The organism is Streptomyces justiciae (assembly GCF_015163075.1).
Taxonomy (GTDB): domain Bacteria; phylum Actinomycetota; class Actinomycetes; order Streptomycetales; family Streptomycetaceae; genus Streptomyces; species Streptomyces justiciae.
In genome coordinates this window covers 223,858-279,412 of the sequence record NZ_JADDXU010000014.1, presented here as the reverse complement: position 1 = coordinate 279,412, position 55,555 = coordinate 223,858, and the positions used below count along the sequence as shown (strand labels likewise).

Genomic DNA, 55,555 nt, shown 5'->3' with positions numbered 1-55,555 from the left:
TCAGGGACAGGTCGCGCGTCCACAGGACGATCAGCGCCAGCACCACCGACAGCGGGATGGAGACCGCCGTGACGAGGGTGGAGCGGACGGACGCCAGGAAGACCAGGATGACGAGGACCGCGAAGAGCAGGCCGAGCGCGCCCTCGGTGGTCAGGCCGTCGATGGCCTTGGCGACCGCGGGGCCCTGGTCGGAGACGACGGTGATCTCGGAGCCGCTGCCGAGGTCCTTGCGCAGAGCGGGCAGCTTGTCCTCGACGGCGTCGGAGATGGAGACCGCGCTGCCGTCCTTGTCCATGGTGACCATGACGGCGAGGCTGGGCTTGCCGTCGGTGCGGGTGAGGGAGTCGGCGGCGGCCTCCTCCTGCTTCACCGTGGCCACGTCACCGAGGCGTACGGGCTTGCTTCCGGGCGTACCGGTGACCATCAGGTCCTGGATCTGCTGGACCGAGGTGAAGCCGCCGCCGACCTGGACGGTGCGGTTGGCGCCGTCCTCGTCGAAGGAGCCGGCCGGGACGGTCGCGCCGCCCGCCTGGAGGGCCTGGGCGAGGGCGGCCGAGGTGAGACCGGCCTTGGCGAGCTTGGCGTCGTCCGGGGTGACGGTGACCTGGAGGTCGCGGACGCCGTCCACGGTGACCTGGCCGACGCCGTCCACGGACTTCAGCTCCGGCACGACCGTCTTGTCGAGCTGGTCGGCGAGGGCCTGCTGGTCCTTGTCGGAGGTGACGGCGAGGACGACGGTCGGCATGTCGTCCGTGGAACCGGCGATGACCTGCGGGTCCACCGAGTCCGGGAGCTGGACGCGGGCCCGGTTGACGGCCTGCTGAACATCGGCGACGAGCTGCTTGGTGTCGGGGCCGTAGTCGAAGGACGCCATGATCACGGCGTTGCCCTCACTGGCCGTCGAGGTGACGCCCTCGATGCCGTCGACGGCTTCGAGGCTGTCCTCGATGGGCTCGACGACCTGCTTCTCGACGACGTCCGGGGAGGCGCCCTGGTAAGGGGCCAGCACGGACACCATGGGCAGCTCGATGGAGGGCAGCAGCTGCTGCTTGAGCTGGGGGATCGCGATCGCACCGAAGGCGAGCGCGATGATCGACATCAGGCCTATCAGGGCACGTTGCGCGAGGCTGAATCTCGACAGCCAGGACATGGGTCAGGGATCTCAATTCTGTGAGCGGCAGAAGTGGCCCCTACACCCTGTGTCCTGTGAGGCCGCTGTTTCGTAGCCCCCAGGTCCATTTCCTTATCCGGCGCATACTCCGGTCGCAGTACGCCGGGGTAGAGCTCACTCCACCCTTGGACGTACCAGCCCCGACTCGTACGCGATCACCACCAGCTGCGCCCGGTCCCGCGCGCCCAGTTTCGCCATGGCCCGGTTGACGTGCGTCTTCACGGTCAGCGGGCTGACTTCGAGGCGCTCGGCGATCTCGTCGTTGGAGTGTCCGCCGGCGACCTGGACGAGCACCTCGCGCTCCCGGACGGTGAGCGCCTCCAGGCGGGCGGTGCGGGCGGGGTCGGCGGTCTCGTCGGCGCCGTCGCCCTGGGCGAGGAAGCGGGCGATAAGGCCCTTGGTGGCGGCCGGGGACAGCAGCGCCTCGCCGCCGGCGGCGATCCGGATCGCGCTGAGCAGTTCCTCGGGCTCGCTGCCCTTGCCGAGGAAGCCGGAGGCGCCGGCGCGCAGCGACTGCACCACGTAGTCGTCGACCTCGAACGTCGTCAGGATCACCACACGGACATGGGCGAGGGACGGGTCCTCGCTGATCATGCGGGTGGCGGCGAGACCGTCGGTGCCGGGCATCCGGATGTCCATCAGCACGACGTCGGCCCGCTCCTCCTTGGCCAGCCGCACCACCTCCGCCCCGTCGGAGGCCTCCCCCACGACCTCCATGTCGGGCTCCGAGTCGACGAGCACCCGGAAGGCACTGCGCAGCAGGGCCTGGTCGTCGGCGAGCAGGACGCGGATGGTCATACGGGGGTCCTCTGCGGCAGGGGGTTCGGCTACGGCGAGCCGCCGGGTCACGGCGGGGGTCTCGGGTGCGGCGGAAGGCTCGGTGCTACGACAACTTCCGCGGGGTGCGCCTGAGTTCCGCGGGTCGGTCATACGGTGTCGGCGGCGCCTCGGCCGCGCGTCTTGACCGGCAGGATCGCATGGACGCGGAAGCCGCCGCCGTAACGGGGACCGGTGGTGAGGGTGCCGCGCAGGGCGGTGACGCGCTCGCGCATGCCGAGCAGCCCGTGCCCGCCGCCGTCCGCCGGGCCGTCGTCCTCCCCGGCGCCGTTGTCGAGGACGGTGATCTCGATGTTCGGTCCCACGCGTACGACGCTGACCTCGGCCTTCGCCTCGCCGCCCGCGTGCTTCTGGACGTTCGTGAGGGCTTCCTGGATGACCCGGTAGGCGGCCAGGTCCACGGCGGCGGGCAGGGTGGTGCCGGCGTCGGCGCGGGCGACCTCGACATGCAGCCCCGCGCTGCGGAAGGTGCCGACCAGTTCGTCGAGGCGGTCCAGGCCGGGGGCGGGCTCGGTCGGCGCCTCGGGGTCGCCGGACTGTCTGAGCAGGCCGACGGTGGCGCGGAGTTCGTTGAGCGCGGAGCGGCTGGCCTCGCGCACATGGGACAGGGCCTCCTTGGCCTGGTCGGGCCGCTTGTCCATGACGTGCGCGGCGACGCCCGCCTGAACGTTGACCAGGGCGATGTGGTGGGCGACGACGTCGTGCAGATCGCGGGCGATCCGGAGCCGCTCCTCGGCGACCCGGCGGCGGGCCTCCTCCTCGCGGGTGCGTTCCGCCTTCTCGGCGCGGTCCTGGATGGCCTGCACGAAGGCGCGGCGGCTGCGGACCGCGTCGCCCGCGGTGGCGCCGATGCCGGTCCAGGCGAAGATGCCGAGGTTCTCCTGGGCGTACCAGGGCAGGGGGCCGCCGAGCATGGCGGCGGCGGTGAGGACGGTCATCGTGAGCAGGCCGACCCGCCAGGTCGTGGGGCGGTCGGTGGTGGAGGCGACGGTGTAGAGGGCGATCACCGCGGACATGGCGACGGGGGCGCGGGGGTCGCCGGTGACGCACTCGATGATCGAGAAGGTGCCGGTGAGGGCGAGGACCGTGATGGGGGCGCGGCGGCGGAGGACGAGGGCGGCGGCGCTGAGGCCGATGAGGACGAGGCTGAGCGGGTCCGGGGTGCGGATGCCCCAGGTGACGCCGTCGGGGCCGTGCGGGTCCACGAAGGAGCCGGCGACCATGCACAGCAGTACGCCGACCGCGAGGATGGCGTCCAGCGCCAAGGGGTGCGCCTTCAGTTGGTGCCGGATGCGGTCGACGGTGCTCACGTCTGACAAGGTACGGGGCGCCGCTGTGGCCGTCACCGGGGGCTCCGCCCCCGGCCCCCCGGCCTTTGCCCGCCCACCACCCGACTCGGTCGGCCGGAAGGTGACCCACTTACCCCGGAATCAGTCCGTCGTCGCTGAGCATCTCCCTGACCTCCTCCAGCGTCGCGTCCGGCGACGGGAGGATCAGGTCCGAGGGTTCCAGGGAGTCGTCCGGCACGGGGTCGCCGAGTTCCCTGACCTTGGCCAGGAGGGCGTCGAAGGTGCGGCGGAAGCCGGGGCCGTCGCCGTTCTCCATCTCGGCCAACAGCTCGTCGTCCAGCTTGTTCAGCTCGGTGAGGTGGCTGTCGGCCAGCCTCACCTGCCCCTCCCCCATGATCCGTACGATCATGTCGCCCTCCTAGGCGTGGGCCCCGCCGTCCGTCACTGCTTGTCGAAGCGCGGGGTGTCCTGCGGCTGCTGCTGGGACTGCGACTGGCTCGTGCCACCCTCGATGGCCTGCTGGGAGGAGGAGCCTCCGGCCAGCTCGGCCTTCATGCGCTGCAGTTCCAGCTCTACATCCGTACCACCGGAGAGCCGGTCCAGCTCGGCCTGGATGTCGTCCTTGTGCATGCCGGACTGGTCGTCGAGAGCTCCGGAGGCGAGGAGTTCGTCGATCGCGCCCGCGCGGGCCTGGAGCTGGGCGGTCTTGTCCTCGGCGCGCTGGATGGCCATGCCGACGTCGCCCATCTCCTCGGAGATGCCGGAGAAGGCCTCGCCGATGCGGGTCTGGGCCTGGGCCGCGGTGTACGTGGCCTTGATGGTCTCCTTCTTCGTACGGAAGGCGTCGACCTTGGCCTGGAGTCGCTGGGCCGCCAGGGTGAGCTTCTCCTCCTCGCCCTGGAGCGTCGCGTGCTGTGTCTCCAGGTCCGTGACCTGCTGCTGGAGGGCGGCCCTGCGGGACAGCGCCTCACGGGCGAGGTCCTCACGGCCGAGCGCGAGCGCCTTGCGGCCCTGGTCCTCCAGCTTGGAGGACTGCGACTGCAGCTGGTTGAGCTGGAGTTCCAGGCGCTTGCGGGACGTGGCGACATCGGCCACCCCGCGGCGGACCTTCTGGAGCAGCTCCAGCTGCTTCTGGTACGAGTAATCGAGGGTTTCGCGAGGGTCCTCGGCCCGGTCAAGGGCCTTGTTCGCCTTCGCGCGGAAGATCATCCCCATACGCTTCATGACACCGCTCATGGGCTTCGCGCGCCCCCTTCTGACGGACTCCAGCTCCAGCTCTGCGACAGAACCCACAGTACGGGCCCTGCATCCATTGACGCACTGTTCGGGGACGGATGCGCTCATCCCCAAGGACGACTGCCTCAGGCCTTGCTCCGGCGTGAGGAGTAGGTGACCTTCAGGGTGAGCAGTCGGTCACCGGACGTCCCCTCTGTCCCCCTACATGACGACTGGTGTTGCCGGATCGTTCCCCACCGGGCTGGGGTCCAACCCCGGGCACCCCGTACCCTTGGGTTTTGTGTTCCGTAGCCGTGCCACCAAGGAAGAGAAGGCCACCGCCGCCCAGGCCCCGGTGACCGACTCCAAGCAGCCCCGCGACCCGCAGGCCCCCAAGGGTCGCCCCACTCCCAAGCGGAGTGAGGCGCAGTCCCAGCGCCGCAGCGTCGCCAACACGTCGATGACGCGCAAGGACGCCGCCAGGCGGCAGCGCGACGAGCGCCGTGCCGCCATGGAGAAGCAGCGCCAGGCGCTGGCCGGCGGCGACGAGCGGTACCTGCCCGCGCGTGACAAGGGCCCGGTCCGCAAGTTCGCGCGCGACACCATCGACTCGCGGTTCAACGTGGCGGAGTTCTTCCTGCCCATGGCCGTGATCATCCTGGTGCTGAGCATGGTGCAGGTGGGCGCGCTGCAGAGCATCGCGCTGCTGCTGTGGCTCGTCGTGATCGTGCTGATCGTGCTCGACTCGATCCTCACCGGCTTCCGCCTGAAGAAGCGGCTCGCCGAGCGCTTCCCGGACCAGAACCGGAAGGGCGCGGTGGCCTACGCCCTCATGCGCTCCCTCCAGATGCGCCGGCTCCGGCTGCCCAAGCCGCAGGTCAAGCGCGGAGAGCGGCCCTGAGCACAACGCCGTTCACCGGGGGCGCGGAGGCCTGGCTGAACAAGCTGGGCGGACTGCGGGACGTCGTACGACAGGAGCTGGTGGCCCGGCAGCTCGACGAGCAGATAGCGGGACGTTTCCCGGTCGGGCAGCGGCTGCGCGTGCTCGACGTGGGCATGGGTCAGGGCACGCAGGCGCTGCGTCTGGCCCGGGCCGGGCATCAGGTGACCGGCGTCGAGAAGGACCCGACGATGCTCGCCGCCGCCCGGGAGTGCCTGGCGGGTGAGCCGGAGGGCATCCGGGAGCGGGTGCGGCTGGTCCAGAGCGACGGCCGGGACACCGGGGTGCACTTCCTGCCCGGCAGCTTCGACGTGGTGCTCTGCCACGGCGTGCTGATGTACGTCGAGGAGCCGGACGCCCTGCTGGCGGGCCTCGCGCGGATGCTCGCGCCGGGCGGACTGGTGTCCCTGCTCGTCCGCAACGCCGACGCGCTGGCCATGCGGCCCGGGCTGTCCGGTGACTGGGCGGGCGCCCTCGCCTCCTTCGACACCGTCGCGTACACCAACCGTCTCGGCCTCGACGTCCGCGCCGACCGGCTCGCCGCGCTGACCGCGACGCTCGCCGGGATCGGGGCGCCGCTCCAGGCCTGGTACGGCGTACGGGTCTTCACGGACACCGCGGTGGACGGGGCGGAGATCCCGGCCGACCTGGAGTCGCTGCTGGCGGCCGAGGAGCGGGCCGGGCGGACCGATCCGTACCGGGCGGTCGCGGCCCTGCTGCACCTGTGCGGGGTACGGGGCTGAGCGCTCCGCTGCAAGTGCGGTGCCGGGTCGTCGGTCCGGACAGGTCCTGAAGCGCCCGTTCGGGGGTACAGCGCAAGCCGGACATTCACCCTGAAGTGAGACTCGGGGCATGGACGCTTACCGCCGCCGTGCCCTACGCCTCGTCACACCCTTCGCCGCGCTCGCCTGTTCCGTCGCGCTGCTCGCCGGATGTTCCGACTCCGGTTCCTCCGGTGAGCGGCAGGACCCGACCACCCAGGCCGCCGCTCCCGCCGTGAACAGCGATCTCCAGGACGACTACCAGAAGGTCATCAAGGAGGTCCTGCCGTCGGTCGTGCAGATCCAGGCCTCCAACGACCTGGGCTCCGGGGTGGTCTACGACGACAAGGGGCACATCGTCACCAACGCGCATGTCGTCGGCGACGAGAAGACGTTCCAGGTGACGACCGCCAACAGCGAGAACACCCTGTCCGCGAAGCTCGTCTACGCCTACCCGGAGCAGGATCTCGCCGTCATCAAGCTGGACAAGGTGCCGGACGGGCTGCGGGCGGCGACGTTCGGGGACTCCTCGAAGGTCCAGGTCGGCCAGATCGTGCTGGCCATGGGCTCGCCGCTCGGACTGTCGTCCAGCGTGACGCAGGGCATCGTCTCGGCGACCGGACGGACCGTCACGGAGGGCCGCTCGGACGGCGGTACGGGGGCCACCATCGGCAACATGGTGCAGACGTCCGCGGCCATCAACCCCGGCAACAGCGGCGGCGCCCTCGTCGACCTCGACGGGCAGGTCATCGGCATCCCGACCCTCGCGGCCACCGACCCCAACTTCGGGGACAGCGCGGCGCCCGGGATCGGGTTCGCGATCCCCTCCTCGATGGTCAAGACGGTCGCCGACCAGATCATCGAGAACGGCAAGGTCACCGACTCCGGCCGGGCCGCGCTCGGCATCACCGGCCGCACGGTCGTCGACGACACCTTCCGGGCCTCGGGCGTGGCCGTCGTCGAGGTGAAGGACGGCGGGGCCGCCGACAAGGCTGGCATCGAGGCCGGCGACATCATCACCAAGCTGGGCGACACCCGCATCACCACGATCACGTCCCTCTCCGAGGCGCTGGCGGCGGAGTCGCCGGGCGACAAGACGTCGGTGACGTACACGCGGGGCGGGGACGAGAAGACGGCGGATGTGACGCTGGGCGAGCAGTGAGCGGGGCGCGGGCATGAGAAGGGGGCGGCCGTTTTTCGTGGCCGCCCCCTTCTTCGTGGCTTACGCCTCTTCGGCGTGCAGGCTCATCGGGCCGTAGATCTTCGTGCCGTCCTCGTAGAGGTGCACCTGGTCCGCGCCGCCCTCGGCGAGGTCCTTCCAGAACTCACCGACCCAGGACTCGGCATCCCCCTGCGTGGTGAACTCCTCGGGCTGCACCGCGGGCTGGACCTCCGTCCCGTCGGCCTTCTCGAATCGCCACGTCCATGCCGCCATGTACGCCTCCCAGGTGTGACTAGGGTTCAGAGCCTATTCGGTTGTCTGCGGCTGCGTGGGGGCTGATCGCGCCCCTTTACGGCATGCAGCGCGCGCATGATCAGAAGTTACCGGCGAAAATCAGTCCTGTGGACGTGACTTTGCTCGGTACCGGCGGGCCTTCGGGGCTCCCCCGGCCCTCCTGCCCCTGTTCCTCGTGTGCTGTCGCGCTCGGGGTTGATGCCCGTGCCGCCACCGCGCTGCTCGTCGACGGGGCGCTCATGCTCGATCTGACGCCCGGCGTCGCCTTCGCCGCCGCTCGGGCCGGGCATTCGCTCGGGGGTGTACGGCAGGTGCTGTTGTCGCATCCGCATGACGGGCCCGCGGTGGAGGTGCCGGCCGGGCTGCCGCAGCCGGGGCGGGTGCCGGACGGGCGGGAGTTGGCGTTGCTGACGGGGCATCGGGTGCGGGCGGTGGCGATGGACGCGCCCGGCACCGGGTACGCGGTGACCGGGCCGGACGGGCAGCGGTTGCTGTATCTGCCGCCCGGGGGCGCTCCGGCGGGGCTGGAGGAGAACGGCAAGGACGTCTACGACATGGTCCTCGCCGATGTCGTGGGGCGGCCGGACGCGCTGGCCCGGCTGCGGGCGGTGGGGGCCGTGGGGCCGACCACCGATGTCGTCGCCGTGCATCTGGACCACGACGTGCCGCCGGGCGGCGAGTTGCGGCGCCGGCTCGCGGCGGCGGGCGCGCGGGCCGTGCCCGACGGAACGACGCTGGCCGTCGGCGCCTACGAGGACGTACCGGATGTGCCCCGGCGGACGCTGGTGCTGGGCGGGGCGCGGTCCGGGAAGTCGGTGGAGGCCGAGCGGCGCCTTGAGGCCTTCCCCGATGTGCTGTACGTGGCCACGGGGGGCACCCGGAACGGGGACGGCGAGTGGGCGGCGCGGGTCTCCGCGCACCGGGAGCGGCGGCCCGGCTCCTGGCGTACGGCGGAGACCTGCGACCTGGTGCCGCTGCTCGCCGACGAGGGGCCGCCGCTGCTGATCGACTGTCTGTCGCTGTGGCTGACGGACGCGATGGACGCCGTCGGGGCGTGGGACGACGCGGAGTGGGCCGGGGGCGGGGAGCGGGCGCTGCGGAAGCGGGTGCGGGAGTTGACGGACGCGGTGCGGGCGACCCGGCGGACCGTCGTCGCCGTGTCGAACGAGGTGGGGTCGGGGATCGTGCCCGCCACGGCGTCCGGGAGGCGTTACCGGGACGAACTCGGGCGGCTGAACGCGGCGTTCGCCGCGGAGTGCGAGCAGGTGCTGCTGGTGGTGGCGGGGCAGGCGCTGGTGCTACGAGGGTGAGGACTGTCTGCGGGCGATCACTCGGGTCGTCCTCGACAGGCGGTCGAGGGCGGGGTGACGGGTGGGCGGGAGGATCGTGCAGTCGCTCGCTTCGAGTTCGGTGCGCAGGGCGTCGGCGGCCTCCGTGGTCTCCAGCAGTACGTGGCCTCCCGGGCGGAGGAACGTCAGGAGCGCGCCGAGCTCCGCGACCGGCTTCAGGACGCTGATCACGTCGTAACGGGCGGTCAGGGCCTTGGTGAGGTGCGGGGCCGCCGGGGTGCCGATGTACGCCTCCTCCAGCCGCTCCGCCTCGCGGGCCACGAGCACGGCCGTGGTCGTGTCGAGGCCGTCGAAGGAGGTGTACGGGAACAACGCCTTGGCCTCGGCCGGGAAGTGGGCCTCGCCCGTGCCGACGTCCAGCCAGCTCTCCGGTTCGGGGTTCAGGCGCAGCATCGCGCGGGCCGTCGAGCGGTGGCGGCGTCTGCGGTCGAGGTCGGTGAGTCGGGCGCGCAGGCGTTTCATGGGGGCTCCCTGAGACGTACGACAATCCGCTGCAAAACGGAACGTATGGGATCTCGATCTTGGGAGCAACGACGTCAGGTGCGCGTGGTGCCCCTGTGCCGCCGTCCTGTTCGACCGGTGCCGGTACTGTTCGGCGAATGAGCTCGCTTAATCTCGACGACTTCTCCGATCTGATCGAGCGCCCCGACGGCGGGGTGCGCCGCGACGCCGAGGCGCGTCGCGAGCGCCAGATCGTGCCGCCCGGATCGCTGGGCCGCCTCGACGACCTGGGTGAGTGGCTGGCCGCCGCGCAGTCCGCCGTACCGGTACGGCCGGTCGAACGGCCGCGGGTGGTGCTCTTCGCCGGTGACCACGGCATCGCCGAGCTCGACGTCTCGGCCCGACCTGCGGGCAGCGCCGGGGAGTTGGTGCGCGAGGTGCTGGAGGGCGGGCGGCCGGTGTCGGTGCTCGCACGGCGGCTCGGGGTGCCGGTACGGGTCGTCGACATGGCGCTGGACACCGACCCGGAGACGCTGCCCGAGGATGTCGTACGGCATCGGGTGCGGCGCGGCAGCGGTCGTATCGACGTCGAGGACGCGTTGACCCTGGAGGAGGCCGAGGCCGCGTTCCGGGCCGGGATGGCGGTCGCCGACGAGGAGGCCGACTCCGGTACGGATCTGGTGGTGCTCGGCGATGTGAGCGTCGGCGGGACCACGGCGGCGGGCGTGCTCATCGCCGCGCTGTGCGGGACCGACGCGTCGGTGGTGACCGGGCGGGGCGGGCTCGCGATCGACGACCTGACGTGGATGCGCAAGTGCGCGGCGATCCGGGACGCGTTGCGGCGGGCGCGGCCGGTGCTCGGCGATCAGTTGCAGCTGCTGGCGACCGTGGGCGGGGCCGACCTCGCCGCGATCACCGGGTTCCTGCTCCAGGCCGCGGTGCGGAAGCTGCCGGTGGTGCTGGACGGTGTGACCGTCGCCGCCTGTGCGCTGGTCGGGCAGCGGATCGCCTTCCGGGCGCCGGACTGGTGGCTGGCCGCGCACAACTCCGGGGAGCCGGGGCAGGCGAAGGCGTTGGACCGGATGGCCCTCGAGCCGCTGCTCGACCACGGGGTCCGGGTCGGGGAGGGCGCCGGGGGGTTGCTTGCGCTGCCGTTGGTGCAGGCCGCGGCGGCGTTGGCGGCCGAGCTGCCCGAGAAGCCGGAGCCGTCTGTTGAAGAGGAACCGGAGAAGGAGGAGTAGGCACCGGTCGGTTCGGCACCGCCGGAAACCGCCGTCGTGGCTGAGCGCCGTTGCGGCGGGGGCAACTTTTATGATCCCAATTCATGGGATACGCCCGATTTGCCGTCTGTTACCTCCGGCTCGTCGCGTTCGTCAACTTCCTCAGTGCGGTGTGGGTGTCCCTGGGGCAGGACGTGCGGCGGCACAACCACGAGGATCTGTTCACGCCGTATCTGCTGACCGCCGGCTTCGCCTCCGGGGTCTTCACGGCGTTCCTGGCGGTCACCATGCGGCGCCGCAAGCGGGCCGCATGGCTGCTCAACCTCGGGCTGAGCGGGGCGTTCCTCACGCTGTTCGCGTTCGCCATGGTGTTCCCGGAGATCCGGCGGCATCCGCAGAACTGGGTGTCGCTGGCTCTGACCGCCGCCTTCGTGAGCGCGCTGCTGCTCGGGCGGCGGGAGTTCTACGCCAAGGGTGACCGGGCCAACCCGAAGCTGGCCGCGGCCGTCGGCGCGGGCGGGCTGCTCGCCTCCTCGCTGCTCGCGGCGCTGCTGGTGACGGTGACCAACCAGCGGCACTCCACCTTCACCGCCTGCTGGCGCTACGGCACCCTGCGCCTGGTCTCCATCACCGACTTCCGCTCCCCCGGCATCGCCACCCCCAACTGGGTCGACGTCACCGTCAACGGGCTCAGTACGGTCCTCCTCCTCGCCGTCCTCTACGCCGCCTTCCGCTCCCGCCGTGCCGTCGACCCGCTGACCGACGACGACGAGAAGCGGCTGCGGGAGCTGCTCGACCGGCACGGCGAGCGGGACTCGCTGGGCTACTTCGCGCTGCGCCGGGAGAAGAGTGTCGTCTGGTCGCCGAGCGGCAAGGCCGCCATCGCCTATCGCGTCGTAGGAGGTGTGGCCCTGGCCTCCGGTGATCCGCTCGGCGACCCGGAGGCCTGGCCCGGCGCCATCGAGCCGTGGCTCGACCAGGCGCGGGCGCACGGGTGGATCCCGGCGGTGATGGGGGCGAGCGAGGAGGCGGGGACCGTGTACGCACGGCACGGGCTCGACGCGCTGGAGCTCGGGGACGAGGCGCTCGTGGAGGTCGCCGAGTTCACCCTCGAGGGGCGGGCCATGCGGACCGTACGGCAGGCCCACAACCGGGTGCGGCGGGCCGGGTACACCGTGCGCATCCGGCGGCACGAGGAGATTCCGGCCGCGGAGATGGCCGCGCTGGTCAAGCGCGCCGACGACTGGCGGGACGGGGCCACCGAGCGCGGGTTCAGCATGGCGCTGGGGCGGCTCGGGGACGCGCGGGACGGGCGCTGCGTGATGCTCGAATGCACGGACGCCCAGGGCGAGTTGCGGGCGCTGCTGTCGTTCGTGCCGTGGGGGCCGCACGGGCTGTCGCTCGACCTCATGCGGCGGGACCGGGACTCCGACAACGGACTGGTCGAGTTCATGGTGATCGATCTGCTGCGGCGGGCCCGCGAGATCGGGATCACGCAGGTCTCGCTCAACTTCGCGATGTTCAGGTCGGTCTTCGAACGTGGTGGACGGCTCGGTGCGGGACCGGTGCTGCGGCTGTGGAGGTCGCTGCTCAGCTTCTTCTCGCGCTGGTGGCAGATCGAGTCCCTGTACCGCGCCAACGCCAAGTACCGGCCCATCTGGGAGCCGCGGTTCCTGCTCTTCGAGAAGAGCGCGGACCTGCCGCGCATCGGGCTCGCCTCGGCGCGCGCGGAGGGGTTCCTGGAGCTGCCGGGGCTGCACCGGACAGACCTGGAGAAGCAGAGATGACGACACTCGCCCGCTGGGCCCGTACCGAATGGGGGCCGCTGTACATCGCCGTGCGCGGGCCGCTGGTGCGGCGGCGGTGGCGGGCGGTGCCGATGACGCTCGGCGTGGTGTGCCTGACGGCGCTGCTGCACATCGTGCACAACCAGTCGTGGGGCTTCCGGTTCGTCGAGGACGTGGGGGCGGTACGGGCCGAGGACCCGTTGTGGCTGGCCCTGCTGCGCACTCCCCTGTCGCTGTTCGTCCCGGCCCTCGACCTGCCCGTCTGGGGCGCGCTCGCCCAGATCCTGCTGGTCTTCGGCATCGCGGAGATGTGCCTGGGCTGGTGGCGCACGCTCGTCATCGCGTACGTCGCCACGCTCGCCGGCACGCTGTACGCGCGCGTGGGCATCTGGCTGGGCCCCGACAGCCCGCTCGGCCTGCCCGCCTCGGACGCCCTGGTCGTCGACACCGGACCGTCGGCGGCCGTGGTGGGGCTGGCCGTGTTCCTGGGGTGGCGGTACCGGGCGTACGTCACCGCGGGGGTGGTGATCGCCGCGATGGTGGTCGAGGTGCTGCTCAAGGACAACCTCGCGGGCAAGGAGCATCTGGCGGCGATCGTGGCGGTGCTGGCGCTGTGCGGGCTGTCGGCCGTACGTCACCGGCGGGCTGTGTCCAGTGCCGGGTCGGGCTTGCCGCCGATCAGGTCCTGAAGGCGGCGGCGGGGGCCCGCCCAGCGGCGGTCGTGGCGGTAGGCGCGCAGGGTGGCCTTGGCGCGGGCGCGGGGGCGGCGGCGGTAGAGGCGGCGGGCCCAGGGTGAGCCGGGGCGGGCCAGCCGGACCAGGCCGATGATGCCGACGAACGGGACGACGACGCTGAAGATCGCCATCCGGGTCTTGCCCTTGAGCAGTACGGCCAGGGCGAAGAGGAAGTTGACGAGGACCGTCGTGATGACGCTGCCGCGGTCCTTGAGCTCCTCCTGGGTCATGTCGTTGACCCCGAACGGCGAGAACCCGGACAGCATCAGCCCGACCAGCGCCGCGGTGAGCACGACGACCTCGACGCTCTTCCTCCCCTCCTCCGTCCAGTAGACGTCGTCCAGGTGCAGGATCAGCGCGAACTCGTCCAGCACCAGCCCGGCGCCCACCCCGAACACCACCGCGAACGCCGCCGACCCGAACCCGTGCCGCCCGCTGGCGACGGCCCCGAAGCCGCCGAGGACGGTCAGGATGACGCCGGGCACCACGTGGTGGATGTGCACCCCGCCGGAGCTGATGTTGCCGAACGGCCCCTTGCCCGCGCGGATGAGGCGGGTGATGACCCGGGTGACGAGGAAGGTGACGACGAACGCGGTCAGGGCCAGGAGCAGGGGCAGCTTGCCGGGTTCGACGATGTTGCGGTGCAGCCAGTGGCCCATGGGGCCAGTTTCGGGCCAGGAAGGGTGGGCTGCCCGGCGGGTGCGGCGACCGGGGTACCGGGGGCGGGGGTGGGCTGTCGGGCGGGTCCGGTGGCCGGGCTACTCTTCCGGGCGTGTCCACGTCCCCGCAGCTCCACGGCCGTCTTCATGGCCTCCGTTTCGCTTTCGGCACCCTGAGTGTGCTTCCCGTGCGGGTGAGCCGCTGGGACCGGGAGGCGGCGCGTGGTGGCATGCTGTGCGCCCCGCTGGTGGGTGTGGTGATCGGCGGGCTCGCGGCGGGCGTCGGGCTCGCGCTGCTGTGGCTGGGCTCGGGGGCGCTGCTCGCCGCGGTCGGCTCGGCCGCGGTACCGGCCGTACTGACCCGGGGCCTGCACCTCGACGGCATCGCCGACACCGCCGACGGCCTCGGCAGCGGGAAGCCCGCGGAGGACGCGCTGCGGATCATGAAGCAGTCGGACATCGGGCCGTTCGGGGTCATCACCCTCGTCTTCGTGCTGCTCGGCCAGGTGGCCGCACTGGCACGGGCCTACGACGACTCCTGGGCCCGGGGTGCGGTGGCCACCGTCGTCGCGGCGGTCGTCGCCCGGCTCGCACTGACCCTGGCGGCCCGTGCCGGGGTGCCGGCCGCCCGCCCGGAGGGGCTGGGGGCGGCGGTGGCGGGGGTGGTGCCGGTAGGGGGTGCGATCGGGGTCGCGGCCGCGGTGCTGGTGGCGGCGGGCGGGGGCGGGCTGCTGGCGGGGAGCTACGGTCCTGTCGTCGCCGTCGTGGTCGCTCTCGCCGCCTCCGAGCTGCTGCTACGGCACTGCACGCGCCGCTTCGGCGGGATCACCGGCGATGTGTTCGGCGGGCTCGCGGAAACCGCGGCGACGACGGCACTGGTCGTCCTGAGCTTCGGTGCCTAGCAGGCCCGGCGCCACACCCCCAGCTCGTACTTCTTCGCCATCGAGCTCAGCTTCAGCCGGCGCGACTCCGCGCAGAACGCGCTCGTCGGCAGCTCGTACTCCACGTGGAACACGGCCTTGCCCGCCTTGATGAACGGCGTGTTGGCCGCGCACTCGTCGTACTGGGCGCACTGTTCGTTGACCGCGAAGTCGAAGTCGTCCACCAGCTGCGGGATCTGGTCCAGGTCGTTCTTCAGACCGACCGCCATGCCCCGGTCGTGGGCGAGTTTCGCGATCAGGCGGTTGTAGCGGAGCTGGTCGGAGGCGTCGAGGTCGAAGCCCGTGCGGTTCTTGTAGCCGTCCATGTTGTCCGGCTCGACCGCTTCGAAGCCCTTGTCCTTGCACATGTCCATACGGGCGGCAATGAGCGGCTCAAGGACATCGACCTGACGGATGTCCAGCCAGCGTTCGCCCTCCCAGCCGTTGCCGCGGCCGATCACCGACTTGGGGAACTTCTTCGCGTCGGGCCGCCAGTCCTCCCAGGCGCCGGTGGAGAGGTAGCAGATCACCTTTCGGTCCTCGCGGTGCAGGGCGGTCACGGTCGCCTTCGGCTGGTCGAAGCCGTCGATGTCGTAGACCGGGACGTCGACGGAGGTGTCGATCGTCCGGCCGCTCAGCTGCCACTGCCAGGCCAGACCGGGGGTCGGCTGCCAGCGGGGGCTCGGCTTTCCGTCCTGGGCCGTGGTGCAGGCGGCGAGGAGGAGGACGGGGAACAGCCAGAGAAGGCGTCTCACTGAGCGGGCTCCAGAGTGTGGGGCAACGTACCCCAAGGATGATCACCCATGCCCGGCACCCCGCAGTACAGATCCGCCCCGTGCACCGCGAGATCCGCGCCACGTGGGACGCCGTACACGAGATGACAGAGCCGTACGTCCGTGCCGCCGCGCCACTTCGGTGGGCCGAGGTGGAGGTACGACTTCCAGGGGCCCTCGAAGGTCACGAGGACGTCGGCGATGCGGGCGTAGGAGGGGTGCGGGGCGGTGCCGTGGTTGAGGACGAGGGTGCCGCTTACTGCTGTCGCGAGGCGGCGGTAGTACGTGAACTCGGCTTCTCCTGACGCCACTTGGTCCAGGAAGGCGCCGTCCGTGGCGTACCAGTCGTGGTGGTGGGTGAGGTCGCGGACGACCTCGGGGTGGGGGCGGCGGGCGTAGGCGGTGTCGACGTAGCCGAGGGTCCGTATGCCTGCGGCTTTGAGGCGGGCGGCCACCTCTACGAAGGCCTCGTCGGGGTGGTCGCCGGGGCCGCTCGCCGGGTTGAGGACCACGGCGTAGAGGTGGGGGGCCGCTGCGATGATCGCGTCCCATTCCGTGGGGCGGGCGGACGGGTGCTCGTAGTACGGGAGCAGGAGGTTGTTCGTCATCGGTGGGCGGTCGCCTTCCCCAGCAGGGCGCAGGCCAGGACCGCCTGGGTCGTGGCGGTGGTCGCGTACACGGTCAGGGCGGTCAGCGGGGCGAATGTCTGGGCCAGGGCCGCCACGGAGCAGATCGCTGTCGTGCTGAGGATCGCGCCGAAGGACTGGAGCAGCAGGGCTGTCCACAGGACGGTGCCGAGGAGGAGCAGGGGGGTTGGGCTGATGCCGGTGGTCAGGGCCAGGGTGAGGAGGGTGAGGAGGTAGGTGGTGAGGGAGTGCAGGAGGGTGCGGGTCGCTGCGCGGCGGAAGGCGGTTGGGGTGGTGCTGGAACGCAGGGCGGTTGTGCTGGTGCTGCGGAGGTGGTGGAGGAGGTATTCGGCGGGGCCCATGCTCAGGGTGAGGATGAGGGCGGTGAGGGGGTCGGCTAGGGCTGCGTGGAGGACGAGGGTGCCGGTGGCCAAGCCGAAGAGGGCGTAGGGGAAAGACGAAGAGAGTGGGGGGCCCATTGTCGTTTTTCGACTGCGGGTGCGTTGTGGCTGGTCGCGCAGTTCCCCGCGCCCCTTATCGGCGTTGCCCCGAGGCATGACTTCAAGTAGAGCCAGGATTGCCACTGCCGTCAGGGGAGCCAGCAGCAGAACAAGTCTCGCGACCTCCGGCACACCACAGAACAAAGCCACAACCGCGCCCGTCGCCATGGGCAACAGGGCCAGTAGCAACGCTCGTTCGCGGGCCCGTACCAGCAGGATCGTCGATGCTCCCAGGTACAGGGACTGGCCTGCCGCGAAGGCCACGGACCGGTCTGGTGTGCCTGATGCCAGCAATGCAACCAAGGTGCCCAGCACCACCCCCGTCGGTGCTCCTCGCAGCAGGGTTCGCTTTGCCGCTCTCTCGTCTCCCAAGCCCAGCCAGGTGTACGCGCGATGGGCCAGGGCCTGGTTCCAGGTCCAGCCGGTCAGGGCGCCGGCCAGGAGGGGGAGCGGGGCTGCGGCGGCGAGTACGTAGGCGAAGCCTGGGAGGGCGAAGACCACTCCTCTAAGGAGGCAGGTCAACAGGCTTGCCCGCCAGGGGTCGTGGGGCGCGGTCTCCGGTTCGGGGTGGCGGCGGGGGACTCGTTCGTAGAGTTCCTCGGCCAGTGCGAAGGAGTTCTTCACGCCGTACCGCTCGCGTATCTGGTCGTCCGACAGTCCGTCACTCTCCAGGAGCGCGGCGATCTCGTCGGGGTGGACCGCGGCCGCGACGAAGTCGTCGAGGCGGGCGGCGAGTTCGTCGACGGGGTCAGGGCCGGCCCAGCTGGGGGTGGTGCGCTGTTTGGGGATCGTGGGGAAGGTGTCCGGGCGGGCGCCTGGTGACAGCCAGAGGGAGCCGCTCACCAGTCGGTTCCGTCCGTCGCGACCGCCGCGTACCAGGGGTCGCGCAGTTCGCGGGTCCAGTCGGTGACGGTCTCGATGGTGGGCTCGTACACCTCGGGCAGGCCCGCGAGTTCCTGGTAGATGGTGCGGAAGGCGTCCACCGAGCGGCGGAGCGTGAAGCGGTCGATCACTCGTTGGCGGGACAACTCGCCCAGTTTCAGGCGGCGTTCGTCGTCCTTGAGCAGGGTCAGGGCCGCTGCCGCCATCTTCTCCGGTTCTCTCGGGGGGACCACCAGGCCCGTGTCGCCGACGGCCTCGCGCACGCCGCCGACGTCCGTCGACACCGTCGTACGGCCGCAGGACATGGCCTCGATGATGGAGAACGGGAAGCCTTCCGAGATGGAGGAGAGCATCACCACGTGGCCGGCGGCGTAGGCGCGCCAGACCTCGCTGATGCGGCCCTCGAAGGTGAGGCCGTCGGTGACGCCGAGTTCGGCGGCGAGCTTCTCCAGGCGGGTCTTGTACTCCTCGCCGCCCGGTGGGACCGGGCCGAACAGGCGCAGGCGGGTTTCCGGGAGTTCGGCGCGGACCATCGCGTAGGAGCGGATCAGGGTCTCCAGGTCCTTGATGGGGTCCACGCGGCCGCACCAGGTGAGGGTGGGGATCTCGGGTTCGGGGCCCGCGTGCGGGAAGGCGGCCGGGTCGACGCCGTTGTAGACCGTGCGGATCTTGTCGGCGTCGGCGCCGCCGCGCTCCTCCCAGCGGCGGTTGTACTGGTTGCACGGTGTGACCAGGTCGGCGGCCCGATATCCGTGTGAATTGAGTTCACGGTAGAAGCCGAGCATGAAGGCCTTCACCGGCCAGCGTTGGGCGTCGGAGCGGTAGCCGAGGTAGCGCTCGCGGAGGTAGATGCCGTGCTCGGTGAGGAGGAACGGTACGCCGTCGAGGGCGTGGGCGGCGAGGGCCGGCAGGGTGGCCAGGCCACTGCTCACGGCGTGCGCGACCGAGTCCTCGGGGACACGGACGCCCAGCGGGCGCAGGGCGTGTTCGAGGAGGTCGGTGGCGGTCAGGGCGTCGTGGACCGTGGGGTGGGCGGCGGCCGTGGGCAGGTGCGGCATCGTCCAGATCCACATCAGGGAACGCAGGGCCGACTCCGTGCGCAGGGCCGCCGACAGCCGTCCGTCGCGGGCCAGTCGGGCCAGTTCGCAGAGGGCCTCGCCGAAGTCGTGGTGGTCGTGGCTCCCCGGGTCCAGGAAGGAGAGCAGGAAACGCTCGTAGGAGTCGAGGAAGCGGCGCCTCGCCCTGCCGTACGGGGCGGTTCTGCGGCCGGGGCGCGGGCCCCAGGTGGGGACCGAGGTGTGGGCGTAGACGTTCGGCGGCAGCTCCCAGGTCACGGGTTCGCGGCCGCTGCCGGTGAGCGACAGGATGTGGAAGTAGACCTCCGGCATGCCCTTGACCAGCTGGTCGCACCAGGTGCTGACGCCGCCGTGGACGTGTGGGTAGGTGCCTTCGGTGAGCATGGTGACGTGACGGCCCGTTCGCATAGCCGCGCGTGATCCCCCCTGTTGTGCGGATGTTGTGCGGAGGGCTGCGTCCGGCTCCTGGCTACCGCCGCGTCGTGGCTGGTCGCGCCCACGCGGCGGTAGCCGCAGATCGATACAGCCCCGCGCCCCTTGGGGCGTTGCCGCTTACGGCAGCTTCAGAGTGACCGCCGACTGCAGCGCCTCCGGCGTGGTCCATGCCGAGCGCCTGCCTGCGTACTGCGTTCCGAATGTGCCGGTACCCAGCAGCAGTTGCTTCTTCGTGCCCTCCGGTGCCGTCACCGGGATCTGCGTTCCGCTCGGGGCCGTGATCGTCACCGTGTTGCCGACCCGGTACGCCGTGACCTTGCCGGAGGCCAGCGCGGCCTGCCAGGCGGCGCGGCGTTGGAGTTCGGTGCCGATGGCGGCCTGGGCGAGGTTCTCCAGCGGGGTGTTGTCGGCGAACAGGGCCTGGTAGTCGGCCAGCACCTTGTTCAGGACCGGGTAGAGCGTGCGGTCCTCGGCCAGGTTGGACTGGTGGGCGTAGTGCGGGCGCGGGTCGCCCGAGATCGCGTGTCCGAGGGCGGTGCGGGCCTCCTGCGGGACGATGTACGACCGGTAGCCGGTGGCGGTGTCGAGGGGTGCGGGCAGGCAGGTGGACGACGGGTTGTTCTCGCAGAGGCCGCTGCCGCCGTCGGCCGCCGAGGTGTAGATCCAGTTGTACTCGTCGGCCATCTCGGCGTCGGTGCCCGTGTTGTAGTACACGTTCATCGGGTAGCGGGGCACGGTGAGGGTGCTGCTGCCGACCGAACGCTGCTCGGGTTCCCGGGAGTTGTCGGAGGCGGTCCATTTCACGCCGTTGGCGGCCAGGGCACCGGCGAGGTTGGGGTTGTCGTCGGGCTGCTGGGGCAGGGTGCGCAGGCCCGAGTGTTCGCCGGTGACGAGTTCGGCGCGGTTGAGCGGAAGTCCCTTGCTGACGCCCCAGTTGTAGTTGTTGCTGATCTCCGCGGAGATGTCGGCGCGGCTCAGGTACTGGGTGCTGCCGTCGGCGTTCTTGGCGCAGCTCCACGGCACGCTGGTGGTGTCCTGGACGCAGCCGAGGAACTTGTGCGTGTAGGTGTGGTTGATCCAGCGGTACTTGGCCTTGTCGGCGAGCAACTGCGTGGTGAGCGCGTCGGTGCCGCCGTTCTCGGTCTTCCACTCCTCGCCGGAACCGGCGTTGTAGACCATGTCGAGCTTGAAGCCGTGCTCCTGCTGCCACTGCGCCGCGTACTGGGCGTCGGCGGCGGTCATCCGGATCGGGACGGTCCCCTCGCCGTCGCCGCCGGGGCAGGTGAAGTCGCCCGGAGTGCAGTTGTGCGTGGTGTCCCAGCGGCTGTCGGGGGCGAAGACGTCGTCGACGTGGACCTCGAAGTAGTTGCGGGCCTGCCCCAGGTGCACGCCCTGGGTCAGCCACTCGACGATGCCGCGGGCCAGCACCCGGAACTGCTGCTGGTACTGGTTGTAGGCGAAGGTCACGACGAGTTCGCGGCGGCCGTCGTGCGCGTACTCGCCGATCAGGCTGCCGCGGCCGGTTCCTCCCGGCACGGGGACGTCGACGTAACTGGTGAAGCCGGTGCGAGGAGTGGCGACGAAGCCGTAACTCTCCTGCGTCGAGGCCGAGTTGTCCTCGAAGGTGACGGCCCCGTCGAGATAGCCGAACCAGCCCGCCCTGCCCGCCGTGGTGACGTCCGCCGTCCGGCCGTCCAGCGTCCCGGAGTACGCGCTGTAGTCCAGGCCCACCTCCGGGTGCGCCCAGGTGTAGGCGTCGACCTGCGGGATGCCGTACGTCTTCTCGTACGTCTCCAGCGCGGTCTGCTCCGCCGAACCGGCCCCGAACGGGGCCTCGTTGGGCAGCACGACGCCCTGGTAGCGGGCCCGGGGTGTGCCGTTGACCGTGTCGGCGAGGAACGCGGCCGTGATGGCCGGGCGGTTGGCGTCGTTCAGGTCGACGGTGGTGTACGGGATGCCGGTGTTCCTGAGCTGGGCGGTGATGGCCTGGACGGGGCTGTCGCCGTTGTCCACGACCAGCACCTTCAGGTCGATGCGCGGTGTCGTCGCCGCGGTGGCGCCGGGCGCCCCCAGGCCCAGCGCGATCAGCCCCGCCGCCGTGGAGACGGCGGCGACGGCCTTCCATCTGTGCGCACTTTGCGCCATTGGGTGTCCTTCCCCCCAGAAGATCCTCGCGCGTCCCCTTTGCGGGAAATCCGGGGAGGATCCGTGGAAATCATGCGAAGCGGCGAACAGGGCGCCCACCGGAACACAGTGAGTGTGGCCGAGGTGACGGGGAGTGAGAGCTGAGAAGTGGCCACGACGCCACCCACAGGTGAACGCCCGTAGGAATGAGCGAAAGCGCGCCACGCGCGTAGGCTCGTTCCGGGTGTTCATCGACGGGGTGAAGGCCCCGGTCGATGCTGCTCCCTGACGCAGATCTAGGGTCGGCTGTCGGGCCCGGTCGACCCACCCGCTCGACCACTGGAACTTCACATCGGAAGCGAGATTTCACCACCGTGACTGCTCTCACTCTCAGCACCGCCGCGGCGCCCGGCCTGCGGGCCGACGCGATCGTGATCGGTGTCGCCAAGGGCGCTGCATCCCGGTCCGGGGGCCTGGTCGTCGCCCCGGGCGCCGAAGCCGTGGACAAGGCCTACGACGGCAAGCTCGCCGGCGTCCTGGAGACCCTCGGCGCCTCCGGTGCCGAGGGCGAGGTGACGAAGCTGCCCGCGCCGTCCGGTTTCAAGACGCCGCTCGTCGTGGCCGTGGGTCTCGGCCCGGAGCCCGAGAAGGACTCCTCCTTCGACGCCGAGGCGCTGCGCCGGGCCGCCGGTACGGCCGCCCGCGCGCTGAACGGCTCCAAGAAGGCCGCGTTCGCGCTGCCGCTGACGGACGCCGCGGACGCCGGTGCGATCGCCGAGGGCGCGCTGCTCGGCGCGTACTCCTTCGACGCGTACAAGGAGAACGGCAAGGACCCGAAGAAGGGCAAGGCGCCGCTCGCCGAGGTGGCCCTGCTGGGCGGCAAGCCCCGCGACCGCGCCTACAAGGCGGCCGTCGAGCGGGCCCTCGCGGTCTCGGAGGAGCTGAACCGCGCTCGAGACCTGATCAACACCCCGCCGAACGACCTGTACCCGGAGGCCTTCGCCGCCGTCGCGCAGGCCGCGGGCAAGGAGCACGGCATCAAGGTGCAGGTGCTCGACGACAAGGCGCTGGTCAAGGGCGGCTACGGCGGCATCCTCGGCGTCGGCGGCGGTTCCGAGGCGAAGCCGCGGCTGGTGAAGCTGTCGTACACCTCCTCCAAGGCGAAGAAGCACCTCGCGCTCGTCGGCAAGGGCATCACGTACGACTCGGGCGGCATCTCGCTGAAGCCGGCCGGTCACAACGAGACGATGAAGTGCGACATGAGCGGTGCGGCGGCCGTCTTCGCCGCCGTCGTCGCGGTCGCGCGGCTCGGTCTCGAGGTGAACGTCACCGGATGGCTGGCGCTCGCCGAGAACATGCCGTCGGGGTCGGCGGTGCGGCCGGGTGACGTACTGCGGATGTACAGCGGGAAGACCGTCGAGGTCCTCAACACCGACGCGGAGGGGCGGCTGGTGCTAGCCGACGCGCTGTGGGCGGCGTCGGAGGAGAAGCCGGACGCGATCGTCGACGTGGCGACGCTGACCGGGGCGATGATGCTGGCGCTGGGCAGCCGGACGTACGGGATCATGGCGAACGACGATGCGTTCCGCTCCGCGGTGCACGAGGCGGCGGAGGAGGTCGGCGAGCCCGCGTGGCCCATGCCGCTGCCTGAGCACCTGCGCAAGGGGATGGAGTCCCCGACCGCCGATATCGCGAACATGGGTGAGCGGATGGGTGGTGGTCTGGTCGCCGGGCTCTTCCTGCGGGAGTTTGTGGGCGAGGGGATCACCTGGGCGCACCTCGACATCGCCGGGCCTGCTTTCAACGAGGGTGGGCCTTTCGGGTACACGCCCAAGGGAGGGACGGGGACCGCTGTGCGTACGTTGGTGCGGCTGGCGGAGCTGACTGCCTCGGGTGACCTGGGGTGATGGTCGCCTAAGAGCTCGGTGCGCCTGGGGCGTGGGCGGCTGCGGGTCCGTTGTGGCTTGTCGCGCAGTTCCCCGCGCCCCTAGGTGCCTCACCGCGACGTCTCTTCACATGTGAGCGTGTGGCGTCTCACACCCCGGCCCGGCGTCTCGTTCCCTTCCGACAAGTGCGAAGATGGGGCTCGGCAGGACAGGGCCCCACCACAGGGCCGAAGAAAGAGCGGCCGGACACCAGCCGCCGACCGGTCACCGCAGACCGGCGTAGGCGCACATGCATGGAGGACGTGACGTGGCGAACGACGCCAGCACCGTTTTCGACCTAGTGATCCTCGGCGGTGGTAGTGGCGGTTACGCCGCGGCCCTGCGCGGGGCGCAGCTGGGCCTGGACGTCGCCCTGATCGAGAAGGACAAGGTCGGCGGCACCTGCCTGCACCGGGGATGCATCCCCACGAAGGCCCTGCTCCACGCGGGCGAGATCGCCGACCAGGCCCGCGAGAGCGAGCAGTTCGGTGTGAAGGCCACCTTCGAGGGCATCGACATCGCCGGGGTCCACAAGTACAAGGACGGTGTCATCTCCGGCCTGTACAAGGGCCTCCAGGGGCTTGTCGCCTCCCGGAAGGTCACCTACATCGAGGGTGAGGGGCGGCTCTCCTCCCCCACCTCCGTCGACGTGAACGGCCAGCGCATCCAGGGGCGCCACGTGCTCCTCGCGACCGGCTCCGTGCCGAAGTCGCTGCCGGGCCTGGAGATCGACGGCAACCGGATCATCTCCTCGGACCACGCCCTCGTCCTGGACCGCGTGCCGAAGTCCGCGATCATCCTCGGCGGCGGTGTCATCGGCGTCGAGTTCGCCTCCGCCTGGAAGTCCTTCGGTGCGGACGTCACCGTCATCGAGGGTCTGAAGCACCTGGTCCCGGTCGAGGACGAGAACTCCTCCAAGCTTCTTGAGCGCGCGTTCCGCAAGCGCGGCATCAAGTTCAACCTGGGCACCTTCTTCTCGAAGGCCGAGTACACCGCCGACGGCGTCAAGGTCACCCTGGCCGACGGCAAGGAGTTCGAGGCCGAGGTCCTGCTGGTGGCCGTCGGCCGCGGCCCGGTCTCCGCCGGTCTCGGCTACGAGGAGCAGGGCGTCGCCATGGACCGCGGCTACGTCCTGGTCGACGAGTACATGCGGACGAACGTCCCCACCATCTCCGCCGTCGGCGACCTGGTCCCGACCCTCCAGCTCGCGCACGTCGGCTTCGCCGAGGGCATCCTGGTTGCGGAGCGTCTGGCCGGCCTCAAGGCCGTCCCGATCGACTACGACGGTGTCCCCCGCGTGACCTACTGCCACCCGGAGGTCGCCTCCGTCGGTATCACCGAGGCCAAGGCCAAGGAGATCTACGGTGCGGACAAGGTCGTCGCTCTGAAGTACAACCTGGCGGGCAACGGCAAGAGCAAGATCCTCCAGACCGCGGGCGAGATCAAGCTCGTCCAGGTCAAGGACGGTGCCGTGGTCGGCGTCCACATGGTCGGCGACCGCATGGGCGAGCAGGTCGGCGAGGCCCAGCTGATCTACAACTGGGAGGCGCTGCCGGCCGAGGTCGCCCAGCTCATCCACGCCCACCCGACGCAGAACGAGGCGCTCGGCGAGGCCCACCTGGCGCTGGCCGGCAAGCCGCTGCACGCTCACGACTGACCCTCGGTCGACGAAGCGCACGCGACTCCGCGACGACACAGACTTCCGCAATTCGTAAGGAGCAACCGAAACCATGGCGGTTTCCGTAACCCTTCCGGCGCTCGGCGAGAGCGTCACCGAGGGCACTGTCACCCGCTGGCTGAAGGCCGAGGGTGAGCGAGTAGAGGCCGACGAGCCGCTGCTCGAGGTGTCGACCGACAAGGTCGACACCGAGATCCCCTCGCCCGTGTCCGGCGTCCTGTCCTCCATCAAGGTCGCCGAGGACGAGACCGTCGAGGTCGGCGCCGAGCTGGCCATCATCGACGACGGCACCGGCGCCCCCGCCGCCGCTCCGGCCCCGGCCGCCGAGCCCGCCCCCGAGCCCGCCGCGGCTCCGGAGCCGGCCGCTGCCGCCCCGTCCACCGAGCAGGCCGCCCCGGCGCCCGCTCCCACCGCCGAGGCCGCCACCGGCGGCGGCAGCGCCGAGGGCACGGACGTCGTCCTGCCCGCGCTCGGCGAGTCCGTCACCGAGGGCACCGTCACCCGCTGGCTGAAGTCGGTCGGCGACTCCGTCGAGGCCGACGAGCCGCTGCTCGAGGTCTCCACGGACAAGGTCGACACCGAGATCCCGGCGCCCACCTCCGGTGTGCTGCTCGAGATCGTCGTCGGTGAGGACGAGACCGCCGAGGTCGGCGCCAAGCTCGCCGTCATCGGTGCCCCGGGTGCCGCTCCGGCCGCTGCCGCCCCCGCGGCTCCGGCTCCGGCCGCCGCTGCCCCGGCTCCCGCCGCCCCGGCCGCCCCCGTGGCGCCGCCGGCCCCGGCTCCGGCCCCCGCCGCGCCGGCTCCCGCGCCCGCCCCGGTCGCCGCTGCTCCGGCTCCGGCCGCCCCGGCCCCCGCGCCGGCCGCGCCGGCTCCGGTCGCCCCCGCTGCTCCGGCTCCGGCCGCGACCTCCGGTGACGACGGCGCCTACGTGACCCCGCTGGTGCGCAAGCTCGCCGCCGAGAACGGCGTCGACCTGGCCTCCGTCAAGGGCACCGGCGTCGGCGGTCGTATCCGCAAGCAGGACGTCATCGCCGCCGCCGAGGCCGCGAAGGCCGCCGCCGCTGCCCCGGCTCCGGCCGCTGCTGCTCCGGCCGCCCCCGCCGCCAAGAAGGCGCCGACGCTGGAGGCCTCCCCCCTCCGTGGCCAGACCGTCAAGATGCCGCGCATCCGCAAGGTCATCGGCGACAACATGGTCAAGGCGCTGCACGAGCAGGCGCAGCTGTCCTCGGTCGTCGAGGTCGACGTCACGCGTCTGATGAAGCTGCGCGCCCGCGCCAAGGACGCCTTCGCGGCCCGTGAGGGCGTCAAGCTCTCCCCGATGCCGTTCTTCGTCAAGGCCGCCGCCCAGGCGCTGAAGGCGCACGCGCCGATCAACGCCAAGATCAACGAGGGCGAAGGCACGATCACCTACTTCGACACCGAGAACATCGGTATCGCTGTGGACTCCGAGAAGGGCCTGATGACCCCGGTCATCAAGCACGCGGGCGACCTCAACATCGCCGGCATCGCGAAGGCCACGGCGGAGCTGGCCGGCAAGGTCCGCGCCAACAAGATCACGCCCGACGAGCTGTCCGGCGCGACCTTCACCATCTCCAACACCGGTTCGCGCGGTGCGCTCTTCGACACGATCATCGTGCCGCCGGGCCAGGTCGCGATCCTCGGCATCGGTGCCACGGTCAAGCGCCCGGCGGTCATCGAGACCGAGGAGGGCACGGTCATCGGTGTCCGCGACATGACGTACCTGACCCTCTCCTACGACCACCGTCTGGTGGACGGCGCCGACGCGGCCCGTTACCTGACCGCGGTCAAGGCGATCCTGGAGGCGGGCGAGTTCGAGGTCGAGCTCGGCCTGTAAGGCTCGTTGGCAGTACGTCGGTGCCCCGTCCGGAGCTTTCCGGGCGGGGCACCGTCTTGTCCGCTACCGGGGCGTCAGCGTGCGGTCGCTCCAGGCCCACAGGGTCTCGACCCACACGTTCGGGACGTTGAGCCGGGGCGAGTAGGTCAGGTGCCGGGTGCGGTAGGCCTTCAGGACGTCGTACGTGGCGTCGAGGCAGTCGCGTGAGGTGAGTTCGCCGGTCTTCCGGTCGAGGCCGACGAGGAAGCCGCGGCTCTCGACGGTACGGATCATGGCCCAGGCCGCGTTCACGTCGCTGGTCGAGGACGCGACACAGCGGTAACGGCTGTACGGGTGGCTGGACTTGCCGGGGTAGTGGGCGTCCCGGGACATGTCGCTGAGCATGCGGTCGTACGTCCCTTGCGCGTGCCAGGCGCCGATGTCGCCGCCCGGCGGGGTGTAGAGCTTGTTGGTGGGGTTCTCCACGGCGCCGTAGACCCACTGGTTCGTGCCGGTGATCCGGAAGCCCCAGCCGACGTGCCCGAACTTCTGCGCCCCGTCCGGCTTGACGAAGACGCAGGCGCCGCCGCCGGCCCGGCTGCCGCCCGCCATGTTGGTGAGCGCCTCGGCGGTGCCGCTGGGTGTGGCCTCCGCCTTCGTCCTGGTGGCCGTCTGCTGGCAGCCGGTGATGCCGACGATCGCGCCGATCACGGCCGCCGCGGCCGTCCAGCGAAGCGCTCCGCGCCGTCCTCGGTTGTTCATGCCATCCCCCGATGGTGCCGGGGGCGCCCCGCGCGGGCACCCCACGCCGACCGCGACGGGGAAGCGGCGTGCCGGGGTTCCTCCGGTGACACGGCGGTGACGCCTCCGGGGCCGCTCCGGTACGGGGCTTTACAGGGCGAGTCGGCCTGTGGAGCGTGTAAGTCTCGTCTCACCTGCGGGAAAGCGCCCCCGTGCGCCCCTCCGGGAAGCGCTTGCGGCCTTATTGTCTAAACGTCAAACGCCCCCGGGGCCGATGGGCGGCCCCTCCTTAAGGAGCACTCATGACCGCGCCCGTCGTCCACTCGCTGCGCGAACAGATCCGCGAGCACATCGTGGAGGGGATCGTGAGCGGGCGCTGGAAGCCGGGCGAGCGCATCGTCGAGCGGCGGATCGCGACCGAGCTGGAGGTCAGCCAGACGCCGGTGCGGGAAGCGCTGCGCGAGCTGGAGTCGCTGCGGCTGATCGAGTCGGCGCCGAACAAGGGCGTGCGGGTGCGGAACCTGACGGCGGCCGACCTGGAGGAGAGCTACCCGGTCCGGGCCGGTCTGGAGGCGATCGCGGCGGAGCTGGCGGCGGAGCGGCTGGCGGGCGACTGCTCGGCGCTCGAGCCGCATGTCGCCGCGCTGTACGAGGCGGACCGGGAGTCGGACGGCACGGCGCAGGTGCGGCACACGGTGGGCTTCCATCGGGAGATGGTGCGGGCGGCGGGCAACTCCGTGCTGCTGCACACCTGGGAGGGGCTCGGCATCGAGGTGTTCACGGCGCTGTCGATCCGGTGGCTGGGGACGGTGCAGCAGTCGTACGCGGAGGAGCACGAGGAGTTGGTGCAGGCGTTTCGGCGTCGGGATCCTCGTATCGCGGAGCTGGTGAAGGCGCATGTGTTGGGCTGCGCCCCGCGGCATGAAGGGGAGTAGGCAGGGGTTTCTGAGGTGCATTGCCGGGTGCGGGTGCGTTGTGGCTGGTCGCGCAGTTCCCCGCGCCCCTAGGTGACTCACCCTCACCCGCACTAGAGCACTGCCCCGCTCACCTGCGAAAACAGCGGGAAAATCCCGTCACCCGGTGCCACCGCCGGAGGCACCGCGTGCCTACTTTCTCGGAATCAAGAGGTTTTGCCCCTCAACCCTTTGATCGATCATCGATCAGGGAGTTACAGTCGCCGACGGGCCTCCACCGGGGCCTGACGGGCTTCCACCGAAGCTCAAGCCCTGTCCTGCCAAAGACCTAGGGCACCCCCGAACCCTTACAGATGAGGGAACCCCCTTCGACTGAGGAAGGCGGCGACATGACCGACCCCAACGCCATCCAGCCGAGCGAGCTCGACCAGCTCCCCGACCGGGACCCCGAGGAGACCGCCGAATGGCAGGCCTCCCTGGACGCGGTCGCCAAGGCTGCCGGCCCGCACCGTGCCGCGTACCTGATGCGCCGCACGCTGGAGAGGGCGGAGGGCAACGGCATCGCGCTGCCGAAGCTCCTCGAGACCGACTACGTCAACACCATCCCCACCTCCGCGGAGCCGGGTCAGCCCGGTGACCCGGAGATGGAGGCCCGTATCACCGCCTGGAACCGCTGGAACGCGGCCGCCATGGTGACCCGGGGCAGCAAATACGGCGTCGGCGGCCACATCGCCACCTTCGCCTCCGCGGCCTGGCTCTACGAGACCGGCTTCAACCACTTCTTCAAGGGCAAGGAAGCCGACGGTTCCGGCGACCAGCTCTACATCCAGGGCCACGCCTCCCCCGGCATCTACGCCCGCGCCTTCCTCGACGGCCGCCTCAACGAGGCGCACCTCGACAACTTCCGCCGCGAGTCCGGGGGCAACGGCCTCCCGTCGTACCCGCACCCCCGCCGGCTGCCCTGGCTGTGGGAGTTCCCGACCGTCTCCATGGGTCTCGGTCCGCTCTCCGCCATCTACCAGGCGCGCTTCAACCGGTATCTCACCAACCGCGGCATCAAGGACGTCTCCGCCTCGCACGTCTGGGCCTTCCTGGGCGACGGCGAGATGGACGAGCCCGAGTCGACGGCGGCACTCGCACTGGCCTCGCGTGAGGGTCTCGACAACCTCACCTTCGTCATCAACTGCAACCTCCAGCGCCTCGACGGCCCGGTCCGCGCGAACTTCAAGATCGTGCAGGAGCTGGAGGCCCAGTTCCGCGGCGCCGGCTGGAACGTCATCAAGACGCTGTGGGGCTCGGCCTGGGACGAGCTGTTCCAGCTCGACACCACGGGCGCGCTCGTACGCCGGCTGCGCGAGGTACCGGACGCGCAGGTCCAGACGTACCAGACCCGCGACGCCGCCTACATCCGCCAGGACTTCTTCGGCAAGGACCCGGCGCTCGCCGAGATGGCGAAGCTGCTGAGCAACGACAAGATCCTGGAGTGCTTCCACCTCTCCCGCGGTGGCCACGAGGCGCGCAAGGTGTACGCCGCCTACAAGGCCGCGGTCGAATTCAAGGGCGCGCCGACGGTGATCCTGGCCCAGACGGTCAAGGGCCACACGCTCGGCGAGGGCTTCGCGTCGAAGAACGCCAACCACCAGATGAAGAAGCTGACGGTGGACGAGTTCAAGACGATGCGTGATCTTCTTGAGCTGCCGATCTCGGACAGCCAGTTCGTCGACGGTGTCGTGCCCTACGGCCACCCCGGCGCCGACTCCCCCGAGGTGCGCTACCTCCAGGAGCGCCGCGCGGCCCTCGGCGGCCCGGCCCCGGCCCGCCGCACGCACGCGCTCGCCCCGCTGCCCGCCCCCGCCGAGAAGGCCTTCGCCTCCTTCGACAAGGGCTCCGGCTCCCAGAACGTGGCCACCACCATGGCCTTCGTCCGCCTGATCAAGGACCTGGTCCGCGACAAGGAGACGGGCAAGCGCTGGGTGCCGATCGTCCCCGACGAGGCGCGCACCTTCGGCATGGAGAGCCTCTTCCCGTCCCTGGGCATCTACTCGCCCAAGGGCCAGACGTACGAGCCGGTCGACCGCGACCAGCTCATGTACTACAAGGAGGCCAAGAACGGCCAGATCCTCAACGAGGGGATCACCGAGGCCGGTTCGATGGCCGACTTCATCGCCGCGTCGACCGCGTACGCCACGCACGGCGAAGCGATGATCCCGTTCTACATCTTCTACTCGATGTTCGGCTGGCAGCGCACGGCCGACCAGATGTGGCAGCTCGGCGACCAGCTGGGCCGCGGCTTCCTGGTCGGTGCGACGGCCGGGCGTACGACGCTGACGGGTGAGGGTCTCCAGCACGCGGACGGGCACTCGCCGGTCATCGCGGCGACCAACCCCGCCTCCCTGACGTACGACCCGGCGTTCGCGTACGAGGTCGCCACGATCGTCAAGGACGGTCTGCGCCGGATGTACGGCGAGGCGGCCCCGGGTGAGGACCCGAACGTCTTCTACTACCTGACGGTCTACAACGAGCCGCTCCCGCAGCCGGCGAAGCCCTCCGGGCTCGGCATCGACGAGGGCATCGTCAAGGGCCTGTACCGCTTCAACACGGCGGAGTCGGCGGGCCTGAACGTGGCCGCGGCCAACGCCCCGCGCATCCAGCTGCTGGGCTCCGGCACGGCGATCCACTGGACGCTGAAGGCGCAGCAGCTGCTGGCCGAGGAGTGGGGCGTGGCGGCCGACGTCTGGTCCGCGACGTCCTGGAGCGAGCTGCGGCGTGACGCGCTGGAGGCCGACGCGGCCCTGCTGCGCGGTGAGGAGCGGGTGCCGTACGTCCGTCAGGCGCTGCACGGCGCCGAGGGCCCGGTCCTGGCCGTCTCCGACTACATGCGTCAGGTCCCGGACCAGATCGCGCAGTGGGTCGAGCAGGACTGGTCGTCGCTGGGCGCGGACGGCTTCGGCCTCTCCGACACCCGCGAGGCGGCCCGCCGTCACTTCGGTGTCGACGCCGAGTCGATCGTCGTGGCCGCGCTGGCGCAGCTGGCGCGGCGCGGTGAGGTGAAGGCGACGGCTGTGAAGGAAGCGCGCGAGAAGTACGGGCTGTAGAAGCTCGGTGAGTGAGGAGGCCCCCGCTGCGGCGGGGGCCTCGTTGCATGATGGGCCCCATGCGTGCCGCCCGCCTGATCAAGATGGTCCTTCTCCTCCAGTCCCGGCCCTCCATGACCGCCGCCGAGCTCGCCGCGGAGCTGGAGGTGTCCGAGCGGACCGTCACTCGGGACGCGCAGGCCCTGTCCGAGGCCGGGGTGCCGGTGTACGCGGAGCGGGGGCGGGCCGGGGGGTACCGGCTGATCGGCGGGTACCGGACGCGGCTGACGGGGCTGCACCGTGGTGAGGCGGAGGCGCTGTTCCTGTCCGGGCTTCCCGGGGCGCTGCGCGAGATGGGGCTGGAGGACGCGGCCTCCGCGGCCCGCCTGAAAGTCTCGGCGGCGCTGCTGCCGTCGTTGCGGGACGCCTCGCGGTCGGCCGCCCAGCGGTTCCATCTGGACGCCCCGACCTGGTGGAGCGAGCCGAAGACGCCCGAGCTGCTGCCCGCCGTCGCGGACGCGGTGTGGGACGACCGGCGGGTCGTCGCGCGCTACCGCAAGGGCGAGGCGGAGGTGGAGCGGGAGCTGGAGCCGTACGGGCTCGTGCTGAAGGCGGGGGTCTGGTACCTGTGCGCGCGGGTGCCCGGGGCCGGCGGGTCGTTCCGGGTGTACCGGATCGACCGGTTCACGGCGGTGGAGCCCTCCGGCGATCGTTTCTCCCGTGACGACGACTTCGATCTGCCGGGGTTCTGGGAGGAGCGGGCCGAGCAGTTCGCGCGGGCCATCCTGCGGGCGGAAGTGGTCGTACGGCTGTCTCCTGATGGCGTGCGCGCGCTGCCGCACGTCCTGGACCGGCTCTCCGTGCGGGAGGCGCTGGCGCGGGCGGCGGCGCCGGACGCGGAGGGCTGGGTGACGGTGACCGTGCCCGTGGAGTCCGAGGAGGTCGCGCACACCCAGCTCGCGGGGCTGGGACCGGAGGTGGAGGTGCTGGCTCCGGAGAGCCTCCGGGCGCGCTTCGCGGAGGACGCGCTGCGCCTGGGGCGCCTGTACGGGACATAACAATCCGCGGCACTCCACGTGCGCCCCACCCGCGCAGGGCCGATGCTGGACCCGTGATGGACGAGACGGAGTTCTGGGAGCTGGTGGACGCCACCCGCGAGGCCGCCGAGGGCGACCCCGAGGAGCAGGCCGACCTGCTCGTCGACAGACTCCTCCAGCTGGACCCGGAGATGGTCCTCGACTTCGCCCGTCACTTCGAGGCCCGCTACAACCGGGCGTACACCTGGGATCTGTGGGGCGCCGCCTGGCTGCTGCTGGACGGGGCCAGCGACGACGCCTTCGACTTCTTCCGGTGCTGGCTGATCGGGCAGGGCCGTGAGGTGTACGAGGGTGCCGTGCACGCCCCCGACTCGCTGGCCGACCTGCTCGGCGACTTCGACGAGGAGATCGACGGGGACGGCGAGGAGCTCGGCTACGCGGCGGACGAGGCGTACGAGCAGCTCACCGGTGTCGTCGCCCCCGACCTCGGCATCCCGCCGGCGGCACCGGAGCCGGAGGGCACGCCGGTCGACTTCGAGAACGAGTCGGCGCTCGCGGAGCGGTATCCGAAGCTGTGGGAACGCTTCCGGGGCTGAGCCCCCTTACGCCGCCGTCCTGCGGCGGGTGGTGTCCGTCGGGATGTACGCCTGGGTCTGGTCCGTCTTCAGGACCACGTGGTGCATCGGTGCCGCGTTGGCCTGGTCGAGCGCGGAGGCCGTGACGGCGGCGGGACCGAGGACGACGGCCGCGGCCGCGCAGAGTGCCGCCCAGGGGCCGCGGGACGTCTTGGTACCGATGTGACTGCTGTTGTTCATCTTCCCCACCTCCAGTCAGTGCGTGTGCGTTGACGGTAGGAGGGTTGTTTCGGGGTCGTCGTTGAGTCGGCTACGAGAAGCCTGTGAACGGACGCCCGCGGTCGCGGAGTTCGCATGCGCGAAGTCTTGACCCCCGCCCGGATCTCCGGCCTACTGTGGCCGCCCCGAACAGGAGCGCCCTGCCCATGACCAGCCCTTACATGCGCGAGATATCGCGCGAGGAGCATCTCGCCCATCTGGGGCGGCACCCCGCGGTCAGTCATCTCCAGATTCCCGAGTGGGGCGATGTGAAGCCCGACTGGCAGGCGGAGAGCGTGGGTTGGTTCGAGGGCGAGGTGCTGGTGGCGGCGGCGCTGGTGCTGTACCGGCCGCTGCCCGGGACCCGGCGCTGCCTCGCGTACGTCCCGGAGGGCCCGTCGATCGACTGGCGCACGCGTCTCGAACCCTGGCTCGACCCGCTCGTCGCGCACGTGGAGAAGCGCGGCGCCTTCTCGCTGCGGATCGGGCCGCCGCTGGTGGTACGGCACTGGGAGCCGGGCACTGTGGCGGCGGGCGTCGCCGACCCGGCCGTACGGCATCTGCGGGAGGTGCCCGCGGACGGGGTGGACGGGTTCGCGCTGGACGCCGGGGCGCGGCTGGAGCGGCTCGGGTGGCGGCGGTGTGCCGAGGAGGGGACCGGGTTCGGGCTCGGGCAGCCCCGGTACGGGTGTCAGGTGCCGCTCGCCGGGCGGTCGGCGGACGAGTTGCGCGCGGGTCTCGCCCCGCACTGGGAGCAGGCGTTGCGGACCGCGGAGAACGCCGGTGTCCGGGTCGGCTGGGGCAGCGCCGCCGACCTGCCCGACTTCCACCGCCTGTACGCCTCGACCGCCGCCCACGACGGCTTCAAGGCCCGCCCGCCGGACTACTTCCGGCGCCTGTGGAAGGCGCTCAACGCCCTGGACGACGACCAGGTGCGGCTGTATCTCGCCGAGTACGACGGGGTCGTGCTGTCCGCCGCGCTGATGATCAACGTGGGCTCGAAGGGCTGGCACTCGTACGCCGCCTCCGGCCGCCAGGGACGCCAGTTCCGGCCCAGCAGCGCCCTGCTGTGGCGGATGCTCAACGATGCGCGGGCGGCCGGTGCCGAGACATACGACCTGCGGTCCGTCACGCCGGTACTGACGGAGAGCAAGCTGCTGGGGCGGCTGCTCTTCAAGACCGGCGCGGGTGGCCGGGTCGTGGAGTATCTCGGGGAGTGGGAACGGCCGGTGGGCAGCCAGGGGAAGGTCCTGCAGCGGGCGGTACGCGCGTATCTGGGCGTCAGCCGTTGATTCCGCCGCCGAAGAGCACGGCGCAGCCCATGCTCACGGCGATGTGGAGGAGGGGGCCGATCGTGATGAGCGCCGCGAGGACGACCAGGACGAGCGCGAGCCCGATCGCCGGCCCGGAGAGTCGGTCCGACCGGCCGGTGCGCGGTGCCGCGCCGTCGTGAGCGCCGTCGCCCTTGGGGGGCTCGGCGGTCCTGGCCATGGGCTCCACCCCCTCCCTTCCGGCCTTATGCCCGCCGAGGCGCCGCCCCATCCGTGACGGGCCCCGGCGACAGCCGCCCCTGGAGGCGGGCCGCCGTCTGCCTGATGGCCGGGAGTTCGGCCGTGAGGGCGGCGCCGGGGCAGGTGGTCATGTAGCCCTCGTTGTGGCCGGCGATGGCCGGGAGGGTGGCGGTGGTGCCGGTGGGGTAGCGGCTGTAGTTGTTGCTCGACCGGAGTTTGACGCTCGCCCGGGGGTCGATCTCCGCCAGGCCCAGTTTCCATGCCGCCAGTGCGGCGATCGCGTGGGTCATGGCCGGGGGGACCCGGACGCCCTCCGTGAAGGTGCCGAGGGCGGCTATGCCGGAGGTGCGGTGGTTGAAGCCCTGGGTGTGGGCGCCGGTGACCGGGCGGTCGACGCCGCCCGCGCGGCCCTCGTAGATCGTGCCGCAGCGGTCGACCAGGAAGTTGTAGCCGATGTCGTCCCAGTCCCGGACGCCGGTCTGGCCGGCCGCGAGATAGCGGATGATGCGGGGCGCGTCGGCGCAGTCGTAGTCGTTGGGCGAGTCGGTGTGGTGGATGAAGACGGCGACGACCTTGTCGTCGTACCGCGCGGGGGGCGGGGTCCGGGCGACGCTGTTCGCCTCTCCCGTGCCGTTGGCCCACACCGAGCGCGGCACGATGTGCGGCCGCGGCGCGTGGTGCGCGGTGGCCGGGCGGGCCGCGAGGGCGTGCCCGGGGCGGGCCTCGGCTCGGCGTTCGACTCCGGTCGCGCACAGGACCAGGGCCACCACGGCCGCGAGCCCGGGCACGCAGGACAGCAGGAGCAGCGCGCGGCGGTTTCGCCACGGCGGCCCGGTCCGTATTCGGACCGGACGGCGGCCTCTTCGCATCCCCCGTGCTCTTCGGACACGCATGGTCCCACTCTCGGCCCGATCCTCCGCGCCCGCGATGTGTGGTGTGCCACCCGGTGGAACCATCGTCCTGGTCCGGGGCGTTTCTCCGGGTGCACGGACATCGTGTGCACGCGCGCGTGGCCTGTTCCGGCGCCACGCGCGCGGCGTGCTGATCACCGGGCCCGTCCCGCCCGTAATAAGGGGTCCGAGAGAAAGGCGGCTCCGTGGATCTGCTCGACATCGTGCTGGTGCTGGTCGTCCTGGCCTACGCGGCATCCGGCTACCGGCGCGGCCTCATGGCCGGCTGTGTCTCCTTCGCCGGGTTCGTGGGCGGCGCGGTCATCGGGGTGTGGGTGCTGCCCTGGATGATGGACCTGGTGACACCGGGCAGCACGTCGGCGACGGTGACCGCGGTGCTGACGGTGCTGGTCCCGGCCGTGGTGGGGCACGAACTGGCGGGGCGGCTGGCGCTGCGGCTGCGCCGGGAGCTGGACAAGGGGCCGCTCCGGGTCGCCGACGGGATCGGCGGTGCCGCCGCCAACTCGGTGGCCGTGCTGATCGTGGCGTGGGTGGCGGCGAGCGTGCTGGGCGCGTCCTCGTCGGCGCTGCTCACGTCGTCGATCCGGGACTCGCGGCTGCTGGGCGCGGTGCAGGACGCGATGCCGGACACCACCCCGGGCTGGTTCTCGCGGGCCACGTCCGCGCTGACCGAGGCGGGCTTCCCCCAGGTCTTCAACCCGTTCGAGAACGAGTCGACGGCCCGGGTCGCCAAGCCCACCGGCGACAGCGTCACCCGGGCCGCCACGACCGCCGCCAAGGTCAGCACCGTGAAGATCGAGGGCGTCTCCGGCACCCAGGGCCGCGAGGGCAGCGGGTTCGTGTACGCGCGGGAGCATGTGATGACGAACGCGCACGTGGTGGCGGGCATCGACCGGCCGAGCGTGCGCATCGGCGGGGTCGGGAGGTCGTACGAGGCACAGGTCGTGCTCTTCGATCCGGACAAGGACGTGGCCGTGCTGTACGTGCCGGGGCTCCAGGCGCCGGTGCTGAAGTTCGACGACAGCGCCTCGCGCGGGGACTCCGCGGTCGTCGCCGGTTATCCGCAGGACGGCGACCTGAACCTCCAGGCGGCCACAGTGGCGAACCGGGTCCGGGCGACCGGCCAGAACATCTACAGCGACGCGAACGTCACGCGCGAGATCTACTCGATCCGGTCGACGGTCCGGCCCGGCAACTCCGGCGGACCGCTGCTGACCACGGACGGCAAGGTGTACGGCGTGGTCTTCGCCCGGTCGACGTCGGACGCCGAGACGGGGTACGTCCTCACCGCCGACGAGGTGGCCGCCGACGCCGAGCGCGCGGCGACCGCGACGGCGCCGGTGGACACGGGTGACCTGATCACGTCGTGACGCGTCTCAGTAGTGGGTGCCGCCGTCGATGCGGATCTCCGTGCCGGTGATGAACCGGCCGTCCTCGCTCGCCAGCATCGCGACGACACCCGCGACGGTCTCCGGGCCCGCGAACCTCTCCCCCAGCGCCGGGGCGAGCTTGCCGAACAGGCTCCAGTCCGTGTCCTCGGGCAGCCCAGGTCCGGCGCTCTGACCGCTGGCGCCGGAACCGTCCGTCATGCCGGAGGAGATCGAGCCGGGCTGGACGGCGGTGAAGCGGATGCCCTGCTTGCCGTACTCGGCGGCCAGGGCGTGCGTCATGGACTGGACGCCGCCCTTGCTGGCCGCGTACGCCGCCATGTACGGGTGGGCGAACTGTGCCGACGTGGAGCTGAAGTTGACGACCGCCGGGGCGTCGCCCGCGAGCAGCGCCGGTATCGCCTCGCGGATCACGAGGAAGGTGCCGGTGAGGTTGACGGCGATGATCCGGGCGAAGTCGGCGAGGCTCTGCTCGTGGGTGTGGGCGGAGCGCAGGATGCCGGCGGCGTTGACGAGCACGTCGAGGCCGCCGAGCGTCTCGACGGCGAAGGCCACGCCGCCCTGGACGGAGGTCTCGTCGGCGATGTCGACGACGACCGTGGTCAGCCGCCCGGCGCGGTCGCCGGCCTTCTCGACGGTGTCCTTCAGGCCGGCCTCGCTGATGTCGGCGGCGACCACCCGGCCGCCCTCGGCGAGCAGGCGCAGCACGGTGGCCTGGCCGATGCCGGAGCCGCCGCCGGTGACGAGGGCGCGTCGGTTCTCGTAACGGTTCATGGAGTGCACGGTACGCCTAAGTGGCACGTTTTGCCATCACTGCGGTTTCTGTCGTTCACGGGAAGACGTCGTACGCTTCCCCGGTGAGCACCAAGCCCCCCTCACTGACCGAGCGCCGCAAGGCGGCGACCCAGCTGGACATCGCACGGGCCGCCGCCGAGCTCTTCACCGAACACGGGCCGGACCACACGACCGCGGAGGAGATCGCCGAGCGGGCCGGGGTCGCGCTGCGCACCTTCTACCGGTACTTCCGCAACAAACAGGACGCCGTGGGACCGCTGCTCGCCCGTGGCGCGGACCGCTGGCGGGAGCTGCTGGCGGAGTCGGAGCCGGGGGCGGGGCTGCCGGACGCGCTGGAGCGGGCGGTCGGGGAGTCGCTGTCGGCGTCGGACGAGCGGGCGGCGGAGGGACTGCGGCAGACCCGGGCGCTGCTGCGGGCGGCCGTGGCCGACCCGGCGCTGCGGGCCGTCTGGTACCGGGTGAACCAGGAGTCCGAGGAGAAGCTGATCGGCGTGGTCGCCGGGCTCGCGGGGCCGGACGCGGACCCGATGGCGGTACGTCTGGCGGCCGCCGCGGCGACGGACGCGATCCGGGTGGCGCTGGAGACCTGGGCCAGGACGGACGCCGACGTGACGGGACCGGGGTCGCCCGCGGAGCTGGCCGTGCGCTGCCTGCGGGAACTCATGGGCGGCATGCGCCTGTTGACGGACTGACCCGGCCCTCGTACGGCCCAATGCCACGGCCGGGCGCCCGCGCGGGCGTACCCCTGGGCACATGACTCTGCCCGTCTTCTTCCTGATCTCCCTGCTGGCGGCCGGGGGCGCGCTCTACGTCGTCGTCCGCAGACGCCGCGACGCCGCCGAGGCCGACCAGATCAGGGACTGCTGAACCAGGAACCGCCGCGCGTCAGAGGCTGCGGCCCATGAACACGTCGTCGACGTACTCGCCGTCGAGCAGGAACTCCCCCGGCAGCACCCCCTCGACGACGAAGCCCTCGGACTCGTAGAGCTTGCGGGCGGGCGTGTTGTGGCCCAGGACGCGGAGCGTGAGGCGGCGGGCGCCGCGGCGGCGGGCCTCCTCGGTGACCGCGCGGATCAGCGCCCGGCCGACGCCACGGCCGCGGGCCTCCTCGGCGACGGCGAGGCCCTGGATCTGGCGGACATGGGCGTTCGCGGCGAGCGAGGTGGGGAAGGTCAGGCGGACATAGCCGACGACGCGGCCGTCGAGCTCGGCGACCAGATGGTCGTCGGGGCTGTGCCGCTCGTCGAAGAACGGCCCGTAGGGCGGCTGCGGTTCAGGCATCACCGCGTGCAGCGGCGACCAGGTCGCGCGGTCGAGGACGCCCAGCTCCTCGTCGTCGTCGGGCAGGGCGCGGCGTATGTACGGCTCGGACATGACCGTCAGCCTACGGTGGCGGGTCCGCCCCGTGGCGACGGGTTTTCCGGCTGCCCGGGCGCAGAATGGGCCGCATGCAGCCTTCCCGAATCGCGGTGGCCGGTGCGTCCGGTCTCATCGGCAGTGCCCTGGTGCGGTCCCTGACGGCGGACGGTCACGAGGTGGTGCGGCTCGTCCGGCGCGTGCCGCGCGGGGAGGGCGAGGTCCGCTGGGACCCCGAGGGCGGACGGGTGGACGCGGCCGGGCTCGCCGGGTGTGATGTCGTGGTCAACCTCGCGGGTGCCGGGATCGGGGACCGGCGGTGGACGGAGGCGTACAAGACCCGTATCCGGTGCAGCCGGGTGCTGGGCACGGCGGCGCTCGCCAAGGCCGTCGCCGCGATGGACGAGCCGCCGCGGGTCTTCGTCAACGGCAGTGCCATGGGCTATTACGGCGAGACCGGCGACCGGGTCGTGGACGAGAGCGCGCCGCCCGGCGACGGCTTCCTGCCCGAGCTGTGCGTGGAGTGGGAGGGCGCCGCGGCGCCGGCCCAGGAGGCGGGCGTGCGGACGGTGTTCACCCGGACCGGCCTTGTGGTGGCGCGCGGGGGCGGGGCCTGGGGGCGGCTGTTCCCGTTGTTCAAGGCGGGGCTAGGAGGGCGGCTGGGCGACGGGCGGCAGTACTGGTCGTTCATCGCGCTGCACGACGAGGTGGCCGCGATCCGGTATCTCATCGACACCGAGGGGCTGTCGGGGCCGTTCAACCTCACCGCGCCGACCCCGCTGACCAACCGGGAGATCACCGAGGCGATGGGACGCGTGCTGCACCGGCCGACGGTGTTCGCGGTGCCGGCACCGGTGCTGCGGACGGTGCTCGGCGAGATGGCCGGGGACGTCCTCGGGAGTCAACGGGTGGTGCCCAAGCGGCTGTTGGAAGCGGGGTTCACGTTCGCGTTCCCGGAGATCGAGGGGGCGCTGAGGGCCGTGGCATGACCGTATGCGACCGCTGTGCGACCGTGCCCTGTTCATGCGCGACTGCCCCTGACCGATCACGGCCTTAACCTCGAGCCGAACTCGGGTATCCCCGGAGCCAGTTGGGGGCATGACGTCTCCACCGGCCGCGCAACCTCGAGGAGGGGCACGTGCTTGAGCCCGCGTACCAGGCGGACGTCGTGATCGTGGGAGCCGGGGTCGCCGGGCTCTCCGCGGCGCATCGGCTGACCAGCGCAGGAGTGACGACCGCAGTCCTGGAGGCCGCCCACGGTGTGGGGGGCCGTATGTCGACGGAGAAGGTCGACGGCTTCCGGCTCGACCGCATCGGGCAGCTGCTGTCCACGGCGTATCCCGAACTGCGCCTGACACCAGGGCTCGACGGGCTGGGCCTGCGCCCCTTCGCCCCCGGTGTCCTGCTGCACAGCGACGGACGCCGGCATCGCGCGGGCGCCACCCCGGCGAACACGAGGAGCGCCCCAGGGAGCGCCACGGGAGGCGCTTCGCGGAGCACGAGGAGCGCGAGGGGCGCACTCCACGCCGTACGCGCCCTGGCGAGCGCCCCCCGTCCGGCGCCGCGTCCGACGGCGCTCCCCCGCGGCGGCACAGCCCCGCTGGGCACCGCCGTCGACCAGGCCCGCCTCGGCGCCGCGCTGGCCCGGATCGCGAGCGCCCCCGTCGAGCGCCTCCTCGCCCGCCCCGAACTCCCCGCCGCCCGGGCCCTCGCCGCCCGCGGCCTGCCCGCCCGCACGATCGACGGGTTCCTGCGGCCGCTGCTCGCCGCCCTGCTGTGCGACCCGGAGCTGACGACGTCCAGCCGCTGCGCGGACCTCGCACTGCGGGCCTTCGCGGGCGGACGGCTCTGCGTCCCGGAGGGCGGGGCGGAGGTGCTGCCGGAGCTGCTGGCGCGCTCGCTGCCGCCGGGAACGGTGCACACCGGGGTCCGGGTCACCTCGGTCTCGACGAACACGGTGACCACCGCCGAACACGGCGAGTTCCGCTGCCGCGCGGTCCTCCTCGCGACCGACGCGCGCGCCGCCGCGGAACTGCTGCCGGGCCTGCGCGTACCGGACTTCCACCAGGTGACGGTGGTCCACCACACCACCGACGAGCCCCCGGGGACCGGCACCGCGCTCCTGCTGGACGCCGACCGCGGCGGCCCGGTGGCCCACACGGCGGTGGTCAGCCACGTGGACCCGAGCCGCGCCCCCGCGGGCCGCGCCCTGATCACCTCGACGGTCCTCGGCCCGCCCCCGCCGGACGTCGACACCGCCGTACGCATGCACCTGGCCCGCCTCTACGGCACGTCGACGACCCGCTGGGAAACCCTCGCCGTCCACCACACCCCCGAGGCGGTACCGACCATGCGCGCCCCCCACGACCTACGCCGCCCGGTACGCCTCCTGGCGGGCCTGTACGTCTGCGGCGACCACCGGGACACGAGCACGGTCCAGGGGGCGCTGCATTCGGCGCATAGGGCGACGACAGCACTGCTTAGGGACCTGGGTGCGAGCGGTTCGATGCACAGGGCAGACCCTCTCCCCGCAACGCGGGCCGCATAGAGATACCTAGGGGCGCGGGGAACTGCGCGACAAGCCCCCACGCACCCGCACCCGACTACCCAAGCGCAGCCACCTTGTCCCGATACCCCCTCACCGGCGCCGCATCCTTGTACGGCTCCAGCCTCCGCTCGAAGTCCTTCACGTACTCGATCGCCCGCACCGACCGCATCTCGGCGGCGGCGTTCGCGGCCTCCGCCCCCAGCGCGCAGGCCTGATCGAGTTCACCGAGGCCGAGCCGGGCGGAGGCGAGAACGACCCGGCAGAAGAGCCGGCTGCGGGCGTACGCAGGCGCCCGCAGCTGCAGCGACCGCTCGGCATGCTGCGCCGCGGCGCGGAACTGCTGGAGGTCCCGGTGCGCGTGCCCGAACTCGTCGGCGAGCTGCGCCTCGTCGAAAAAGCGCGCCCAGTAGGGGACTTCATCCCCGGGCCGGGCCGCCTCCAGGGCGCGCTCGGCACGGACCAACGCACCCGTGCAGTTCCGCACCTCGCCGAGCACCCCATGTCCACGCGCCTCGACGGAGTGCAACAACGCCTGCACGACCGGCGGGGCGTTCGTCCCGAGCCCCTGCTGGGCGACCCGCGCCAACTGCACCGCCTCGCGCCCGTGCCCGAGATAGACGGCCTGCCGACTCATCGTGATCAGCACGTACGACCCGTAGGCCCGGTCCGCCGCCGCCTGCGCGAGCCGCAGCGACTGCACGAAGTACCGCTGCGCGAGCCCATGCGCAGCGATGTCGTACGACGTCCAGCCCGCGAGCCTGGTCAGATCGGCGGCGGCCGCGAACAGGCGGCGGCCGGTCTGCTCGCCGTAGGTGCCGCGCAGCATCGGCTCGCACTCGTGCTCCAGATAGCGCACGAGGGCCTGGCGGGCGTGGCCGCCGCCGTACATGTTGTCGAGGGAGCGGAAGAGCTCGCCGACCGAGCGCAGCGCGGCGATGTCGCCGCCGGTGACCTTCTGGCCGGGGCCGCGTTCGGCGCCGCGCTGCCGGGGGACCGCCGGGCGGCCCTGGGCGGGGACGCGGAGCGGGGGTTCGCCGCGGGCGACCTTGTCGTCGGCCCGGCCGATCAGCCAGTCCCGGCTGGGGACGACGAGGCCCGCCGGGGTGAAGGCGATCTTCCGCAGCTCCGCGTGGCTGCCGGAGTCCTTGCGCCACAGCCCGCTGACGATGTCGATGGCCTCCTCGGGGGTGGCCGCGAACTCCAGGCCCGCGTAGACGGGGGCGCAGGCGTCGAGGCCGAGATCCTGGGCGCTGAGGCGCCGGCCGAGGCGGCGGGTGAAGACCTCGGCGATGAGGGCGGGGGTGGTGCCGCGGGGCTGCTGGCCGCGCAGCCACCGGGTGACCGATGTCTTGTCGTATCTCAGATCAAGCCCGTGTTCCAGACCGAGTTGGTCCACTCGACGGGCGAGTCCCGCGTTGGAGAACCCCGCTTCTGCGATGAGCGCGGCGAGCTGGCGGTTGGGAGTGCGCTGCGCGGGTCGTTCCGTCATCTGCGGTGGTGTCTCCTGCCCGGATTGCCTGTGAGCAGCCCTTATGGCCTCTATAGGACGGCGTGAATGTAGCGGAGAGTGAGCAGGCGATCGCACACTTCCCCGTTCGTTCATCCGATCGTGTGAGGATTGACCGCACGGCTGACGCGTGACGGCGAGTCGTACAGTGGCGTAGGCACGTTTCGTGCCTTACGACAGCCGGTCGTGCTAGGGAGGCGCTTGCCGTGAGTGAGTTGCGGTTCGTCCGTATGGGGTTCGGCGCGGACGCCGTCGAGTACCAGGAGGCGTGGGACGAGCAGCGCCGGGTGCACGCGGCACGGTTCGCGGACGAGGTCCCCGACACCGTCCTGCTGCTCGAACACCCGCCGGTCTACACGGCCGGCCGGCGCACGGCCGACAACGAACGCCCGCTCGACGGCACGCCGGTCGTCGACGTGGACCGCGGCGGCAAGATCACCTGGCACGGTCCTGGGCAGCTGGTGGGCTACCCGATCCAGAAGCTGCCGCGTCCGGTGGACGTCGTGGCGCACGTACGCCGCCTTGAGGAAGCCCTGATCCGCACCTGCGCGGAGTTCGGCCTCGAGACCAGCCGGGTCGAGGGGCGCAGCGGGGTGTGGGTGCTCGGCGACCCCGTCGAGCAGCGCCCCTCGCTCGGTGGCCTGTCGCTGGACTTCGACCCCCGTCTGCACGACGAGGAGTTCGACCCGCGGATGAACGGGCCCGAGTACGCCCCGTCCAACGCCGGGCAGCGGCGCGAGGACCGCAAGATCGCGGCGATCGGCATCCGGGTGGCCAAGGGCGTCACGATGCATGGCTTCGCGCTGAACGTGAACCCGGACAACCGGTGGTTCGACCGGATCATCCCGTGCGGGATTCGCGACGCGGGCGTCGCTTCTCTGGCGAACGAGCTGGGGCGGGACGTGACGATCGACGAGGTGCTGCCGGTGGTGGAGCGGCATCTGCGGGATGTGCTGGAGAACGCCGATCTGAAGCCTCGCGAGATTGAACGGGCGACCGCCTGAGGGTGGGGAATGGAGCCCTCAGCCGAGAGGTTGGCCTCTGCTGTAGGGCCCTAGAAAACACGGGCGTACCCTGGTGTACGCCGAAGAATCGAAGCTACAGGGAGCCGATGTGTCCGCAGTCACACCCGACGGACGCAAGATGCTGCGCCTGGAGGTCCGGAACGCCCAGACCCCCATCGAGCGCAAGCCCGAGTGGATCAAGACCCGGGCGAAAATGGGTCCCGAGTACACGGCCATGCAGAAGCTCGTGAAGAGCGAGGGTCTGCACACGGTCTGCCAGGAAGCCGGCTGTCCCAACATCTACGAGTGCTGGGAGGACCGCGAGGCGACCTTCCTCATCGGCGGCGACCAGTGCACCCGGCGCTGTGACTTCTGCCAGATCGACACCGGCAAGCCCGAGGCCCTCGACCGCGACGAGCCGCGGCGGGTGGGTGAGTCCGTGGTGACCATGGACCTCAACTACGCCACCATCACCGGCGTCGCCCGCGACGACCTGGAGGACGGCGGCGCCTGGCTGTACGCCGAGACCGTGCGCCAGATCCACCAGCAGACCGCGGACCGCGAGGGCGGCCACACCAAGGTCGAGCTGCTCGCCCCCGACTTCAACGCCGTACCGGAGCTGCTCCGGCAGGTCTTCGAGTCGCGCCCCGAGGTCTTCGCGCACAACGTCGAGACGGTGCCCCGCATCTTCAAGCGCATCCGCCCCGGCTTCCGCTACGAGCGCTCCCTGAAGGTCATCACCGAGGCCCGCGACTTCGGCCTGGTGACCAAGTCCAACCTGATCCTCGGCATGGGCGAGACCCGCGAGGAGGTCAGCGAGGCGCTCCAGCAGCTGCACGACGCGGGCTGCGAGCTCGTCACCATCACGCAGTACCTGCGGCCCTCCGTGCGCCACCACCCCGTGGAGCGCTGGGTCAAGCCGCACGAGTTCGTGGAGCTGAAGGAGGAGGCCGAGCAGATCGGCTTCTCGGGTGTCATGTCGGGCCCGCTCGTCCGGTCCTCCTACCGGGCCGGCCGGCTCTACCAGATGGCCGTCGAGAAGCGTGGTTCGTTCGTCGCCTCGCAGGCCGTCTGAGCCGCACTGGAGAACAACTGGATGGCACGGAGTGCCACGCACTCCGTGTGAATCCGAGCACAAGCAACTACCGCACGGTAGTGGCCGATTGGCGCGGTCCTGGACGTCCCCGCAGATGGGGGCGTCATCAGGGCCGCGTCAGCGTTTTCGGGCCGCATATCAAGGCTTCATTGGTGTTTGACCGGTCGGTCACGCCCTGGTAACACCAATCAGTGACCCTGGTTGTACAGCCCGTGCACCATTCACCAGAGCCGTAATCCCTGAGGGGGGACCTCCATCATGCAGGCCGCGCCCGTTCGCGCCACCGCCATCCCATCGTTCACCGATGCACTCCGTGCCGTCGAGTCGCTGCTCATGAGCAGCGGCCAGCGCACCGCCCGCCGCAACGCCTGGACGTCCGTCCTGGAGGACCGCCGCCGCGCCAAGGACCGGGTCGAGGCCCAGCAGGTCCTGGAGAAGGCGCTCGCCTCCCGTCCGTGACGCCGGCGGTCGTCGGGAGACTGCCGTCGTCGGCGCTCCCGGGGCCACGTAGACTTCGTGGCATGGCGAGAAGTGACAGCGCGGCGGATGCCGCAAACCCCGGGCGTCTGAAGCAGATCGCCCTGACGTACAAGATGACCCGCAGGGCCGACAAGACGATCGGTCTGGTGCTCGCGGGTGTCTTCCTCCTCATCCTCGGTGTCTTTCTCGCGTTCGGTTTCCTGATCGGACACCCGGTCTACCTCGGCATCCTGGGCCTCCTGCTCGCCTTCCTCGGGACGGCGATCGTGTTCGGGCGCCGGGCCGAGCGGGCCGCCTTCGGGCAGATGGAGGGACAGCCGGGCGCCGCCGCGGCCGTGCTCGACAACATCGGCCGGGGCTGGACGACGACCCCCGCGGTGGCGATGAACCGCAGCCAGGACGTGGTGCACCGGGCCGTCGGCAAGGCCGGCATCGTGCTGGTCGCGGAGGGCAACCCGAACCGGGTGAAGACCCTGCTGGCCGCCGAGAAGAAGAAGATGAACCGCATCGTCGCGGACGTGCCGGTGCACGACCTGATCGTGGGCACGGGCGAGGACCAGATCCCGCTGAAGAAGCTGCGCACCTCGATGCTCAAGCTGCCGCGCGTGCTGACCGGCCCCCAGGTGACCGCCACCAACGACCGGCTGCGCGCGATGGGCGACCTGATGAGCAACATGCCACTCCCGAAGGGGCCCATGCCGAAGGGCATGAAGCTGCCGAAGGGCGGGCCGAAGGCACGCTGATCGACCTCCGACAGAGAAGGGGGCGCCGGGACTGATCCCGGCGCCCCCTTCGTCGTACGAGGTTCAGATCCGTACCTCGACCGTGCCCGCCAGCCGGTCGTGCAGGCCGCGGCCGTCGCGGTCCCAGATCAGGGCCGGGACCGCCAGGCAGAGCAGGACGGAGCGCAGCAGGGCGCGCAGCGGCTTGACCTGGCCGGTGCCCGCCTCGACGACGCGGAGGCCGAAGAGCCGCTTGCCCGGCGTGAAGCCGATGGTGCCGACGGTGAGGACGCTCATCACGAAGAAGACCAGCAGCGCCCAGTTCGAGGTCGCCGGGGCTTCGTAGCCCTGAGTGATCAATTGGGATGCAATCAGGATGCTCATCCCCCAGTCCACGGCCAGGGCGCCCAGGCGCCGGCCCGGCCGGGCGATGGAGCCCGGCCCCTCCTCGGGCAGCCCCAACTGCTGACCGCGGTATCCGAAGTCCACACCGGCTTCCTCGGCGGCCGCACGGGGGCCGGAGAGCCACGATCCGATTGCTTCCCTCTTGTCCACCCGTCCACGGTACTGCCCGCGTTTCGGGATACGGACAGGTGGGGTGGATCGGAAGGTGTCCGGTTAACTTGTGCGAAACAAATGGGTCACGCCTGAGAAATCACGCGTCCCTAGGGTCGAGGACAGCGTGTGCCACCGCACTGGCAGCACGAACGAACTACCACCCCGGCACGGAACCGTCGGGAGTAGGAGGAGCTGGATGTTCCAGAACGCCGACGAGGCCAAGAAGTTCATCGCGGACGAGGACGTCAAGTTCGTCGACGTCCGCTTCTGCGACCTGCCGGGCGTCATGCAGCACTTCACGCTGCCCGTCGAGGCGTTCGACCCGGACGAGGAGCTCGCGTTCGACGGTTCGTCGATCCGTGGCTTCCAGGCCATCCACGAGTCCGACATGGCGCTGCGCGCGGACCTCTCGACCGCCCGGGTCGACCCCTTCCGCCGCGACAAGACGCTGAACATCAACTTCTTCATCCACGACCCGATCACGGGCGAGCAGTACTCCCGTGACCCGCGCAACGTGGCGAAGAAGGCCGAGGCCTACCTCGCGTCGACCGGTATCGCGGACACCGCGTACTTCGGTCCCGAGGCCGAGTTCTACGTCTTCGACAGCGTCCGCTTCGCCACCTCGGCGAACGAGAGCTTCTACCACATCGACTCCGAGGCGGGCGCCTGGAACACCGGCGCCCTCGAGGACAACCGTGGTTACAAGGTCCGCTACAAGGGCGGCTACTTCCCGGTCCCGCCGGTCGACCACTTCGCCGACCTGCGTGCCGAGATCTCCCTGGAGCTGGCCAAGTCCGGCCTTCAGGTCGAGCGCCAGCACCACGAGGTGGGCACCGCCGGCCAGGCCGAGATCAACTACAAGTTCAACACGCTGCTCGCCGCGGCCGACGACCTCCAGCTCTTCAAGTACATCGTGAAGAACGTGGCCTGGCGCAACGGCAAGACCGCGACCTTCATGCCGAAGCCGATCTTCGGTGACAACGGCTCGGGCATGCACGTCCACCAGTCGCTGTGGAGCAACGGCGACCCGCTGTTCTACGACGAGGCCGGCTACGCGGGTCTGTCGGACACCGCCCGCTACTACATCGGCGGCATCCTCAAGCACGCCCCGTCGCTGCTCGCCTTCACCAACCCGACGGTGAACTCGTACCACCGTCTGGTCCCGGGCTTCGAGGCGCCGATCAACCTGGTGTACTCGCAGCGCAACCGCTCCGCGGCCATGCGTATCCCGATCACGGGCTCCAACCCGAAGGCCAAGCGCGTCGAGTTCCGTGCGCCCGACTCCTCCGGCAACCCGTACCTGGCGTTCTCGGCGCTGCTGCTCGCGGGCCTGGACGGCATCAAGAACAAGATCGAGCCGGCCGAGCCGATCGACAAGGACCTCTACGAGCTGGCTCCCGAGGAGCACGCGAGCGTCGCGCAGGTCCCGACCTCGCTCCCGGCCGTCCTCGACCGCCTCGAGGCCGACCACGAGTTCCTGCTCGCCGGTGACGTCTTCACGTCCGACCTGATCGAGACGTGGATCGACTTCAAGCGCGCGAACGAGATCGCTCCGCTCCAGCTGCGTCCGCACCCGCACGAGTTCGAGCTCTACTTCGACGTGTGATCGACGCGTAGTCCGTACGACGGCGCCCCCGCCCCTGTTTTCCAGGTGCGGGGGCGCCGTCGTATGGTTTCCGGCACTACTGTTCGAAGAAAGTTGACGGGGGTCACGGACATGGCCGAACGGGACGACGAGGACCGGGAGTTCGACATCCGCTGGGCCGACGCCGCCGAGCTCAAGGAGCCCTCGGCCCGGGCCCGGATGCTGGCCGCCCGCTGGAAGGAGAACCCTCCGGAGCCGCAGCCGTTCCGTGCCGACCCGGAGGGAGTGTCCCGACCGCGCTCGGGCTGGGCCTCGGCGGCCATCGTGTTCGGGATCGTGGCGGTGGTCATCGTGCTGCTGGGGTACAGCGGGTTCCGGGCGCCGTACTAGGCGGGGCGCTGAGCAGGTAAATCGCGCGCCCGTTCGGGGCCCGGTCGCTTACGCTCGCCGGACCTACAGAGGCGGGCAGGGGGCGTGGGCGTGGACATCATGGACGGGAACGCGGCGGCGGTGCGGCTCGCCGAGGGGGCGTCGCTGCGAGAGGCGTTCGACACCGCCGCCCCGGCCGCCTGGACCGCGCTGGACGCCGGGACGCGGGTTCTCACCCGGGCGCCGGGCGAGTACGCGTGGAGGTCGGTCTGGGAGCAGACCGACAGCGGGCGGCTGCTCGTCAAGGTCCTGGGCCGGGAGCGGCGCCTGCTGCCCCGTGGCGTCCGCCTCACCGAGTCCCAGCTGGCGCTCGGCCTGTGCCACCGGGACGGCCGGGTCCGGCAGTCCGCGCTGGAGCGGGTCGGCGAGCACCCGGAACTGCTGCCTCTGGTGGTGGTGCGCTGTGCCGACTGGGTTGCCCAGGTGCGCGACCGGGCCCGGGAGCGGCTGACGGAGTTGCTGGACGCCGAGGGCGCGGCCCGGCTGATCCCGCTGATCCTGCGGGTGGGGCGCCGCGGGCGGGGCGACTTCGCCGCCGATCTGGCCACCGCGCTGCTGAGCCGCGCGCCCCGCGAGATCCTCGAACCGCTGTGCCGGCACACCGACCGTGCCGTACGCCGCTACGCCCACCGTCTCGTCATCGCGGGCCGTCTCCTCTCCCCCGCCGAACTCGCCCGCGCCGCCGCCCGCGACGACGACACCGTCGTCCAGGATCTGTGCGCCGATGCGGCGCTGGCCGCCGTGGTGGCGGAGGGTCCGCGGGACGACGTACTCGAACCGCTCCTCGCCGCGCGGAATCCGCGGGCGCGGGCCGCCGGGGTCACCGCCTTGCGGCGGGCCGGGATGCCTGAGCGGGCCGCCGGGTTCCTCGGGGACCGGGCGGGGCGGGTGCGGGCCTGTGCGCGGTACGTGGTGCGGCAGTACGGGGGTGATCCGGCGGCCTGGTACCGGGAGCGGTGTGCCGGTGCGGAGGTGTCGCCGGGGGTCGTCAGTGGGCTCGCGGAGTGCGGGGAGCGGGCGGACGCGGGGGTGTTGTGGGGCTTGACCTCGTACGCCGTGCCTGCCGTGCGGGCGCGGGCCGTGGCGGGGCTGCGGAGCCTGGATGTGTCGGACGTGGCGCGGTTCGCGGCGCTGCTCGACGACCCCGATCCGGGTGTGGTGCGGGAGGCGACGGTGGCGCTGGTGCCCTCGGCGCGGTCGTTGGACGAGGAGTGGCTGTTGGGGCGGCTCGCGGCGGAGCGGGCGCGCGCGGTGCGGGTGTCCGCGTTCCGGTTGCTCCACCAGCACAGCGGTCTCGTACGGCTGCGGGCCGCGGTCGCGCTCATCGACGACCCGGACGACAAGCTGCGGCACGCGGCCCGGCAGGCCGTGCAGCACTGGCATCCGACCGCGGATGTGCCCCACGGGGTGGCCGAGGTGGGTGAGCTGCTCGACCGGGGGCGGGAGCTGTTCAGTGAGTACGTGTTGCGGCGGCGCAAGTGGGAAGCGGGGCTTCCGGCTTGAGCCTTTGCCCGTCCCAGGGCTGATCGCGACCGCTTCATGGTGGGGCCGGGTGCACACTGGGCAGTGGGACGAGTGCCTGACTGCGGGGTGATGCAGATGCGGAGCCGCTTCCGGAGTGATCGGCGGCTGACCGTGCGGATGACGGTCACGCTGTTCCTGCTCGGGCTGTTGTACGTCGTCTTCGTGGGCGCGTTGATCGTGCTGTTGAAGTCCTGGGTGCTGGTCGTGGTCGTGGTGGCCGCGATGCTCGGGGCGCAGTACTGGTTCTCCGACCGGGTCGCGCTGTTCGCGATGCGGGGCCGGGTCGTGGAGCGGGAGGAGTATCCCGAGCTGCACGGGGTCGTCGACCGGCTGTGCGCCATCGCGGACATGCCCAAGCCCGTCGTCGCCGTCTCCCACATGGACATGCCGAACGCGTTCGCCACCGGGCGGAACCCCGAGCACGCCGTGGTGTGCGTGACCGACGGGCTGCTGCGGCGGCTGGAGAAGGACGAGCTGGAGGGTGTCCTCGCGCACGAGCTGTCGCATGTGGCGCACAAGGACGTCGCCGTGATCACCGTCGCCTCGTTCCTGGGCGTCATCGCCGGGCTGATCGTGCGGTTCGCGTTCTACTCGCAGGTCTTCGGCGGGCGGAAGGACCAGAACACCGCCGTCGTCTTCGCCGCCGTCATGGGCGTCTCGGCGGCCGTGTACGCGCTCAGCTTCCTGCTCATCCGGGCGCTGTCCCGGTACCGGGAGCTGGCCGCCGACCGGGCCGCGGCGCAGCTGACGGGGCGGCCCTCGGCGCTGGCCTCCGCGCTGACCAAGGTGTCCGGGGACATCGCCCGGATTCCCACCAAGGACCTGCGGACCGCGCAGGCCTTCAACGCCTTCTACTTCACCCCGGCCACCGGCAGGGAGCCCGGCATCGAGCGGTACTTCTCCACCCACCCGACCCTGGAACAGCGCCTCGATCAACTGGGCAGGATCTCCGCCGAGTTGGGCGAGGCCGCCCGGCCCGGGAAGACGGAGTAGCGGATGGGGCTGTTGGACATCCTGCTCGGGCGCACCAAGCCGGTCGCGCCCGATCTCGACCGGCTCTTCGCCCTGCCGTCGGCGGCGGTGACGCTGGAGGCCGCGGCGGGGTTCACCCCGTCCGGGAGCGGTGCGGTGTGCTTCGCGACTGTCGAGGGCGCGGCGTTCGAGCAGACGCACCGCGAGGTGCAGGCGCTGCTGGACGCGGACGCCGACCGCGACGGCCCCCCGGTCGAGCTGCGGCGGGACGACTACGGCTACTCCTGGCTGGTGTCGCAGCGCGCCCCGGACCAGCTGCATCTGCTGGTCAACGATCTGCACGCGGTGAACTCCTCGATGGAGGTCAACGGCTTCGGCCCGCAGCTGCTGTGCTCGCTCGCGGGCTTCCGGGACGACGCGGGCCGCACGCTGGCGCTGGTCTACCTCTACAAGCGCGGCACCTTCTACCCGTTCGCGCCGCTGCCCGGTGGCGGGCAGCGGCGGGACAACGCGCTGGAGCTGCGGGTGAAGGCGGCGCTCGCGGACGATCTACGGCTCGAACAGGATCTGAGCCGCTGGTTCCCGGTGTGGGGCGCCCCCGGTCTGTGACCTCACCGGCCAGGGGCTACCCGTACGGGTCTCACTTGCTCTTCTCGCGCTCCTGGCGGCGGGACTCGAAGGGACGCTCGCGACGGTAGCGGCGCTCCCACTTGGCCTGCTTGTCCCGGCGGTCGCGGTATGCGCGGTAGTCGCTGGGCATCATCCCGCCGCCGGACGACGAGCCGCCCCTGGACGAGGTGGCGGACGTCCCGCGCCCGTACTGCATGTACAGGAACAGCACGGCGACGGCGGCGAGCCAGTAGATGTGGTTCCCGAATCCTAAGACGACCAGAACTGCGGTCCCGGCCATGACGATGGTGCCCATCAGTGGCCTCCGTGTGCGTGGGTGGGTGAGCAGCAGAGTAGTGCCGAACGCGCAGAGTGACGCCCGCCCTGCGGAAAGCAGAGGTGGCGGCTCCGCAACGGGTGTCCAGCGTAGGGAGTCCGTCACTCGGCGTGCATCTCCTTTTCCCGCGGCCTAGAGTCGGGCGAAACGGAAGTTTCATAACTACTCCCTACATAAGGGGTGCCTGGGATGAGTGATCTCTTCGTCATCGCCTACGACGACCTCGCCACCGCCCATCAGGTCCGCGACAAGGTCGTCGAGCTGTCCAAACAGCATCTCGTCGAGCTGGAGGACATCGTGGTCGTCGAGCGGCGTGACGACGGCAAGATCAAGCTGCATCAGGCCGTCAACCACACCACCGTGGGCGCGGCCGGCGGCGCCCTGTGGGGCGGCGTGATCGGGCTGCTGTTCCTCGCCCCGCTGCTCGGCGCGGCGGTGGGCGCGGCGGCCGGCGCGGCCGGGGGCGCGATCACCGACACCGGCATCAACGACAACTTCATGAAGGAGCTCAGCCAGAATCTGCGTCCGGGTGCCGCGGCCCTGTTCGTCCTGGTCAAGCAGGCCGCGCAGGACAAGGTGATCCCGCAACTCATGCCGTTCGGCGGCCAGTTGGTGCAGACCTCGCTGAGCCAGGCCGACGAGGACCATCTGCGCGAGGCGATCAGGGCGGCGCAGAAGACGACCGCCTGAGGCCCGTTCGCCGTGATCGAATGAGGGCATGCTCTCCTCCTTCACCTTCGGTCATGACGGCGAACGGCTCAGCGGGGTGCAGTGCGGCGGTGGTCCGGGTCGGGCCACCGCCGTCGTGCTGCACGGGGCCGGCAACGGCAGCAAGGAGCGGCTGACGCCGGTGCTGGCGGAGTTCGCCGGCCGTGGCTGCGGGGTGCTCGCCCTGGACTTCTCCGGGCATGGTGAAAGCAGCGGCGAGCTGGCGGAGTTGAGCCTGCGCCGCCGGTTCGAGCAGGCCGCCGCGGTGATCGACGCGCGCGTCCCGGCAGGCGATCCACTGATCCTGGTCGGGTTCAGCATGAGCGGGCAGACGGTCGCGGATCTCGTACGGCACTACGGGCGGCGCGTGTCGGCGATCGGCCTGTGCTCGCCCGCGGTGTACGCGGCCGAGGCGTGGGAGGTGCCTTTCGGGGACGGCGACGGGCGGTTCAGCGAGATCATCCGCACCCCGGACAGCTGGCGCGAGGCACCCGCGCTCGACGGGCTGCGGGCCTACGAGGGCCGGGCGGTGCTGGCGGTGCCGCGTCACGATCCGGTGATCCCGGCGGCGGTGACCGAGGCCGTGCAGGACGCGCTGGCCGCACGGTCGCAGTTCACCCGCCTCGAATTCCCCGACGCCGGGCACCGGTTGGGCGTCTGGTTCCACGATCACCCGGACGACCTGCGGGAGTTCGCCGACGCGCTGCTGGTCGACGGCTGGACCGCGACCCGCACCTGGCTGGCCAAGCAGCTCCCCGAGGGCCGTACGGTCGCCACCACCCGTTTCCTGTCGGGCGGTTGGAGCTCACAGATGCGCGGGCTCACCCTCGACGACGGCACGGAGCTGGTACTGCGCTCCTTCGTGAAGCCCTTCTTCCGGCACCACGCCCCCGGGCTCCTCGCCCGCGAGGCGGCGATCCTCACGCTGCTCGCCGGAGCGGACGGCATCCCGGCCCCTGAGCTGCTCGCCGTGGACGCCACCGCCGAACTCGCCGATCATCCCAGCCTGTTGATGACCCGGCTGCCGGGCCGGGTGCGGGTGGACGAGGACGATCTCGTACGGCGCCTCGACCTGCTGGCGGGGCAGCTCGCCCGTATCCATGCCGTCGTACCGGAAGAACGACCGCGGACGTATCAGGCGTGGACGTCTCCCGAGCGGGTGCGGGTGCCGGAGGGCGCGATGTGGGAGCGGGCCGTAGACGTCATCCGGCGCGAGCCGCCGGCGTACGAAGGGGTCTTCCTGCACCGGGACTTCCACCCGGGGAACGTGCTCTTCGCCGAGGGGCGGATCACCGGGGTCGTCGACTGGGTGGAGACCTCGTGGGGGCCGGCCGACCTGGACGTGGCGCACTGCTCGACGGCGCTCGCGCTGCTGCACGGGCCGGAACACGGGCTGGCGTTCCGGAAACGGTACGAGGCGCGCGGCGGGCGGCAACTCGCCGACGGGGCCGACCACTTGTACTGGCGGCTGCTCGACGCCCTCGGTTACGCCCCCGACGCGGCGAAGCTGGCCGGGCCGTGGCGCGAGCTGGGGCGGAGCGATCTGACGCCGGAGGTGCTGGGCGGGCGGCTGGAGGCTTATGTGGGCGGGTTGTTGGAGCGGTACGCCTGAGGGACGGAGCCCGGTCACGCGGCTGTCCCAGCTGCCAACCCGGCGCCGGTGGTCAGGGCAGCGCCGAGCCGGTGCCGAGCCGGTCAACCCAGGCGTAACTCCCCCCGGAGTATCCGCGCCGCCACGGACTGCGCGGAGGCACCCTCCGTGAGCGCGTGCGCCCTGATCAGTTCCAGCGCGTCCTCCACCGGGCGGTCGAGCTGTACGGCGAGCATCCCGGCCGCCTGGTGCACCGTGGCCCGCACGTCCAGGCCGCCGTAGAGGCCGGGTTCGCCGTCCGGGCTCAGGATCATGGAGCGGGTGAGCGCCTCGGCGATCTCGGCGAGGAAGGCGGAGCCGATGACGCCCGGTGCGGGGTCGAAGACGGCGAGGGCGCCCACGCAGGCGCCTGACAGGCTCAACGGCACCGCGGCGACCTCGGCCATGCCGAGCTCGGCGAGAGCGGGCCCGTAGCGGGGCCACCGGGCCGTCATCACCGCGCCGGACGCCGAGACCGGGCGGGCCCGCCGGATGGCGTCCCGGGCCGGTCCCTCGCCGATCAGGAACTCCAACTCCAGGGCGGCGCGCGCCGGTTCGTCGGAGGCGGCCAGGGCCAGCTGGTCCGGGGTGGCGCCGACCAGGGTGAGGGCCACGCTGCCGGTGCCGCAGGCCGCCGCGACGCCGGCCATGAAC

At 71.4% G+C, this 55,555-nt stretch carries 54 protein-coding genes (2 of these 54 running past the window's edge); 31 read left to right on the top strand and 23 right to left on the bottom strand.

The genetic code is table 11. The features are described 5' to 3' along the window. The 5 genes from IQ210_RS33625 to IQ210_RS33605 all read right to left on the bottom strand — a co-directional run. A protein-coding gene (locus tag IQ210_RS33625; protein WP_194082954.1) for an efflux RND transporter permease subunit crosses the window boundary here: on the bottom strand, positions 1–1,150 show its 5' end (the start). 1,958 nt of this gene lie to the left of the window's left edge; only the first 1,150 of its 3,108 coding nucleotides appear in the window; it begins with the start codon at positions 1,148–1,150; its stop codon lies off the left edge, out of view. 135 nt (positions 1,151–1,285) lie between these two features. Then, positions 1,286–1,969 (bottom strand): response regulator, encoded by a 684-nt coding sequence (locus IQ210_RS33620; protein ID WP_194082953.1) that lies wholly within the window; start codon positions 1,967–1,969, stop codon positions 1,286–1,288. A 128-nt stretch (positions 1,970–2,097) separates the two neighbouring features. Next, complete coding sequence (locus IQ210_RS33615) at positions 2,098–3,318, bottom strand: sensor histidine kinase (RefSeq protein WP_194082952.1); 1,221 nt, start codon at positions 3,316–3,318, stop codon at positions 2,098–2,100. Between the two features lie 109 nt (positions 3,319–3,427). Next, a complete protein-coding gene (gene pspAA, locus IQ210_RS33610; RefSeq protein ID WP_194082951.1) occupies positions 3,428–3,706 on the bottom strand; it encodes a PspA-associated protein PspAA in 279 nt (92 codons plus the stop codon). Between the two features lie 32 nt (positions 3,707–3,738). After that, positions 3,739–4,506: a PspA/IM30 family protein gene (locus tag IQ210_RS33605; protein WP_244363389.1), complete on the bottom strand. Its 768-nt coding sequence runs from the start codon at positions 4,504–4,506 to the stop codon at positions 3,739–3,741. Between the two features lie 232 nt (positions 4,507–4,738). On the opposite strand from IQ210_RS33605, the gene IQ210_RS33600 reads away from it, so the two are divergent. The 3 genes from IQ210_RS33600 (at position 4,739) to IQ210_RS33590 (ending at position 7,375) form a co-directional block, all read left to right on the top strand. Next, on the top strand, positions 4,739–5,413 hold the full coding sequence (locus IQ210_RS33600) for a DUF3043 domain-containing protein (protein ID WP_194082950.1): 675 nt from the start codon (positions 4,739–4,741) through the stop codon (positions 5,411–5,413). 80 nt (positions 5,414–5,493) lie between these two features. Then, positions 5,494–6,195, top strand: a complete 702-nt coding sequence (locus IQ210_RS33595; protein ID WP_194082949.1) for a class I SAM-dependent methyltransferase — start codon at positions 5,494–5,496, stop codon at positions 6,193–6,195. A 109-nt stretch (positions 6,196–6,304) separates the two neighbouring features. Continuing rightward, on the top strand, positions 6,305–7,375 hold the full coding sequence (locus IQ210_RS33590; RefSeq protein ID WP_194082948.1) for a S1C family serine protease: 1,071 nt from the start codon (positions 6,305–6,307) through the stop codon (positions 7,373–7,375). Positions 7,376–7,435: 60 nt separating this feature from the next. Here IQ210_RS33590 and IQ210_RS33585 read toward each other — a convergent pair whose 3' ends face one another. Then, complete coding sequence (locus tag IQ210_RS33585) at positions 7,436–7,648, bottom strand: hypothetical protein (protein ID WP_194082947.1); 213 nt, start codon at positions 7,646–7,648, stop codon at positions 7,436–7,438. Positions 7,649–7,776: 128 nt separating this feature from the next. Between IQ210_RS33585 and IQ210_RS33580 the strand changes: the two genes are divergently transcribed. Further along, complete coding sequence (locus IQ210_RS33580; RefSeq protein WP_194082946.1) at positions 7,777–8,979, top strand: bifunctional adenosylcobinamide kinase/adenosylcobinamide-phosphate guanylyltransferase; 1,203 nt, start codon at positions 7,777–7,779, stop codon at positions 8,977–8,979. Here IQ210_RS33580 and IQ210_RS33575 read toward each other — a convergent pair. Further along, positions 8,968–9,480, bottom strand: coding sequence for a methyltransferase domain-containing protein (locus tag IQ210_RS33575; protein WP_194082945.1), 513 nt, complete (start codon positions 9,478–9,480; stop codon positions 8,968–8,970). The genes IQ210_RS33580 and IQ210_RS33575 overlap by 12 nt on opposite strands. A 137-nt stretch (positions 9,481–9,617) precedes the next feature. On the opposite strand from IQ210_RS33575, the gene cobT reads away from it, so the two are divergent. The 3 genes from cobT to IQ210_RS33560 all read left to right on the top strand — a co-directional run bounded on the left by cobT (position 9,618) and on the right by IQ210_RS33560 (position 13,155). Further along, positions 9,618–10,700 (top strand): nicotinate-nucleotide--dimethylbenzimidazole phosphoribosyltransferase, encoded by a 1,083-nt coding sequence (gene cobT / locus IQ210_RS33570; protein WP_194082944.1) that lies wholly within the window; start codon positions 9,618–9,620, stop codon positions 10,698–10,700. Positions 10,701–10,783: 83 nt separating this feature from the next. Next, positions 10,784–12,466 carry a phosphatidylglycerol lysyltransferase domain-containing protein gene (locus IQ210_RS33565; protein ID WP_194082943.1) on the top strand — a complete coding sequence of 561 codons (1,683 nt, stop codon included), beginning with the start codon at positions 10,784–10,786 and terminating at the stop codon, positions 12,464–12,466. Continuing rightward, the gene (locus tag IQ210_RS33560; protein ID WP_194082942.1) at positions 12,463–13,155 is read left to right on the top strand and encodes a hypothetical protein; all 693 of its coding nucleotides are present in this window, start codon (positions 12,463–12,465) and stop codon (positions 13,153–13,155) included. Before IQ210_RS33565 ends, IQ210_RS33560 begins: the two co-directional genes overlap by 4 nt. Here IQ210_RS33560 and IQ210_RS33555 read toward each other — a convergent pair. Continuing rightward, positions 13,101–13,859: a hypothetical protein gene (locus IQ210_RS33555; protein ID WP_194082941.1), complete on the bottom strand. Its 759-nt coding sequence runs from the start codon at positions 13,857–13,859 to the stop codon at positions 13,101–13,103. The two genes, IQ210_RS33560 and IQ210_RS33555, sit on opposite strands and share 55 nt — an antisense overlap. Before the next feature lie 113 nt (positions 13,860–13,972). Between IQ210_RS33555 and IQ210_RS33550 the strand changes: the two genes are divergently transcribed. Further along, positions 13,973–14,761, top strand: a complete 789-nt coding sequence (locus IQ210_RS33550) for an adenosylcobinamide-GDP ribazoletransferase (protein ID WP_194082940.1) — start codon at positions 13,973–13,975, stop codon at positions 14,759–14,761. On the opposite strand, the gene IQ210_RS33545 is transcribed toward IQ210_RS33550, so the two are convergent. The 5 genes from IQ210_RS33545 to IQ210_RS33525 all read right to left on the bottom strand — a co-directional run bounded on the left by IQ210_RS33545 (position 14,758) and on the right by IQ210_RS33525 (position 21,216). Then, positions 14,758–15,534 carry an endo alpha-1,4 polygalactosaminidase gene (locus IQ210_RS33545; protein WP_194082939.1) on the bottom strand — a complete coding sequence of 259 codons (777 nt, stop codon included), beginning with the start codon at positions 15,532–15,534 and terminating at the stop codon, positions 14,758–14,760. The two genes, IQ210_RS33550 and IQ210_RS33545, sit on opposite strands and share 4 nt — an antisense overlap. Beyond that, positions 15,531–16,160 (bottom strand): spherulation-specific family 4 protein, encoded by a 630-nt coding sequence (locus IQ210_RS33540; protein ID WP_194082938.1) that lies wholly within the window; start codon positions 16,158–16,160, stop codon positions 15,531–15,533. Before IQ210_RS33540 ends, IQ210_RS33545 begins: the two co-directional genes overlap by 4 nt. Beyond that, on the bottom strand, positions 16,157–17,521 hold the full coding sequence (locus tag IQ210_RS33535) for a hypothetical protein (RefSeq protein WP_194082937.1): 1,365 nt from the start codon (positions 17,519–17,521) through the stop codon (positions 16,157–16,159). Before IQ210_RS33535 ends, IQ210_RS33540 begins: the two co-directional genes overlap by 4 nt. Then, the gene (gene pelF / locus IQ210_RS33530) at positions 17,518–19,044 is read right to left on the bottom strand and encodes a GT4 family glycosyltransferase PelF (protein ID WP_194082936.1); all 1,527 of its coding nucleotides are present in this window, start codon (positions 19,042–19,044) and stop codon (positions 17,518–17,520) included. The genes IQ210_RS33535 and pelF overlap by 4 nt, the downstream gene beginning before the upstream one ends. Before the next feature lie 144 nt (positions 19,045–19,188). Then, positions 19,189–21,216, bottom strand: a complete 2,028-nt coding sequence (locus IQ210_RS33525) for a hypothetical protein (RefSeq protein WP_194082935.1) — start codon at positions 21,214–21,216, stop codon at positions 19,189–19,191. A 353-nt stretch (positions 21,217–21,569) separates the two neighbouring features. Between IQ210_RS33525 and IQ210_RS33520 the strand changes: the two genes are divergently transcribed. The 3 genes from IQ210_RS33520 (at position 21,570) to sucB (ending at position 26,653) form a co-directional block, all read left to right on the top strand. Then, positions 21,570–23,102: a leucyl aminopeptidase gene (locus IQ210_RS33520; RefSeq protein ID WP_194082934.1), complete on the top strand. Its 1,533-nt coding sequence runs from the start codon at positions 21,570–21,572 to the stop codon at positions 23,100–23,102. Between the two features lie 286 nt (positions 23,103–23,388). Further along, a complete protein-coding gene (gene lpdA, locus IQ210_RS33515; RefSeq protein ID WP_059191323.1) occupies positions 23,389–24,777 on the top strand; it encodes a dihydrolipoyl dehydrogenase in 1,389 nt (462 codons plus the stop codon). Positions 24,778–24,850: 73 nt separating this feature from the next. After that, positions 24,851–26,653: a 2-oxoglutarate dehydrogenase, E2 component, dihydrolipoamide succinyltransferase gene (gene sucB / locus IQ210_RS33510; protein ID WP_194082933.1), complete on the top strand. Its 1,803-nt coding sequence runs from the start codon at positions 24,851–24,853 to the stop codon at positions 26,651–26,653. Positions 26,654–26,716: 63 nt separating this feature from the next. On the opposite strand, the gene IQ210_RS33505 is transcribed toward sucB, so the two are convergent. Beyond that, a complete protein-coding gene (locus tag IQ210_RS33505) occupies positions 26,717–27,394 on the bottom strand; it encodes a hypothetical protein (protein ID WP_194082932.1) in 678 nt (225 codons plus the stop codon). A 281-nt stretch (positions 27,395–27,675) separates the two neighbouring features. Here IQ210_RS33505 and IQ210_RS33500 point away from each other — a divergent pair, with 281 nt between their 5' ends. The 4 genes from IQ210_RS33500 (at position 27,676) to IQ210_RS33485 (ending at position 32,994) form a co-directional block, all read left to right on the top strand. Further along, positions 27,676–28,308, top strand: a complete 633-nt coding sequence (locus IQ210_RS33500) for a GntR family transcriptional regulator (protein WP_059191326.1) — start codon at positions 27,676–27,678, stop codon at positions 28,306–28,308. Between the two features lie 368 nt (positions 28,309–28,676). Then, the gene (gene aceE, locus IQ210_RS33495) at positions 28,677–31,382 is read left to right on the top strand and encodes a pyruvate dehydrogenase (acetyl-transferring), homodimeric type (RefSeq protein WP_194082931.1); all 2,706 of its coding nucleotides are present in this window, start codon (positions 28,677–28,679) and stop codon (positions 31,380–31,382) included. Between the two features lie 59 nt (positions 31,383–31,441). Next, positions 31,442–32,419 (top strand): helix-turn-helix transcriptional regulator, encoded by a 978-nt coding sequence (locus tag IQ210_RS33490; protein ID WP_194082930.1) that lies wholly within the window; start codon positions 31,442–31,444, stop codon positions 32,417–32,419. 56 nt (positions 32,420–32,475) lie between these two features. Then, the gene (locus IQ210_RS33485; protein WP_194082974.1) at positions 32,476–32,994 is read left to right on the top strand and encodes a DUF4240 domain-containing protein; all 519 of its coding nucleotides are present in this window, start codon (positions 32,476–32,478) and stop codon (positions 32,992–32,994) included. A gap of 6 nt (positions 32,995–33,000) precedes the next feature. Here the strand turns inward: IQ210_RS33485 and IQ210_RS33480 are convergent, their stop codons facing one another. Continuing rightward, positions 33,001–33,213: a hypothetical protein gene (locus IQ210_RS33480; RefSeq protein WP_194082929.1), complete on the bottom strand. Its 213-nt coding sequence runs from the start codon at positions 33,211–33,213 to the stop codon at positions 33,001–33,003. A gap of 185 nt (positions 33,214–33,398) precedes the next feature. On the opposite strand from IQ210_RS33480, the gene IQ210_RS33475 reads away from it, so the two are divergent. Continuing rightward, positions 33,399–34,523 (top strand): lipid II:glycine glycyltransferase FemX, encoded by a 1,125-nt coding sequence (locus IQ210_RS33475; protein WP_194082928.1) that lies wholly within the window; start codon positions 33,399–33,401, stop codon positions 34,521–34,523. Here the strand turns inward: IQ210_RS33475 and IQ210_RS33470 are convergent. Together IQ210_RS33470 and IQ210_RS33465 are read right to left on the bottom strand one after the other, a co-directional pair. Continuing rightward, a complete protein-coding gene (locus IQ210_RS33470; RefSeq protein ID WP_194082927.1) occupies positions 34,513–34,722 on the bottom strand; it encodes a hypothetical protein in 210 nt (69 codons plus the stop codon). The two genes, IQ210_RS33475 and IQ210_RS33470, sit on opposite strands and share 11 nt — an antisense overlap. A gap of 25 nt (positions 34,723–34,747) precedes the next feature. Then, positions 34,748–35,611, bottom strand: coding sequence for a peptidoglycan recognition protein family protein (locus tag IQ210_RS33465; protein WP_228048815.1), 864 nt, complete (start codon positions 35,609–35,611; stop codon positions 34,748–34,750). Positions 35,612–35,838: 227 nt separating this feature from the next. On the opposite strand from IQ210_RS33465, the gene IQ210_RS33460 reads away from it, so the two are divergent. After that, positions 35,839–37,023, top strand: a complete 1,185-nt coding sequence (locus IQ210_RS33460; RefSeq protein WP_194082925.1) for a MarP family serine protease — start codon at positions 35,839–35,841, stop codon at positions 37,021–37,023. A 6-nt stretch (positions 37,024–37,029) separates the two neighbouring features. On the opposite strand, the gene IQ210_RS33455 is transcribed toward IQ210_RS33460, so the two are convergent. Continuing rightward, entirely contained in the window at positions 37,030–37,815 is a 786-nt protein-coding gene (locus IQ210_RS33455; protein WP_194082924.1) for an SDR family NAD(P)-dependent oxidoreductase, read from the bottom strand. An 83-nt stretch (positions 37,816–37,898) separates the two neighbouring features. Between IQ210_RS33455 and IQ210_RS33450 the strand changes: the two genes are divergently transcribed. Next, positions 37,899–38,528, top strand: a complete 630-nt coding sequence (locus tag IQ210_RS33450; protein WP_194082923.1) for a TetR family transcriptional regulator — start codon at positions 37,899–37,901, stop codon at positions 38,526–38,528. A 193-nt stretch (positions 38,529–38,721) separates the two neighbouring features. Here IQ210_RS33450 and IQ210_RS33440 read toward each other — a convergent pair whose 3' ends face one another. Then, complete coding sequence (locus tag IQ210_RS33440; protein ID WP_194082922.1) at positions 38,722–39,210, bottom strand: GNAT family N-acetyltransferase; 489 nt, start codon at positions 39,208–39,210, stop codon at positions 38,722–38,724. A gap of 74 nt (positions 39,211–39,284) precedes the next feature. On the opposite strand from IQ210_RS33440, the gene IQ210_RS33435 reads away from it, so the two are divergent. Further along, positions 39,285–40,181: a TIGR01777 family oxidoreductase gene (locus tag IQ210_RS33435; RefSeq protein WP_194082921.1), complete on the top strand. Its 897-nt coding sequence runs from the start codon at positions 39,285–39,287 to the stop codon at positions 40,179–40,181. Between the two features lie 149 nt (positions 40,182–40,330). Beyond that, positions 40,331–41,740 (top strand): NAD(P)/FAD-dependent oxidoreductase, encoded by a 1,410-nt coding sequence (locus tag IQ210_RS33430; RefSeq protein WP_194082920.1) that lies wholly within the window; start codon positions 40,331–40,333, stop codon positions 41,738–41,740. A gap of 55 nt (positions 41,741–41,795) precedes the next feature. Here the strand turns inward: IQ210_RS33430 and IQ210_RS33425 are convergent, their stop codons facing one another. Continuing rightward, the gene (locus IQ210_RS33425) at positions 41,796–43,229 is read right to left on the bottom strand and encodes a regulator (RefSeq protein ID WP_194082919.1); all 1,434 of its coding nucleotides are present in this window, start codon (positions 43,227–43,229) and stop codon (positions 41,796–41,798) included. 224 nt (positions 43,230–43,453) lie between these two features. On the opposite strand from IQ210_RS33425, the gene lipB reads away from it, so the two are divergent. From lipB to IQ210_RS33405, 4 genes are all read left to right on the top strand, one after another. Further along, a complete protein-coding gene (gene lipB, locus IQ210_RS33420) occupies positions 43,454–44,251 on the top strand; it encodes a lipoyl(octanoyl) transferase LipB (protein ID WP_126271483.1) in 798 nt (265 codons plus the stop codon). A gap of 109 nt (positions 44,252–44,360) precedes the next feature. Continuing rightward, entirely contained in the window at positions 44,361–45,326 is a 966-nt protein-coding gene (gene lipA / locus IQ210_RS33415; RefSeq protein ID WP_194082918.1) for a lipoyl synthase, read from the top strand. Between the two features lie 279 nt (positions 45,327–45,605). Further along, positions 45,606–45,806 (top strand): SCO2195 family GlnR-regulated protein, encoded by a 201-nt coding sequence (locus IQ210_RS33410; RefSeq protein WP_079312874.1) that lies wholly within the window; start codon positions 45,606–45,608, stop codon positions 45,804–45,806. 62 nt (positions 45,807–45,868) lie between these two features. Further along, on the top strand, positions 45,869–46,570 hold the full coding sequence (locus IQ210_RS33405) for a DUF4191 domain-containing protein (RefSeq protein ID WP_097263131.1): 702 nt from the start codon (positions 45,869–45,871) through the stop codon (positions 46,568–46,570). Positions 46,571–46,633: 63 nt separating this feature from the next. Here the strand turns inward: IQ210_RS33405 and IQ210_RS33400 are convergent, their stop codons facing one another. Then, a complete protein-coding gene (locus IQ210_RS33400) occupies positions 46,634–47,104 on the bottom strand; it encodes an RDD family protein (protein ID WP_194082917.1) in 471 nt (156 codons plus the stop codon). A gap of 199 nt (positions 47,105–47,303) precedes the next feature. Between IQ210_RS33400 and glnA the strand changes: the two genes are divergently transcribed. The 5 genes from glnA to pspAB all read left to right on the top strand — a co-directional run bounded on the left by glnA (position 47,304) and on the right by pspAB (position 52,226). Next, entirely contained in the window at positions 47,304–48,713 is a 1,410-nt protein-coding gene (glnA, locus tag IQ210_RS33395; protein ID WP_194082916.1) for a type I glutamate--ammonia ligase, read from the top strand. Between the two features lie 111 nt (positions 48,714–48,824). Then, positions 48,825–49,082 carry an SCO2583/SCO2584 N-terminal domain-containing protein gene (locus IQ210_RS33390; RefSeq protein ID WP_194082915.1) on the top strand — a complete coding sequence of 86 codons (258 nt, stop codon included), beginning with the start codon at positions 48,825–48,827 and terminating at the stop codon, positions 49,080–49,082. A gap of 99 nt (positions 49,083–49,181) precedes the next feature. Continuing rightward, a complete protein-coding gene (locus IQ210_RS33385) occupies positions 49,182–50,624 on the top strand; it encodes a hypothetical protein (RefSeq protein WP_194082973.1) in 1,443 nt (480 codons plus the stop codon). A gap of 96 nt (positions 50,625–50,720) precedes the next feature. After that, positions 50,721–51,638: a zinc metalloprotease HtpX gene (gene htpX / locus IQ210_RS33380; protein ID WP_194082914.1), complete on the top strand. Its 918-nt coding sequence runs from the start codon at positions 50,721–50,723 to the stop codon at positions 51,636–51,638. A gap of 3 nt (positions 51,639–51,641) precedes the next feature. Further along, a complete protein-coding gene (gene pspAB, locus IQ210_RS33375) occupies positions 51,642–52,226 on the top strand; it encodes a PspA-associated protein PspAB (RefSeq protein WP_194082913.1) in 585 nt (194 codons plus the stop codon). Between the two features lie 31 nt (positions 52,227–52,257). Here the strand turns inward: pspAB and IQ210_RS33370 are convergent, their stop codons facing one another. After that, complete coding sequence (locus tag IQ210_RS33370; RefSeq protein ID WP_194082912.1) at positions 52,258–52,542, bottom strand: hypothetical protein; 285 nt, start codon at positions 52,540–52,542, stop codon at positions 52,258–52,260. A gap of 210 nt (positions 52,543–52,752) precedes the next feature. Here IQ210_RS33370 and IQ210_RS33365 point away from each other — a divergent pair, with 210 nt between their 5' ends. After that, positions 52,753–53,253: a DUF1269 domain-containing protein gene (locus IQ210_RS33365; RefSeq protein ID WP_194082911.1), complete on the top strand. Its 501-nt coding sequence runs from the start codon at positions 52,753–52,755 to the stop codon at positions 53,251–53,253. Positions 53,254–53,281: 28 nt separating this feature from the next. Continuing rightward, a complete protein-coding gene (locus IQ210_RS33360; protein ID WP_194082910.1) occupies positions 53,282–54,883 on the top strand; it encodes an alpha/beta fold hydrolase in 1,602 nt (533 codons plus the stop codon). Between the two features lie 83 nt (positions 54,884–54,966). Here the strand turns inward: IQ210_RS33360 and IQ210_RS33355 are convergent, their stop codons facing one another. Continuing rightward, a protein-coding gene (locus IQ210_RS33355) for a GAF and ANTAR domain-containing protein (protein WP_194082909.1) crosses the window boundary here: on the bottom strand, positions 54,967–55,555 show its 3' portion. Its footprint extends 275 nt past the window's final position; 589 of the gene's 864 nt are visible here — the last part of the coding sequence; the start codon falls outside the window, past its right edge; its stop codon occupies positions 54,967–54,969.

Excerpts from the sequence above, each read along its gene's own strand:
- IQ210_RS33475 (WP_194082928.1), top strand. The coding sequence starts at position 33,399 with ATGACCAGCCCTTACATGCGCGAGATATCGCGCGAGGAGCATCTCGCC.
- IQ210_RS33465 (WP_228048815.1), bottom strand. The coding sequence starts at position 35,611 with ATGCGAAGAGGCCGCCGTCCGGTCCGAATACGGACCGGGCCGCCGTGG.
- IQ210_RS33455 (WP_194082924.1), bottom strand. The coding sequence starts at position 37,815 with ATGAACCGTTACGAGAACCGACGCGCCCTCGTCACCGGCGGCGGCTCC.
- IQ210_RS33505 (WP_194082932.1), bottom strand. The coding sequence starts at position 27,394 with ATGAACAACCGAGGACGGCGCGGAGCGCTTCGCTGGACGGCCGCGGCG.
- pelF (WP_194082936.1), bottom strand. The coding sequence starts at position 19,044 with ATGCGAACGGGCCGTCACGTCACCATGCTCACCGAAGGCACCTACCCA.
- cobT (WP_194082944.1), top strand. The coding sequence starts at position 9,618 with ATGAGCTCGCTTAATCTCGACGACTTCTCCGATCTGATCGAGCGCCCC.
- IQ210_RS33600 (WP_194082950.1), top strand. The coding sequence starts at position 4,739 with ATGACGACTGGTGTTGCCGGATCGTTCCCCACCGGGCTGGGGTCCAAC.
- IQ210_RS33585 (WP_194082947.1), bottom strand. The coding sequence starts at position 7,648 with ATGGCGGCATGGACGTGGCGATTCGAGAAGGCCGACGGGACGGAGGTC.
- pspAB (WP_194082913.1), top strand. The coding sequence starts at position 51,642 with ATGGGGCTGTTGGACATCCTGCTCGGGCGCACCAAGCCGGTCGCGCCC.
- IQ210_RS33590 (WP_194082948.1), top strand. The coding sequence starts at position 6,305 with ATGGACGCTTACCGCCGCCGTGCCCTACGCCTCGTCACACCCTTCGCC.
- sucB (WP_194082933.1), top strand. The coding sequence starts at position 24,851 with ATGGCGGTTTCCGTAACCCTTCCGGCGCTCGGCGAGAGCGTCACCGAG.
- pspAA (WP_194082951.1), bottom strand. The coding sequence starts at position 3,706 with ATGATCGTACGGATCATGGGGGAGGGGCAGGTGAGGCTGGCCGACAGC.
- aceE (WP_194082931.1), top strand. The coding sequence starts at position 28,677 with ATGACCGACCCCAACGCCATCCAGCCGAGCGAGCTCGACCAGCTCCCC.
- IQ210_RS33500 (WP_059191326.1), top strand. The coding sequence starts at position 27,676 with ATGACCGCGCCCGTCGTCCACTCGCTGCGCGAACAGATCCGCGAGCAC.
- IQ210_RS33390 (WP_194082915.1), top strand. The coding sequence starts at position 48,825 with ATGGCCGAACGGGACGACGAGGACCGGGAGTTCGACATCCGCTGGGCC.
- IQ210_RS33605 (WP_244363389.1), bottom strand. The coding sequence starts at position 4,506 with ATGATCTTCCGCGCGAAGGCGAACAAGGCCCTTGACCGGGCCGAGGAC.
- IQ210_RS33575 (WP_194082945.1), bottom strand. The coding sequence starts at position 9,480 with ATGAAACGCCTGCGCGCCCGACTCACCGACCTCGACCGCAGACGCCGC.
- IQ210_RS33560 (WP_194082942.1), top strand. The coding sequence starts at position 12,463 with ATGACGACACTCGCCCGCTGGGCCCGTACCGAATGGGGGCCGCTGTAC.
- IQ210_RS33525 (WP_194082935.1), bottom strand. The coding sequence starts at position 21,216 with ATGGCGCAAAGTGCGCACAGATGGAAGGCCGTCGCCGCCGTCTCCACG.
- IQ210_RS33485 (WP_194082974.1), top strand. The coding sequence starts at position 32,476 with ATGGACGAGACGGAGTTCTGGGAGCTGGTGGACGCCACCCGCGAGGCC.
- IQ210_RS33565 (WP_194082943.1), top strand. The coding sequence starts at position 10,784 with ATGGGATACGCCCGATTTGCCGTCTGTTACCTCCGGCTCGTCGCGTTC.
- IQ210_RS33540 (WP_194082938.1), bottom strand. The coding sequence starts at position 16,160 with ATGACGAACAACCTCCTGCTCCCGTACTACGAGCACCCGTCCGCCCGC.
- IQ210_RS33440 (WP_194082922.1), bottom strand. The coding sequence starts at position 39,210 with ATGTCCGAGCCGTACATACGCCGCGCCCTGCCCGACGACGACGAGGAG.
- glnA (WP_194082916.1), top strand. The coding sequence starts at position 47,304 with ATGTTCCAGAACGCCGACGAGGCCAAGAAGTTCATCGCGGACGAGGAC.
- IQ210_RS33425 (WP_194082919.1), bottom strand. The coding sequence starts at position 43,229 with ATGACGGAACGACCCGCGCAGCGCACTCCCAACCGCCAGCTCGCCGCG.
- IQ210_RS33490 (WP_194082930.1), top strand. The coding sequence starts at position 31,442 with ATGCGTGCCGCCCGCCTGATCAAGATGGTCCTTCTCCTCCAGTCCCGG.
- IQ210_RS33410 (WP_079312874.1), top strand. The coding sequence starts at position 45,606 with ATGCAGGCCGCGCCCGTTCGCGCCACCGCCATCCCATCGTTCACCGAT.
- IQ210_RS33470 (WP_194082927.1), bottom strand. The coding sequence starts at position 34,722 with ATGGCCAGGACCGCCGAGCCCCCCAAGGGCGACGGCGCTCACGACGGC.
- IQ210_RS33360 (WP_194082910.1), top strand. The coding sequence starts at position 53,282 with ATGCTCTCCTCCTTCACCTTCGGTCATGACGGCGAACGGCTCAGCGGG.
- IQ210_RS33480 (WP_194082929.1), bottom strand. The coding sequence starts at position 33,213 with ATGAACAACAGCAGTCACATCGGTACCAAGACGTCCCGCGGCCCCTGG.
- IQ210_RS33435 (WP_194082921.1), top strand. The coding sequence starts at position 39,285 with ATGCAGCCTTCCCGAATCGCGGTGGCCGGTGCGTCCGGTCTCATCGGC.
- IQ210_RS33555 (WP_194082941.1), bottom strand. The coding sequence starts at position 13,859 with ATGGGCCACTGGCTGCACCGCAACATCGTCGAACCCGGCAAGCTGCCC.
- IQ210_RS33385 (WP_194082973.1), top strand. The coding sequence starts at position 49,182 with ATGGACGGGAACGCGGCGGCGGTGCGGCTCGCCGAGGGGGCGTCGCTG.
- IQ210_RS33370 (WP_194082912.1), bottom strand. The coding sequence starts at position 52,542 with ATGGGCACCATCGTCATGGCCGGGACCGCAGTTCTGGTCGTCTTAGGA.
- htpX (WP_194082914.1), top strand. The coding sequence starts at position 50,721 with ATGCGGAGCCGCTTCCGGAGTGATCGGCGGCTGACCGTGCGGATGACG.
- IQ210_RS33365 (WP_194082911.1), top strand. The coding sequence starts at position 52,753 with ATGAGTGATCTCTTCGTCATCGCCTACGACGACCTCGCCACCGCCCAT.
- IQ210_RS33620 (WP_194082953.1), bottom strand. The coding sequence starts at position 1,969 with ATGACCATCCGCGTCCTGCTCGCCGACGACCAGGCCCTGCTGCGCAGT.
- IQ210_RS33405 (WP_097263131.1), top strand. The coding sequence starts at position 45,869 with ATGGCGAGAAGTGACAGCGCGGCGGATGCCGCAAACCCCGGGCGTCTG.